Below are 57,671 nucleotides of genomic sequence, written 5' to 3' on the forward strand. Positions count from 1 at the left end.
GCGGGCACCAGAGCGAGCAAATTGGCATGAAAAGAGGACGGCATAGACCTTCTGGTCATGCCGTCCTCTTTGAATGACAAGTTGTCGCTCTGGTGTCCGCGCAGCGTCGGCCAGTTACGGCGTTTGGTAAAACGCCGTAACTACTAAGACTCGATATAGTCCTTCAGCTTGCTGCTGCGGCTCGGGTGGCGGAGTTTGGCCAAGGTCTTGGACTCGATCTGGCGGATACGCTCGCGCGTGACGCCAAACTCGCGGCCGACTTCCTCGAGCGTGCGGGGATGCCCGTCGACAAGGCCAAAGCGCAGCTCGATAACCTTGCGCTCACGATCGGCAAGCGAGTCGAGCACCTGAGTGAGTTGCTCCTGCAGCATGGAGAAGCTGGCGGCATCGGGCGGAACGATAGCCTGGGAGTCCTCGATAAAGTCGCCCAGCTGGGAATCCTCTTCCTCGCCGATGGGGGTCTCAAGCGACACGGGCTCCTGCGAGATCTTCTGGATCTCGCGGACGCGGTCGGCGCTCATGTCCATCTCGGCACCGATCTCCTCGGGGGTCGGGTCGCGGCCCAGGTCCTGAAGGAGCTGACGCTGCACGCGGACGAGTTTGTTGATGGTCTCGACCATGTGCACGGGAATACGGATGGTACGGGCCTGGTCGGCGATAGCGCGCGTGATGGCCTGACGGATCCACCACGTGGCGTACGTGGAGAACTTAAAGCCCTTCTGGTAGTCGAACTTCTCGACGGCGCGGATCAGACCGAGGTTGCCCTCCTGGATCAGGTCCAGGAACAGCATGCCGCGGCCAACATAGCGCTTGGCGATGGAGACGACCAGACGCAGGTTTGCGCTGATGAGAGCCTGCTTGGCCTCGAGGCCGACATTCTCGATACGGGTCAGACGGCGCATCTCGGCACGCGTGAGCTCGAGCTCGCCTGCTTCGGCAGCCTCGAGCTTCTCGGTGGCCTCGAGACCGGCCTCGATCTTCATAGCCAGATCGACCTCTTCGGAAGCGGTCAACAGGTCGACCTTGCCGATCTCCTTGAGGTACATACGAACCGGATCGCCGGTCAGCATCACCGTGGAGGCATCGATGCCACGCACGCGGGAGCGTGAACGGGACGTGCGCACGGTGCGCTTCTTCTTGCTCTTGGAAGAACCCATCTCGGCGTCGGCCTGACGGGCCATCTTGAGCTCGTGATCGTCGAGCGAGCCGGAATCGTGCTCGTCATCGTCATCGAAATCGTCGGTATCGGTATCGTTATCGTCATCGTCGACGTCCATGGGGGCGTCGTCGTTACCGCTCGCGGAGATAATCTGGATGCCGCTGTTGCGCAGCGCGGAATACACCGCGGTGAGCTGCTCGTCAGAAACATCGATATCCTTCAGGGCGACCTGAATCTCGTCCTCGGTTACCGAAGTCCTGTTTGAGCCGTTGCCCATGAGCTTTGCAACGTAGGATTCCAGCCCAGTACCCGTGCTCTCAGTCTTTTTTGGCACAGATTCTCCCTTCATAGTCCACAGGACTCAATACTTTAGCACACACATTGACGTCTATACCCAAAAAGAGGACTGGATATAGGCGAGAATACGCTGGTTGACCACAACATCTAGGCCTGTTCGGTGCCTGCGGCCTCCAGGCCGATCAAACGGAACGGGTCCGCCACGCCGCCGATCGACTTTTGCAGTTCGCGCTGACGCTGCGAGTCCTGCGCGGCCTGCACGGTCAGCGCACGACGGGCCTCATCATCGAGCGAACGGTCCTGGCGCAGCTTGGCCTGTGCGGCACGCATGCGGCGCTTGATTGTGTAGAGCTCGAGCGTATCGAGCATAAACACGATGTTCGTCTCGGTGGGGTGCTTGCTCGTCGCCGAGATGCGCCCGGCACTCACAAGCGTTGCCGCCTCGGGACACACCGAGCGTGCCGCATCCATGCAGGCTGCAGGATCGGTTCCCGGCGGCGTTGCCAGCACGGCCCATGCGATGGACTCGTGACGTGGGTCAACCCACTCGATGGAGCAGATGCGGTCGGCATACGTGCGGAACAGGTCGGGGTAGCTCGTGAGCATGGTTAGCAGCTCACGCTCCCCCGCCAAGGACTTGCGCTCTAGATCTGTCAAAACCATAGGGGCCGAGGCGTCTGTCGGGGCACCGGCGGGCGTAGAGCCCATACCGTCAGGCACATCGATCGGCGGCAGGTCGTCGACGACCTCGACCGGCGCGGCACCGTAGGCATCGAGTGGGACGTAGTCGTACGGCTCTTCTTCGACCGGTGCGGACACCGGCGGCGTCGCGCCCGACGCCCAAGCACCACGAGATGTTCCCTGCGAACCAGACGACCGACCGCCCGCGCTACCAGATCGCTCAGCCTGCGCCCGCTGGCGTTCATAGTTCTGTTCGCGTCGGCGTTCCGCATCCTCGCGTTTAGCGACATCGCGAAACACGCGACCCGAACTCGCGCGCACCGTCTCCAAATCCAAACCCAGCAGATCGGCAATCTGGATAAAGTACGTATCGATCATATAGCTGTCACGAAGCGGATAGATGAGCGTGAGCGCATCCTCCAGCGCCTTGGCGCGACCGCCCGGCGTGGTGATGTCGCTCGACTCCTGCAGCGAACGGTACACGAAGTCCATGAGCGGCTCGGCGGCGTCAATGCGTTTCTGCAGCTCCTCTCCGCCGTGGGCCGTGATGAACTCCATGGGATCGTTGCCGTCAGGCAGCACCACGCAGCGCAGGTCCATCGAATCCTGCTCGATAAACTGAATCGCGCGACGGGCGGCCTTCTGGCCCGCGGCATCGCCGTCAAACATATACACGATGCGCTTGGCAAAGCGGGTGAGCGTCTTGACGTGATGCTCCGTGAGCGCGGTGCCCAGCGTAGCGACAACGTTTTTAATCCCCGCCTCCCAACAGGCGATGCAGTCGGTATAGCCCTCTACCACGATGGCGGTATCCTGCGCGACGATAAACTCCTTGGCCCAATTAAAGCCGTAGAGGTTTCGCTTTTTATGAAACACGCTCGTCTCGGCGGTGTTGAGGTACTTGGGTTGGCCGTCACCCATGATGCGACCGCCAAAGGCGATGTTGTGACCCTGCTCGTCAAAGATGGGGAACATCACGCGGTCGTAGAAGCGGTCGGCAAGCTGCCCGCGCCCTCGACTCACGGCAACGTTGGCGTCGATCATCTCCTGCGGAGTAAAGCCCGCCTGCGACAGATGAGCCACCAGCATATTACGACCCGGCGCAAAGCCCAGGCAGTAGCGGCGGCAGACGTCGCCACCCATGCCGCGGCTGGCAAAGTACTCACGTGGACGGCCATCCTTACCGCGCATAAGCATGGTGTGGTAGAACTGGGCGGTCTCGGCACACAGATCGTAGATGCGGGCACGCTTGGTACCGCGCTCGCGGCGATCTCCGGTGTCGTGCAGCTCAATACCTGCACGATCGGCCAAATAACGGATTGACTCGGGAAAGCTCAGGTTCTCGCGCTTCATGATATAGGTGAAGACGTCGCCACCCTCGCCGCAGCCAAAGCAATGCCACACCTGCGTGGCGGGAATAATGTGGAAGGACGGAGTCTTTTCGCCATGAAAGGGGCAGCAGCCCCAAAACTCATGGCCGCGGGGCTTGAGCTCAACCGTTTCCTGCACGATGGCGACTAAGTCGGACGCAGCGCGTACCTGGTCTTTTTCCTCATCGCTAATCACGGACGCTCACCCCCTGCTCGCCCAAGTTGTGACGAATATCTTCGATATTACCCTCGACGGTCGCGATCAACTCATCCAGCGAATCGAACACGCGCGACGGACGCAGCCAGCGCGTAAACGCCAGCGAAACGGAAGCACCGTACAGGTCGCCCGTATAACCAATTAAATTAGCCTCAAGATGCGCAGATGCCGCATCGTCGGCATACGTCGGCGGCAGTCCGACGTTAACGGCAGCAGGCCACACGATGTCGTTTACCAGCACCAGGCCCTCATACACGCCATCGGCAGGCACCTGAATGCCGTCGGGAACCTGTAGGTTTGCCGTGGGAAAGCCCATGCCAGAGCCCTCGTGGCGGCCGCGAATAACACCGCCACGCACCATATACGGGCGGCCGAGTAACCCAGCAGCAAGCCCCACATGGCCCTGTCCCAGCTCGTGACGAATGCGGGTGGCGCAAATGGCCTCGCCGCCCTCGCAAAGCAGGTCGTGACCATACACGTCAACTCCGCGCTCGGAACCCCAGGCGCGCATCTCGGCAACACCAGAAGCACCGCCGCGACCCAGCCTAAAATCGCTGCCAACGCGAATCGAACGAATGTCGACAACGCGTGACAACAGTGCGAGAAAACCGACATGGTCGAGCGCCGCAACCTCAGGCGTAAAGGGAACGGCCACCACTGCATCGACCCGGGTTTGAGCCAGGGCATGCAGACGGTCGGCCGTCGTCATCAATTTTTGAGCGGGCGAAGGGCTCACCACGACGTCCGGGTCGGGATCGAAGGTAACCACGACCGCCTTACAGCCATGGGCACGGGCATCACAGACAAGCGCTTCGATGAGTTCCTGGTGTCCACGGTGCACACCATCGAAAACGCCGATGGCGATGGAGGCAGCACCCAAGTGCTCGCACTCATCAAATGCATCGGCAGCAACGATGCGAGCCTCGTCCGACTCGCCCGCGAAAAAGATACGCGCGAGCTCGCGAGCGGACAACATCATCGAACACCGCCGATTGCCTGCGGAAACACGTGCTCCATGACAAAGCGGCCACTCTCAATGCGGGCGAGCGCCTTGAGTCCCCCATCGAGCACCAACGCAAACGGCGCCTTCGAGGCATCGAAATCCGCAAGCGCACGCTCAACGGGAATGCGTCGGCCGCAGAGCAGGTCATCGGCAAGATTGCCAGGCAAGTCAACACGCGTGGCGCCCAGGGCAGCAATGGGATCCAGGGCAAAGCCAGGCGCGGACTCGGGGGAAAGTTCCTCGACCGCATGACAAGCGCCAATGGAAACAACACCGGAGGCCGTGCGGCGCAACGCGGAAATGTGCGCGGCGCTCTCACAGGCGCGGCCCAAGTCTCGAGCGAGCGCACGGATATAGGTGCCCTTGCTCACCGAGAACGCCACGGTCCACACACACGTATCACCTTCGCCGCCCACGGCGATCAGGTCGGCGGCATAGACCTCGACGGGGCGCGGAGGCAGGTCCACCGCATTGCCCTCGCGAGCAGACTTGTAGGCGCGAACGCCATTGACCGAGATAGCCGAAAACGCCGGCGGCACCTGCATCTGCGGACCCAGCATGGCCGCCAAGCGCTCACGGGCATAGGCAGGATCGCGCAGCTCGTTGGCAATAGCCACCGTGCGGACCGCCTCGCCCTCCGCATCATCGGTATTGGTCTCGGCGCCAAACGAGATGTCGGCGACATAGCTTTTGGTATCGAGGGTTAGCATGCCCAGCAAACGAGTAGCCTGGCCAACACCCACCACCATGACACCCGATGCCATGGGGTCGAGCGTGCCGGCATGGCCGACGCGACGCTCATGGAGGGCGCGCCGACATTGCGAGACCACATCGTGGGACGTGCAGCTCACCGGCTTATCGACGGCGAGCAGCATATTCAGTTGAGAAGGCGTACGACGAGCCATGTACCATCCAAAAAGTTAAAGCTCGACGGTCACCGAAGCGGGATCCTCCCCTACCAGTTCGGCCAGCATGGGAAGTGCCACGGTGAGCGTCTCGAGAATCGTTCCGTTGTTGGAGAAACCGGCGGCAGCGGGATGTCCGCCTCCGCCAAAGGCAGCAGCGATCTCGGACACGTTGAGGTCGCCCTTGGAGCGCAGGTTGCCGCGCACCTTGGTATCGCCCTCAATGCCCTTCAGGAACAGGCAGACTTCGACGCCCATCACCGAGCGAACCACATCGACCAGGCCGTCGCACTCATCCGAGGTGACACCGCAGGCCTCAAGGTCACTCTGGTACGCGTAGCTATACGCGACGCGCCCGTGGGCCACCGTCTTAATGCGGCCCATAACGATGGACTTGAGGTGCAAAAATTCAACGCGCATGCTCTGGTAGACCTCGAGTGCCACACGCGCCGGATCGGCACCGTGGGCAACCAGACGCGAGGCTGCATGGAACGCGGCGGCATCGGCGTTTTGGTACTGAAAACGGCCGGTATCGGTAACCAAGCCACACAGCAGGCAGGTCGCAACGCCATCACGTGCGACAATGCCGCAATTGTCCAAGAAGCGGTCGATGATCATGGCGCAGGCTGCAGCTTCGACGCGCCTCAGGCTGAGCTCGGCAAACTCCTCACGCGCCGGATGGTGATCGAAGCACACCACATGCTTGGAGCGACGAAGCACCTCGGCGGAATTATTGAGACGCTCGACGACCGGCACGTCCACCGAGATGAACAGGTCCGGATTGCCGGTGTACGCAGATGCCGGCACCAGGCGATCGGAGCCTTCCATAAAGCGGTAGATACGCGGAACCGGATCATCGTCTGCCAGCAGCAGGGCAATGTCCTTGTTGGGGAAAAACTTCATGAGCGAAAGGCCCAGACCCAAAACGGAGCCCAAGGCATCGCCATCGGGAGAAGTATGTCCCGAAATCGCAATGGAGGACGCACCCTCGATGAGCTCGAGGATGCGTCGCTGAATATCTGCAGACTCGCACGAGGCGAGGTCGGCGGAATTAGTCATCTAAAGCTGCCTCCTGGGCGGCATCCGCTATCGGATAGCCGTCCTCGTCCTTTTCGATCGCAAGCGTGGCGGGAACGTTTTCCAGCGCACGCGTGATACGCTCGGCCTCATCGGTCGAGCGATCGATGCGAAAATCGAGCTCGGGCGTAACACGCCAATCGAGCGAGCGAGCCAACAGGCTGCGAATACGGCCCTTAGCGCTTGCGAGCGCCTCCAAGACCTCGTCGTAGCGGCTCGCATCGCACGACACGTACACGCGCGCGAACGAACGGTCCACCGCGACCTCGACCGCGGTCAAAGTAACCAGGTCGAGACGCGGATCGGAAACCTCAAAGAGCAGGATATAACCGAGCTTCTCGCGAAGCTGCTCGCCCAGACGGCGGGTTGCCTGCGTTTGCTTCATAGCGCTACCCCCTACTCGGTACGGGCAACCTGGTCGATACGGTAACCCTCGATCTGGTCGCCGGGCTTGATGTCCTGGAAGTTCTCCAGGCCAATGCCGCCCTCGGAACCGCTCTTGAGGCTCTTGGCCTCGTCCTTGTAGTGACGCATCGAGGCGATCTTGCCGTTGAAGACCACGATGCCGTCGCGCACCAGACGCACGGAATCGGTCGCGGCGATCTCGCCCTCTTCGACGCGGACACCGGCGGCGATACCGACTTTAGGCACCTTGAAGGTGTCCAGGACGGTCGCGGTACCCGTGGAGACCTCGACCTCGGTGGGCTTGAGCATGCCGATACGGGCAGCGTCGAGCTCCTCGAGGCACTTGTAGATGACGTCGTAGCAACGGATCTCGACGCCCTCGCGCTCGGCGGCGGAACGCGCCTTACCGTCGGGGCGGACACCAAAGCCGATGATGATGGCGTTGGAGGCGTCGGCCAGGACGACGTCGGTCTCGTTGATGGCACCAACGGCGGAGTGGATCGTGTTGATGCGAACCTCGGACTGATCCATCTTGTCGAGCGAGTCCTGAAGGGCCTCGATGGAACCCTGGACGTCGGCCTTGATGATCAGGTTGAGCTCCTTGACCTCGGCGTCGGCAATGGTCTCGAAGAGGTTCTCGAGCGTGACGTGCTTGACGCGGCTCTGCTCCTCGATACGGGCCTTGAGTGAACGCTCATCGGCCAGGGCGCGAGCCTCGCGCTCGTCCTCGAAAACGCGGAACTCGTCGCCGGCGTTGGGCACGGACTGCAGGCCCAGGATCTCGACGGCGTCGGAAGGACCGGCCTCGGTGACGGCGTTGCCCTTGGGATCGAGCATGGCGCGGACGCGACCGTAGGTAAGGCCGGCGACCAGCGTATCGCCCACGTGCAGGGTACCGCGGGTCACGAGCACCGTGGCAACCGAACCGCGGCCCTTGTCGAGCTTAGCCTCGAGGACGTTACCGGAGGCAAAAGTGTCGGGGTTGGCCTTGAGCTCGAGCACGTCGGCCTGGAGCAGCACGGTCTCGAGCAGGTCGTCGATACCGATCTTCTGCTTGGCCGAGATGTTGACGAACATGTTCTGTCCGCCCCACTCCTCGGGGATGATGCCGTACTCGGTGAGCTCCTGGCGCACGCGGTCGGGGTTGGCACCCGGCTTATCGATCTTGTTGACGGCGACGACGATGGGTACGCCGGCGGCCTTGGCGTGATTGATCGACTCGATGGTCTGGGGCATGACGCCGTCGTCGGCGGCCACGATCAGAATGACGATGTCGGTCACCTTGGCACCACGGGCACGCATGGCCGTAAAGGTGGCATGACCCGGGGTATCGATGAAGGTGATCTTGCGGTCGTTGATCATGACCTGCGAAGCGCCGATGGCCTGCGTAATGCCGCCCGCCTCGCCGGCAGCAACGCCGGTGTGACGGATGGCGTCGAGCAGCGACGTCTTGCCGTGGTCGACGTGGCCCATGACGGTGACGACCGGTGCGCGCGGCTTAAGGTCGGCGGGATCGTCGTAGAACGAGAAGGTATTCTCCTCCTCGGGGGTAATGATCTTGATCTGACGACCCAGGTCGTCGGCAACGAGCTCGACAAGGTCATCGGACATGGACTGCGTCATGGTGAGCGGCGTGCCCAGCAGGAACAGGCGCTTGATGATGTCGTTGGCCGGAACGTCGAGTGCCTCGGCGAGTTCCTGGACGGTAACGCCCTGGGAGACCTTGATGGCGTCGAGCTCCTCGGGGTTCACGCCCTGGGCCAGCGCCTCCTCTATCTTGCGCTCCTCCTGAGCCTTGGCAGCCTCGCGCTCGCGCTTCTCCTTGCGCTTCTTGCGGCGACCGGTGGACTCACGAGAGGCCTCCTCGACGGCAGCACGAGCCTCCTCGAGCACCTTCTCGCGGCTGTACTCCTCGGCCTCACGAGCCATGCGGCTGTAGTGGTCCTCTTCGTTGTTGTGACCGCCCTTGCGCTTCTTGCCCTTGCCCTGCTTATCGGGGTTGGGGAAGTCCATGCCGGCAGCGACGTTGTTGCTGGCGTTGGTGCGATGGCTGTGCGGACGGCTCTCGGAGGCGTTGCGCTCGGAGTTGTTGTCGGAAGCGTTGCGATCGTTACGACGGCCACCGCGGCGGTCGTTGTTGCCGCCACGACGGTTACCGCGCTCGGCGGCGCGCTCGGCCTTGGCCTTGTCCTCGGCGTCCTTCTTCTCCTTGAGCACGGTCTCCTGTGCAGCGATCTGGTCGAGCAGCGAACGGAAGCGCGAACCGGAGTCGGAAGCGGGAACGGCGCGGCGCTGGGCCTCGCGGGCAGCCTCCTCCTTCTCGCGAGCAAGGCGCTCCTGCTCGGCCTTCTTCTTGGCCTCGGCCTCGGCGCGGGCAGCCTCCTCGGCAGCCTGGGCTGCGGCAAACTGGCGGCGCTCCTCCTCGCGTGCCTTCTCGGCGGCGATGCGCTCGCGCTCGGCCTCGGCGGCGCGAGCGGCTTCCTCGGCGGCAGCTGCCTGCTCCTCGGCCTGCTTGGCGGCCTCGACTTCCTGAGCGCGGGCCTCGATCACCGAGGCGAGCTGCTTGCGGACCATGGCGACATAGGCGTCCTCCAAGGTGGAGGAAGCGGACTTAGCGGGAATCTTCATATCGGCGAGATGACCCATCAGTTCCTTGGAGGTCATGCCGAACTCTTTGGCCAGGGTGGACACACGGACTTTTGCCATATGACTTCACCTACCCTTTCTGGCACCTTGGGTGCCTAGAGACTGAACGAGCGTGGGAGACGCGCCGGGACCCGCCCGGCGCGACCGCGCTAGATCAGGTCCTCCGCATCATCGAAGGCGTCGGTGTCGTGGACACCGCAGAAACGGGAGCCGGGACGGGCCTGGTTGCGGCACTGGATGCCGTCCTCGGACACGTACTCGCAGCGGCGGACGTCCTCGTCCTCCTCATCACCGATCAGGTCGGCGGCGGGTTCCTCGTGAACGGGAACGTTCTTGAGGATGTCGGCGGCAAGCGTCTCGGACTTGATGTCGATGTGCCAGCCGGTCAGGCGCGCGGCAAGGCGGGCGTTCTGGCCCTCCTTGCCGATGGCGAGGGACAGCTGGTCGTCGGGCACAATGACGCCGGCGTAGGCCTTCTCCTCGTCGATGAGGACGCGGGTGACCTTAGCGGGCGACAGGGCGTTGGCGACGTAGACGGCAGGATCGGCATCCCACAGGATGACGTCGACGCGCTCGCCGCGGAGCTCGCCCACGACAGCGCGAACACGGCTGCCCTTGGGGCCGACGCAGGCGCCCACGGGATCCAGACGGTCGTCGAGCGAGTGGACGGCGACCTTGGAGCGCTGGCCGGGCTCGCGGGCGATCGACTTAATCTGGACGGTGCCCTCATAGATCTCGGGCACCTCCTGCTCAAACAGACGACGCATGAGCTCGGGGTGGGTACGGGAGATGACAATCGGCGGACGGCTGTGCTCGCCACGAACCGGCTGCAGGTTGGAGTTGGGGTCGCGAACGTCGATGATCACGGCCTTGATGTGCTGGTTGTGCAGGTAGCGCTCGCCCATCGGACGCTCGTTGCGCTCGTTCTCGTAACGACGCTGATCGAAGTGCGGCAGCTCGGCCTCGACGCCCTCGCGAATCTTGACGATCGTGAAGTCGGGCGTGGACTGCAGCACGGTACCGCTGATGAGGTCACCGATGCGGCCGGAGAACTCCTCGTAGATCTGCTCGCGGGCGGAGTTACGCACGATGGCGTTGATCTCGGCCTTGGCGTGCTGGGCAGCGATGCGGCTCGTATTCTTGGGGGTGACGTCGATCTCCTCGAACTCGGTGAAGTTGCCCTCCTCGTCCATGGAATCGTCGATCGGCTCCAGGCGGTAGACGTAGATCTTGCCGGTGGTGCGGTCGATGGTCACCTTAGCGCCCCACTCAAGATGCAGGATCTCGGCATAGCTCTTGGCGAGCGACTGCTCCAGGCGGTCGATCAGGTAGAGCTGGTCGATGTGCTTCTCCTGGCAAAGCTCCATCAGGGCGGACATCATGTCGGATGCTGCCATCTTACTTTCCTTCCTTCGCGGGCTTGAAGTCGTAGGTGGGCTTCAACTTGCACTTTTTAACATCAGAGAAATCGAGGGTAACGGACTCGCCGTCCTCGAGCTCGAGGGTCACGTCGGTCTCGGTCGCAGCGGCAATCTTGCCGGCGTACTTGCGACGGCCCTCGGTGGCGGTGGAGGTGAGCTCACAGTTCTCGCCCACAAAGCGGGCAAAGTCGCACGGGCGGCGCAGTGGGCGCGCCATGCCCGGGCTCGACACCTCAAGCGTATAGCTCGAAGAGATGGGGTCGAGCTCCTCAATCACGTCGCCGACCCACTTGGTATTGGCCGTGACGTCGTTGAGCGACAGGCTCTGACCCTCGGCACCCTCGATACGCACGCGCACGCAGGGGGCCTTGGTGGCACCCACGAGCTCGACGTCGACGATGTCGACATCGTGCTGGGGAGCGACGGCCTCGAGCGCATCGATGATCGCCTGCTCGGTCTTAGTCTTGACCATTGCGGCACCTCCATCCATACAAAAAAGAAGCGGGGCCGAAACCCCACTTCTTTCAATTACAACTTCATTTGCAAGCAAACTATAGCAATAGCTGCGAAAACGTGCAAGCACAGTACGAATCTGCAGGTCAGCGTGCGCACAGCTTCTCCACAAGAATAGGACAATTGACCGCGGCCAGGCTAAACAAAACGAGGGACGGCCCAACCGGACCGTCCCTCGTTTATTGCATGTCAGCTTTACGCGCAGAGCTTATTTGACCACCAGGTTGACCAGCTTGCCGGGCACGCAGATGGCCTTGACGACCGTCTTGCCCTCGAGCCACTTGGCGACGGCTTCCTCAGCGGCAGCCTGCATCTCCTCGTTGGAGGCGTCGCGGGCGACGTCGATGCGGCCGCGGACCTTGCCGAGCACCTGTACGACGATCTGCACCGTGTCCTCTATGGACTCGGCCAAGTCGAACTCGGGCCAGGCGGCGGTGTAGGCATTGCCCTCGCAGCCGAGCGCCTCATGCCACAGCTCGTCGGCCCAGAACGGGCAGATGGGGGCAAGGACGCTCACGATATCCTTAGCCACGCCGTAGCACAGCGCCTTGTCACGGGAAGCGACCTCAGTGGCGTTGAGGTAGGCGCTCGCCGCGTTGACGAGCTCCATGACGGCCGAGATGGCGGTGTTGAACTGGCCGCGATCGAAGTCCTCGGTGCACTTGGCGATGGTGCGGTGACGCTCGCGATAGAGCTTCATCGCAACCTCGTCGAGCGCTGACTTGTCGAAGGCCACGCTGGCGTCGCCAGACTGGACAAGCTGCCAAACGATACGCCAGGCGCGCTTGATGAAGCGGTTGGCGCCATCAACGGCCTTGGGGTCCCAGTCGAAATCCTTCTCGGGCGGGGCGATAAACAGGATCGCCAGACGCATGGTGTCGGCGCCGTAGGGCTCGATGACCGAGCTCGGGGGCACGACGTTGCCCTTGGACTTGGACATGGTTTCGCCGTTCTCGTCCTTGACCATGCCCTGGCACAGCAGGTTAGTGAAGGGCTCGTCCACGCTCAGCAGACCCAGGTCGCGCAGGGCCTTGGTAAAGAAGCGGCTATAGAGCAGGTGCAGAATGGCGTGCTCGATGCCGCCGATGTAGTTATCGACGGGCATCCAACGGTCGGCGGCCTCACGGGAGAAGGGCAGCTCGGTGTTGTGCGGATCGGTATAGCGCAGGTAATACCAGCTGGAGCAGGTGAAAGTGTCCATGGTATCGGTCTCGCGCTTGGCCGGGCGACCGCAGACCGGGCAGGTGGTCTCGTAGAAGTCCTTGCACTCGGCAAGCGTCTCGCCGGCGCCCAGGTCCAAGTTCTCGGGCAGCGTCACCGGCAGCTGGTCCTCGGGCACGGGTACGATGCCGCAGTGCTCGCAGTGGATGGCCGGGATGGGGTTGCCCCAATAGCGCTGACGGGAAATGAGCCAGTCGCGCAGACGGAACTCGACCTTGCGACGACCGCAGCCCATGGCCTCGAGGTCGGCCACGATGGCAGCCTCGCCCTCGGAGTGCTTGCCACCGCGCATTCCGGTGTACTTGCCGGACTGGACGAGCGTGCCCTCGGCAGCATGGGCGCAATCCCAGTCGACGGTCTCGGCATGGAAGGTATCGATGGTCTCGCCGCTGGCCTCGACGGCTGCGCGGTCGTCATCGTCCAGGATGATCGGCACGATCGGCAGATCATACTTGCGTGCGAACTCAAAGTCGCGCTGGTCGCCGCAGGGAACGGCCATGACGGCGCCGGTGCCGTAGTCGGCCACAACGTAGTCGGCAACCCACACGGGGACCTTTTCGCCGTTAACGGGGTTCACCACGTAGCGGCCGGTAAAGGCACCGTGCTTCTCGAGAGTACCCTGGGCACGCTCGACGGCAGAAATGTGCTTGGAGTCCTCAACGATCTTGGTGACGGCCGCCTCGTACTCCGTGCCCTCGACGAGCTCGTGCAGACGGGCGTACTCGGGAGCCAGGACAAAGAAGGAGACGCCAAAGAGCGTGTCGGCGCGCGTGGTGAAGACGGTGATCTTGCCCTCGTCGCCCTCGATGGGCTCGCCATCGGCGTCGCACAGGGTAAAGTCGACCTCGGCACCCTCGGAGCGGCCGATCCAGTTGGCCTGCATCTGCTTGACGCGCTCGGGCCAGCCAGGGAGCTTCTCCAGGTCATCGAGCAGCTCCTGGGAGTACTCGGTAATCTTGTAGTACCACTGCTCAAGATCGCGCTTCTCGGGCTCGGTGCCGCAACGCCAGCACTTGCCCTCGGTCACCTGCTCGTTAGCCAAAACGGTCTTGCAGGTGGGGCACCAGTTAACCGGATTCTTCTTACGATAGACCAGGCCCTTTTCCCACATCTTCTCAAAGATCCACTGACCCCAGCGATAGTAGTCGGGGCTGCAGGTCTTAACGGTGCGATCCAGGTCGTAGGAGAAGCCCATGCGCCTCATCGTGGCGAGCGCCTGGTCCATGTTCTTATACGTCCAGGCGGCAGCCTGCGTGTTGTGCTTAATGGCAGCGTTCTCAGCGGGCAGGCCAAAGGCGTCAAAGCCGATGGGGTGCAGCACATCGTAGCCGCGCATGCGGGCCTGACGGGCCATGGCATCGCCGATGGTATAGTTGCGCGCGTGGCCCATGTGCAGGTCGCCCGACGGATACGGGAACATCTCGAGCACGTACTTCTTGGGCTTGCTGGCGTCGGTGTCGACGGCAAAGAGGTTGGAGTCCTCCCAGGCCTTCATCCACTTGGACTCAATGGCCTGCGCGTCGTAGGCAGGGATCTCATCCTTATGATCTGTGCAATCGCACATATCAGCTCCTTTAATCTTTAATGGGGTCGGTCGGCTTAGCTTTATTCGCTACTGCGGACAGTCCTGCGCAAGACGAAGAGCACATTAAGTGCTCTTCTTTGCGTGCGGAACTTGTAGCGAACAAAGCTAAGCCGCCCGACCCTAAGGTTAACTTGACTGATGATAGCAAATACAACAAGCGAGATGCCTGCGACTTGCAGGCATCTCGCTTTATCTAAATAACGTGGTTGAAACTCAACCTTTATGTGCAGCTCTTATCCTATCGATAAGACACAGACTGCTGGGAGTCTTTCACGACTACGTCGTGGGCTCCGCCTTCGACGATCGAGGTCGAGGAGACCAGGGTCAGGCGTGCCTTTTCCTGGAGCTCGGGGATCGAGAGGGCGCCGCAGTTGCACATCGTGGACTTGACCTTGTAAAGCGTGCCGCCCACGCCGTCCTTGAGGGAGCCGGCGTACGGGACGTAGGAGTCGACGCCCTCGACGAAGCTGAGCTTCGCGGCGCCGCCCAGGTCGTAGCGCTGCCAGTTGCGGGCACGCGCAGAACCCTCGCCCCAGTACTCCTTCATGTACTGGCCGTTGACGTTGACGCGCTCGGTCGGGCTCTCGTCAAAGCGGGCGAAGTAGCGGCCCAGCATCATAAAGTCGGCGCCCATGGCAAGGGCGAGCGTCATGTGGTAGTCGTAGACGATGCCGCCGTCGGAGCACACGGGCACGTAAACACCGGTCTCCTCGTAGTACTCGTCACGGGCGCGGCAGACGTCGATCAGCGCGGTGGCCTGGCCACGACCGATACCCTTGGTCTCGCGAGTGATGCAGATGGAACCGCCGCCGATACCGACCTTGATGAAGTCGGCACCGCAGTCGGCCAAGAAGCGGAAGCCCTCGGCGTCGACGACGTTACCGGCACCGACCTTGACGTCCTCGCCGTAGTTGGCGCGAATCCACTCGATGGTGCGCTTCTGCCACTCACTGAAGCCCTCGGAGGAGTCGATGCACAGGACATCGGCGCCAGCCTCGATGAGCAGCGGCACGCGCTCGGCATAGTCGCGGGTGTTGATACCGGCGCCGACCATATAGCGCTTGTCGTTATCGAGCAGCTCGTTGGGGTTGGTCTTGTGGCTGTCGTAGTCCTTGCGGAAAACGATGCCCATAAGGTGATCGTTGTCGTCGACGATCGGCAGGGCGTTGAGCTTGTTGTCCCAAATGACGTCGTTGGCAACCTTGAGGCTGATGTTCTTGTCGCCCACGATGAGCTGCTCGCGCGGGGTCATGAACTCGGAGACCTTCTTCTGGTGGTCATCGCGGCTGGGACGATAGTCACGGCTGGTGACAATGCCCAGGAGCTTGCCCTTGGGAGTGCCGTCGTCGGTGACCGGCATGGTGGAGTGGCCGGTCTTCTCCTTGAGCTCGATGACCTGCTCCATGGTCATGTCGGGTGTCAGCGTGGAATCGGACTGAACGAAGCCGGCCTTGTGATCCTTGACGGCCTTGACCATAGCGGCCTCGGACTCGGCGCTCTGGGAACCGTAAATGAAGGACAGGCCACCCTCGGTAGCGAGCGCGACACCCATGTCGACGCCCGAGACGGATTGCATGATGGCGGAAACCATGGGGATGTTCAGGGTGATTGCCGGCTTCTCACCGCGCTTAAAGCGGGTTAGCGGCGTCTTGAGAGAGACGTTGTTGGGGATGCACTGCGAGGACGAGTAGCCAGGGACCAGCAGATACTCCGAAAACGTGTGGGACTCACCGGGAAAGAACGTAGCCATGTTTCTCCTTTTTCCATGCGACCGGTCGGCTGCAGGCCTCGTAGGACCCAGCCCAACCTTGGGCGCCCAATACTGGGGAAGTATCTTAACGCACTTTGACTGCTACAATGCATGATTTAAGAAGAGCACACGAGGGTTTGACGCACGCTTTGCGTTTGCCCAGCAAACGCTTTAGCGGGGAGACGTAAGGCACATGGAGTACAAGACGACGGCAAAGTTGGTCATTCAAGCGTGCGACAAAGATCTGCCGGGCGTGTTTGGTCACGGCTGCGTCTTGTTGCTGCAGGGTATTGCCCGCGAGCACTCGCTCAACCGCGCCGCCAAAAGCATGGGCATGGCCTATTCCAAGGCTTGGCGCATTGTGAACGAAGCCGAAGGGCAGCTGGGATGCAAACTCATCGAGCGCGACGGCGCCCGCGGATCCACGCTCACGCCTGCCGGCGAGCGCGCCATAGCGGTCTACGAGGAGCTGCAGGCCGACATAAACCAAGTCATTGCCACCAAAGCCGACGCCCTCATCGCCAGCATCAAAGAGTAGCCAATTTGGGACGGGGCCTTTTTTAGCTACCATCCAGAGCATTCTTGACTCATAGCAAAAAATGACATTGGGTAGCTAAAAAAGCCCCGTCCCAAATTAGCTACTTGCGGAGGGCGTTGTCTAGGGCGGCTGCCGCGACCAGGGGGTTGTCGGTGCCGGCGAAGAGGCGGATGGTGCTCCCCTGCTTACCTCGCGGAGCAGAGAGGCGCGTCGTTGCGCCGCCGGCGGGCGATGTGCGAAACTCCCCCGGCAAAGCATCGAACAGCTCTCCCGCGCTACGCTCAATAAGGTCAAATTCAACTGCTGGCCCAAATCCGTGCTCCAGGATTCCCGTTGCAACAGCATGGTCAGGATGCGAGCTCAGCCCGGGATAGCGCACGTTGCGCACCATTTCGTTGGCGGCCAGATACTCGGCCAGCGCACGGGCGCGGTCGAAATGCTCCTGCATGCGGGCATCGAGCGTGTCCAGCCCCCGCTCCAGCACACCCGCCTCCTCGGTAGAAAGGTCGAGTGACAAAGCACGGCAACCCGCAAACAACGCATTCGCGCACTCGGCAGCAGCATCCACATGATGGCGCTTGAGCTGCGAACGCGCCACCGAAGCGGCAACGAGCTTGCGCGGAGCCTTGCCGGCGCACACGCGATCGAGCGCCTCGAGCGACAGCGCAGCACCCAGCCGCAGCGAATCGCAGCCAAAAGCCGACGCCACGGTGTTGTCTACAACCAGCAGCGCATGGGCCTCACGCGCCGCCCGACCCAGAGCGCGCAGATCGGGCACACGCAGACCAAACCCGCCGATGGAGTTCACAAACCACCACAGGTGCGGACCCTCGGCATCAAACGAAGCATCAAAGCCCTCGGACGCAGCGGCAAACGCCTCGGCGGACGGCGAGCCCACCAGCGCGACATCGCAGCCATCAAAGCCGCACGCAAACGCATCGGCAAAGTCGTCCGCAAAGGCCACCAAGCGGTCACCGGGACGCACAATCCCCAGCTGCGACAGCGCTGCTGGCACATGCGAGGCCGCGAGCAACCGCGCTTCACGCGCGCCGGTCCTCAAAGCCCAGGCCTCTTCTAGCTGCTGTACGCCCATGCGGTACCGTCCCTTCAAAACAAAAACCCACGATGCGGGTGTTCCCCGCATCGTGGGCAACGGCTGCAGTATAGCGCCGATAGGCGACTGAACGCCTAAATGTTGAGCGCGCGGTAGATCACGTAAGCCTAGACATTCATCAGCTGATGGCCGAGCTTGAGCGTCTTTAAACCGCTCTCCCCCTCCACGCCATCGAGCGTATTGAGCAACATATTAGTCGCCTCGACGCCACTGGTCAGGTAGCCGTAATGCACGGTGGGAATGCCGCCCGTCAGCGCGCGCAAAAATGCGTTGTCGCCAAAACCGCTCACGCGACGCACACCCTCGCCCATGCCGCGAACCTCGTCAAGAGCGCGCAGGGCGCCGGCCGCCATAGTATCGGTCGCGCACGCGATAAGCGAAACATCGGGATCGACGGAGAGCAGTTCGCGTGCAGCGCGATAGCCCGAGTCGAGCGTAAAGGACCCCTGGCAAATCAGGCTCGAATCAAGTGCCACGCCCGCGGCGCGCAAGCCGGCCTCAAAACCACGACGACGGTCATAACCGGCGGCACGGTCTTCCTCGGCAACTCCGATGTAGGCGATCTTGCCCTCAGCACGCTTCGCGAGTGCCTGACCCAGCTCGAAAGCGGCCTCGTAATCGTCGTGATAGACGCACGCCGCGCCCTCGACATGTTGGCCGATCAACACAATGGGCACACGGCACGACTCAATCGCCCGGCGATGCTCGCCGGTAATCATAGTTGCCACCAGCACAATGCCATCGACCGGATGGTTTTGGAATAAATCGAGGTATTCGAGCTCGCGATCGGGGACGTTATCGGTATTGGCAAGAAGCATCTGGTAGCCGCGGCGGCCAAGCACCTGCCCGATGCCCGCCGTAATGCGGCTCACCGACTCGGAATTAATCTTAGGCACGATGACGCCGATGAGCTTGGTGGAACCGGTTCGCAGCGCGCGAGCCTGGCTGGATCGCACGTATCCGGTCAGCTCAATCGCCTGCTTAATGCGCTCGGCCTTGTCCGCCGAGATATACCCACCATTGAGGTAGCGCGAGACGGCGGCGCTCGAAACGCCCGCCAGCTCGGCCACATCTTTCATCTTTACCACGAGCACCCCTGTCGTTGAAATCGCTTTCACCATGATACCCGTGCGGAGCTACATGCGTGTCGCAAGACGGGACGTCACGGTCAATTTAGCTGTCGCAGCACGGGCATCGCAGGGCTTCAACTAGAAACTTCGAAATATAAATGCCGAATCAGTCAGACTACCGATTCGGCACCCCGTTACATTTGCACACAGCGGCAGGCAAAATCCAACTCGAGAACAACTTACTCACTTTGGAAAGATGCATCGCTGTCCGCTGCCAATTCCGAAGGAAGAATTGCCGGCAGCGTCAAAGCCCCCATGGGCGAAAGTCCAGTAACGACCATCAGATAGCTCTTAGCGTGACCATACGCCATGGAAATCGCATTAGAGAGAAGATAACGGCGCGCTTCATCGTCTGAAATGTCGAACGGCATTTTTGTTGACACCGAAATAGCAACCGTCACATCAGCGCGCATTTTTTCTTTTGCATCGTCCCTATCAATCAGACTGCCACACACATACAGCTTTAAGTCTGCACGCTCGCCCGCCTTGTTCCTCAATAGATGGACGTCCTGATAGCTAACGTCAACTTTTAAATCCATATTCTGGGAGGGCTCATTCTCGATATGAAAAGTTGAGTCGACAACAAACAAATGAACAACCTGAATAGGCGCAATGAAATCCTTGCTCATGCAGCCAAACCTCCCGGAATCATCTCAAAGTTCAATCGTTTCGCCGAGCAGTCGCTGTTAAATGAAGACCATTGTTCTCGGACAGAGTTATTAGACGAAGAAAACGGCGCCTCATTCGAATAACTGGAAATGACCTGAGGAATGATTTTGATACCCAACGCAAGCTCAAACTTTGCGATTGTTTTCAGCGTCATGTTGGGCTGAGAATTCAACAATTTCGAAAGCGACTGAAGACTCACGCCCATACGCTTTGCCAGCTCACTTTTACTCAAGCCCGAGCGCTGCATCTCGCGATGAACAATAAACTCAATATCTAGTGCGTGCTCATAGGCACGGGTTTCGCTCGTTTCCGTTTCCGCGTAAAAGTCTGATAAATCGACCTTAACCATTACAAGTCTCCGTTTCGTAAGCGGGCAAAAAAGCCGACGCTATGACTCCAAAAGCTGCTTTGCTATCGGGGCCAACTGTTTTGCGCGTTTAATTTCTTTGGAAATATTTCCCGAGCCTTGATGGCCCTTAAACCAAAAAAGCAAAACAATCTTGTCCACGCCTTGGCAAATCGCGTAGACCATTTCTCGATTAACCCCATCAAAACCCTTGAGTTCGTATAGTCCAATCTTAGGCTCGATACATCGAAGCTTTGACGTTCCACTGACATCCTTTAGCCCGTAGTCATAGACTTTTGAAATCTGATTGATCATTTTACGGGCGGTAAACTTCGTTTTAGGATCAGACATCATCTTCTGAAATTGAGAGTTCTCAGGGGAGGTGGTTAGTTCCCAAAAAGGTCGTCCCTCGGGATCAGCATATTCGACAAGTTCATAGTCACTAACCAAAGGCCACCCCCTCCGCCTCAGATAAAACCAAATGTGGTTAACTTATAGGTTAAGTTTAGCCAAATTCAAATACATGGCAAGCCCCAAGCCGAGTTCAAGCAATCTGCATTATTGACTCAGAGAAATGCGGGAAAGAGGCAGTAGAAACTACATTGGCACATAAGGCCCCCAGCGAAGAGCCCGAACTTTTATGGTGAGCAATAACATACCTAGGAAGACGAAGGCAAGGCACGCAACCGCCCAGTCGCCGTGGCCGGTCTTAGGGAGCGCGGCGGCTTGCGTTGTTGTGGGCTTGGTCTTTTTGGTGGTCTTGGTCGCAGGCGTCTTGATGGACGCGGACGCGGGCCTGGCGTCCGACTTGGGCGACGAATCAGGCGTGGGGGCGGAATCTTCGCTGGGCTTGTTCTCGTCGCTATGCTTTCCTTCGCTTCGCTTCCGGGCTTTGTATCCCCCGCGGGATTGCCACCGGCAGGTTCATCGGTACCGGGCTGGGTCTTCCCCGCCGGCGGCAGGGCGCCCGCGGGTTCAATTACCACACGCAGCGCTACGGCCCCGCTGGCGTCCATCACGCAGGCGGTACCAAAGGCCCCGCCCGCCGGCGTCACAAACTGCGCGGACGTAAGTGAGTCACTCTCGCAGACAACATCGGCTATGGCGCCGGTCGCGTACACCCAGGAGGCGTCCATGGCAAACTGGCCATCGGAGGCGTACACACCAAAGAAGCGACAATCATCGACCGATCCGTCGCCAGCAGCAATAACGTGCGCGCCACCCAGCCGGGGCCCGAGACACCCGGCTCGTCGAAGGTCTGCCCCACAATGGTAAGGCTATCCACACCCGCGGCATAAGAAGGCCCGCCTAGCAAAACGCATAGGCAGGCCAGGCGAGTCTCGAAGAAGCGCGAGACGGCCTCATGCTGGAGCTGCCGCATCACGTATAGCCAACGAAGCGCGGGCGGGACGCCACCAATGGGCAACGTCCCGCCCGCTCTGCGCAATCTCATGCGCATCCAACTTGTAGAGTAAATTCATCGCTCGCGTCGATTACGACCCCAATATTTCCCTAGGAAACACACTCGATAAATCGTTAACACCCATAGCGAAAAGCACCTTTGCGCTGGCATCGTTGCTGAGCTCGTCGCTCAACTTAAGTGCATCAAGCAGTATATTTCATCGTAACATCTTATAGTCATCCTCAGTCAGCACTAGCTCAAGATCGCTTAAAACCCCTACTAGATTGACATCGTGAGACGGAGACACCCTGGCGCAGAATAGACGTTCGTCATGCGCACAGATATTTCGAAAATCTTTAATGTGATCGTATGCAAGTCTTAGCCTACGCGGGCTGATGCGCTTATCGACTTCATGCGTCTCGGAATAAAGATCAGAAAACGACTTGGCAATGGAATTTCTCATGCTTTCTGGCTGAAACTCATAGAACTTGAATGCCTGACCAAGCATCAAATAATTCATAAGAATCCATACCGGCGTATTGTCGTGATTATTCTCATAATGCCGAATGTAGTCCCTTTTATAATCGCTTTTCCATTTTTGAGACCTACACAGCACCTTCTCGAAATCACCAATAAGCATGTCGATCTTTTTTCGATAACCAGCATCGGCACGGTAGGATCTTCTATCCAGGTATGCCTCCGGGCTATCTTTATGGGCCATTGCGAAACGATAAGAACAGACGGTTTTAAGCACTGCTTCCGCCTTGTTAAAGTATTCAAACATGAGCAGACGCAATGAACGGTCAAATTCGAATAAACGATATATATCAGAAAACTTCGTACCTTTTACGAATAGCTCGTGGCAAGAATCTCCACGCTGGTCGAGAAACAAATCCTTGTAGCCGTTAATAACCGGATAGTATCCCTCGCGTTCCAAAACTAAACGAGTATTGTTATCGCATTCGAGTCCACGGCTTTCAAGAATAGCAATCTGCTCATCAATAGATTTAAATGGTTTATCCATTTGGGCCCCTTAAACGCGAAAACCGCCTTTCGGCGGTTCCCACGGACCAAGCCGGACGTACCGTCGCAAGGCCTCATCACAAGACTTACTTTAAGGGAGAACTCCGGGTCCGTCAATCCTATGCCGCCAATCCTCCAAATCAACCTTTGGACTCATTCTTTGGATAGCTGGCAGATTATAGCCATTAAATGGCACCATGTTGACATCAAGACAACAAAAGAAGCGCTGCAACAAATCGAATAGACAGGAGTGACATGCAAGCGATCGAAAAACTAAAGACCACCGATGATTTAGTTGAACACGGAGGCGGCATATGGAAGAAATGGCCCTGGAAGGACTCCGATCATTATGAATTAATGTCCGATCTCATCCTTAAGGCTAAATACAGCATTCAAGATTTCAATTCCACTATCGGCGGGGGCTTCTTGCCCAACCCAAAGGACACCGTTTATCTTGTGGCACTTGCTACTTGGATAAAAGATGCTTCTGGCAAATTAAAGGGAACTGTCTTCGAAAAGAGATCGAAAACGATTTTGAGTTCTCTAAACAAAGTGAACTCGACGACGCGAGCAAATATCTCCAAGTTGTTCGCTCGGCAGTTATTGCCCACCCCCTCAATTCAACTAGACATCAAGATTATGGTTTTGGATCAGAAGGAAGAATCTGCATTGACATAAGAGGGAAAAGCCTACTTGATTCCTTTCCTAAGGCAGTTATTTATCGCATCACACCAAAAGGATTTTCAAGAATCAACTGCGTGGGCGATAATGACATCGCATTGATGACATGTCGCAATATCCGCAGCGCCAAAGAACAAAAAGGCAAGCTGCACTTTGAAAGATGCTGCCTCGACATGCGAGACATACGCGATTCTGCCGAGCTTTACATTGACGCTATATACGAACTGGACCGCCACCTTGGTCGGATCAGGAGGAAGGATTTTATTAAATAGCCTCAGCTCATTAGCATAAGAGCCGATCGTTCGACCACTTCATCCTAGAAGAAACAGCCGTCACGGACAAAGACGTGCATAATACGACCCGTACCAACAATGAGCGAAGTCAACATGCGGCAGCGGGGCGAAACCGGACGTTAGCAAGAAGAAGGCGCGGGACTCATGTCGGCCCCGGTGCCTAGGCGCAATGCCACGGTGCTGCTTCGCAATATTCAACAGTGGCTAATTAAACAAACACCGCATCCTACCAAGACGCCAGTGCCCAAGCCGTTCTAGTCAAAGAGCAGCTTGGGCACACTCCATGAGACCATAGTAAGGGCCGCAACCGGACCTCGCGTCAGAAGCAGACACGCTCCATCCCACCGGCAATCACCCCTCCCCGTCCATGACCGTCCAGCTCACAGGCTCAATGCCCGGAAGAGACGTTAGGCAAGAGGGGCAGGCAACCTGATAGTTCCCGTAATTTGTTCTGCGCTGCATCGAAGCGGAGACGTATACCGCTTTGCGGGCGCGAGTGACGCCGACGTACAGCAGGCCTATTTCCTCAATAAGCCCATCTGGCATTTTCTTCGCATCAGCAATCTGGCAACCTCGCGCAGAACGTAAGCATATACCAGCATTTTCGCAACGAGAGCAAATCCCTCCAGGCCAATCGAAACGCGTAACGCCCGGAATGAAAACGGTGTCCCACTCGAGCCCCTTAGCGGAGTGAACGGTCATCATGGAGATGCCCACATCAAGGTAATCGGAGAAACGTCGCAGGGAGCCCTCGGAAAAGATACTAACGATATAGTCGAAGCGCTCCGAAGGTCCCATCGCGACGCAGTCATTTTTAAGGTGTTTCCGCAGCGCTCCTAGAAGCATGGCATAGGACCGCCCATACTCGAACCTCTTGGAGCCAGTCAGCAGTTCATCAGAGATGGAGTCGATTATTTTGTCCGCAGCAGACCGGCTGACGCCCTTTTCTCCAGACACTGCATCGGTAATCCTGGATAAAGCAAACGCATTGAATTCGATGAACCCCCGACTTGTATCCGAGAAGAGTCCGTTGAAGTAAGAGATACCTTCTTTAGCAAGCTCTTCCATAATGAGATCGGCAAGGGCACCACGCTTACGAACAAGAATCGCAATCCTCCCGCCACTGCTTTGAGCGAGCGCCGTAACCTTGGAAACGATGGCAGTCGCTTCGTCTTGCTGAGTAGAGCCAACAAATATGGGAAGTCGGGGCGTACCGCCGGCAATGGTGCCCTTCATGTTGGAGCGAATCGCAGCACCGAGCTCTCCGACGATAGATCTCCCAGAAAACCTATGGTTATACTCGAGTTCCAACGGCGTTAGACGCAGGTCGGTAGTGGCCTTTGCCTTTAAGCCTTCCATTGCACCAATAAAACCATAAACACGCTGAATGGGGTCGCCGAACATGCAGATCCCCGACTCATCAGAAATCAGACCCCTTAGGAAGACATAGCACAACGCGTTCGTGTCCTGCGCCTCGTCGACAAGCACGACAGGATATGCTGCCGACAGATAGGACCTTAACTTGGGAAAATGAGCGAGCAATTCAATTGCAAGGGAAATCATTGCGGAGTATGGCAAGAGACCGTTCGATGCAAACCTTTCCTTGATGATCCTATTAAAGGAAAACATCACACGCCTCAAGTCCATTTCCTGACCGTTTCTCATGAAGCGGAGGAAGTCGTCAACGGCATTCTTTCCATCCCAGGTCAGCCTGCCACCTCGCGAAACCAGCTCGCTAACGGCGCTGTTGTCATCAACCATAGAGAGCTCGCCAACGTTCACTGGGAGCGAGAGCGATTTCCAGTATCTGCGTAGCAGAGCCCAAGCAAAGCCGCGGAAGTTGGTCGCCATGACGCTGTCCTCAAAACGCTTGGCCACGGGACCAGGAAGTGCCGACATAGTGATGCCCAAATCCATACGCATCCTCCGCGCGGCGGCAACGCTAAAGGTCAGGGCCAAAATCCTTTTTGGCGGATGGACTTCGCCAGATGCCAGCAGCCAGCAAGCCCGCCCAGTCATCACCGTGGTCTTCCCGTAGCCTGCCGGCGCCTCCACGAACACCCTCTTTGATGGCGAGAAAATCGCGGAGCACTGCGATGCATCCCCACCACAGCGCGCCTCAATCTCGGCTCTAACACTATCCCGCAGGTCAGTCTGACTCATCAGCATTCGAGCCCCACGGCCTTGCGAATAATACTTTTGTAACATGTGGGAACGCCATTAGCACCAAGAGCCTCCGCGAGGGCGACGCCAGACACGACGCCCTTGTTCGATGAAAGCCATGCATACATAAGCGCACGTGATTTGGGCGTGTCTGCGAATAACCCGTCAAACTCCGATCCCCGGAAATCGTATTCAGGGTCCCGCAAGTTAACGCCGTAGACAGCACAGGCGCTTTTCAAAGCTTTACTATTCCCCTTGATGCAAGTTGCCCTCTGAAAAGGATCAATCGACTCAAGAAGCGCAATAAACGCACCCTGGTTATCGCTAGCGAAGAACGAGTCAACGACCTCACCTTCGAAATCCCGTTCGGTTGTCGTTATATGGTCTTCAGAAGTTTCTTGCAGCTCATCCTCATCTCTGTCGACAATTGAATAATTTGGAATCTCGAACTTGCCCAGAAGTTCACAGAGTGGTTTAACGTTCTTTTTCCCGCCGGCCCTGATAGGCACAACTCCATAATCATCCAGATCCATCCCAAGGTTGCGAGCGAACACCGGAATGGCTCCAGACTCTGTCTGCCCCTCAAAAGCCAAAACCGACCGCGCGAAAAAGGCCTCTCGTATCGACTCAAAGTTCAGCATAAGATGCTTTTCAACCTTGTCGGACAGGTCAATATCCCTACCGCATATGACCTTCGGCGAATTTTCGCCCTGCCCGAATCGCACAATGTTCTTATAGCCGCGAGCCAGAATGTTAGGCGAATGCGTCACCATGATCAGCTGAGCTTTGATTGAATCAATTCCGAAATAGTCCTTTAGAAGAGCATTGAATCTATCATCCTTCCCTTCGCAAATCCTATGCAAGCTCTTCGAGAGACGCCTCTGCATATACGGGTGAAGGTGGGCTTCGGGTTCGTCATAAGCCAGAACGGCATGCAGCACGCGTCTGTCATCATCATCTGAGCAAAGGCTCTCTTGAAGGCGTTTAGGCGAAAGACGCATAATGCTCTCGATTATCGAGAGCGAGGCAATAGCGAGGTACTGCAAGCCTACCCCTGCCTTTTTAAAATGAACGCCCCTCTTGTCAAGCAAGGTAACCAAACTTCCAAGCGTTCCGCCATCCGATGAATCGACGCCAGGCCTCACACCATATGATGACAGGATCGGGACGTCGCCGACGATTTCGCCGAGATCTGCAACCAGACCTTCGAGCTCGCTCCCATCCAGAAAATCGGAGACCTCTTTACCCTCCTTATCTAGATAAAGAGCGATACCTTTGGAGAGAACTTTACCGACACCTCGGGTACCATCAAACGCCAGGTCTCCCCTATTAAAGGATGCAGTCGAGTACCTGAACATGTGAACGGATCGCATCAGAGAGGGTGGAATACTTTCTCCGCTCCCTTCGGCCTTAAATTCAATTCGAGAATCCGGGTCGTCAGCAAAAGCGCAGATGGTAATAGTGTTTCCGGTCGTAGGATCGATGTCGAGCCCCGTTATTCCGATCTCGTCCTCGTCCAACTTTAAAGTTACTAGAGCCCCTGCGCGCTTTTCAATGTCAGCGAAATCCTCTTCGCTAATCGTCGCTTGATTGAAAATTGTATTGAGCAAGTCAAGCACATTCGTTTTGCCGAGGTTGTTCTCGCCGACAATATAGCTCACGTCCTCGTCAAAACTAATCGACACTCCATCGAGATTCCGATAGTTCTCAATCCTCAGTTTAGAGATCCTCATGCGTCCTCCCGACCTTTATGGTTTTATGGCTTCCAACAATCTAGCACGCCTCGTGTTGTACTGAACTTGAGGCACAGCCACTTCGAGAGGCTTGTAAATCAAAAGCGTAGTCCTAAGAAGGTTGTTTGCATGCACCAAGCCGTCTCCTAAGGCTCCCCCTCCCCCAACATTCCCCAGAAAGTTCGCTGATGTTGACTGGGGTTCCCGTAAAATAAACCCAACAAAATATGTGCGGAGTGCTGGCCTGGAGCTGCCTTCGGACCCTATTGGCTGCTCACCGAGAGGCTCCGCTATGAAACGACCTATTTACTACCTGCTCTGCGCGATCGCGTGCACGTCCATGGTCAGCTCGACGATGCCCATGGCAGCCGTCGCGGAAGCCATCCAGCCTCAGGCAGCCGCCGAGCAGCAAGCGCAAGCCGACGCCACGAGCAGCGACACAGGCAAGGCCGAAGACGGCACCAACACAAATACGACAGCAGATACCGCAGAGGACAGCACCGCAACATCCACCGGCACCAGCGCCGTCAACACGGAAAGCGCCGACGGCACCGCCGCCGCAACCGGCACCGCCGCCGCAACCGGCACCCCCGCCCCATCCCTTCGTGCCCAAACCAACGGCACGCCCGAGGCAATCTCCACCACGTCACAAGCCGGCTACGCCCACTCCGCCACCGCAACCCAAAACGGCGTCACCTTCACCGTCTCCTGGAACGACGCCCCCGCGGGCACCGCGACGACCTTCCACGTAACCCAGGCCAACGGCTCGTCCCAGGCCAAGGCGCGCATGGACGTGCCCACCTATTGGGACGGCGGCAGCCAGGAAAGCGTCTGCGACCCGTCGCGCCCGGCATGGGCCAGCTACTACAGCCTGGGCACCGCGGGCCACGACTTTACCTTTGACTTCACGGCGTCGGGCACGTACCGCATCTACTTCTACTTTATGGACAACGACAGAAACGACCCCCAAAACGACAAGGGGATCTACTACCTGCGCACCACGGCGGAGGTGACCGTAAACGACGCCGCCCGCCCGAGCGTCACGCAGATCGTCAACGACGCCGTGGACCTGTGCAGGCAACAAACAAACGGCTCGGAATACAACATGGCGCTGTGGTTCCACGACTGGACGCTCGACCAGCTGGAGTACGACCACAGCCTCAACTGGTGCTCGGCCGAAAGCGGCCTCACGCGCCACCAGGGCACCTGCGAGAGCTACCAGCGCATCTACTCCAAGCTCCTTGACGCCGCGGGCATCGCCAACGGCCGCATCACCGGCAACGGCCACACCTGGAACGCCGTAAAGATCGACGGCAAATGGTGCCAGATGGACCTAACCTGGGACGACACCAGCGACAACTGGTACGGAGACCTGGAGCAACGCCTTACCGTTGCGCGTGCGGTCTACTCCGGCTCCCCCGTGCTTCTGCTCGATAAATGTACAGCGGCCCTCGACCCCAAGACCGAGCGAGAAATGCTGGATCGCATGCGAAATCTCGGCCGTACCGTCATCATCGTCACGCATCGTACTGCTGCGATTTCACGGAGGTGAAGGACAGCCTTGTGCTGAAGTCACTAACAACCGCATAGGAGGCCACAGAGACAGATAGTTAGTTGATAGGAAGGCCAGACACAATGTTCAGGCCGAAGCCAGCTGAGACAATGGGCGCAGACACGACACAGCCTAGACCGTCTTCAACGCGCACACCATAAAGGACTAGTACCCGAGGCTTGGTGGCGAAGATTAAACGGATTCGGCCATAGACGGGATTGCAGGCAAGGTCGATACGGACGAGGCAATCATACGGCAACACCACAATCCTGCCATCAGCAAAAGGCACCGAGTCCATGGCGGTCTCAGTGCCTAAGCGTCAAATTAACGGTATCGTTTCGTGCTATTCAGCAGCGCGCAAACGAAGAAATACTCACAGGATATCCAGCCATCCCAAAGTGACCGTATACATATTATCGCCTTAGCGTGTATAGAAAGCGTACAGCCTTCCACGGAAGAAGACGACGAATCCTCGCCGTAACACTCAACCGCGGCTTAAGAAGCACCCCAAATGCCTTATCGTAATCTCCTTCGGCAACTGCTTTCTCTACTTCTTTGGCAAGTTGTTCTTGCTCTTCAGATCGCTTGGTCGGTCCAGCCAGATTGCCATTCCGCGCAATCACATTCTCAACAGTTGAATCAATCCATTCACATTTATCAATGCAATAATCATTGAAAAACTCATTCGCCTCTATCGAATTAATAAGCACTGCTGAGACTCCGCGCTCATCGTAGAAATCCGGATGGCAATCCTCAATTCCCCAAAAGTCACCGACTGTAAAGTCTCCGGCACGCTCTATTCGAGCAAAGGGGCAACTATAGCAACATTTACGATATATAATGCCCTTTGCAAACGCAGAGTAGTAGGGGTCATCGCTTGCCTGCCCAAGCTTCTCATACCGTTTACCAGATCGGTAGTAGTAGTAGTAGTAGTAGTAGAGCCCCCATCCCATTAGCTTATTTCTAAACTCATAGCCGTGGATGCCGTCATCCGTCCGCTCAATTGCTGAAAGCCAGCTGATGTACGCTTTGAAAATCTCTTGTCCAGGGGTGCCGTGACAAATCAAGTCGACACAGACAAGGGAGCCCGGCAGATTGGTTACATTTCTTTTTTTCAAATAGGACCTCAGCGCCGCAATCTGACAGGGCGTGCCGGAATACAGGACATCCACGCCTCTGCTCAGGTAGTCATAGCATTCTCCATAGGTATCCGCTACATCGCTGCGAACGTATTTCGAACCTTGCAAAGCGCGCAATTCTGAAACGTTCTTTGCACAGACGTGCTCAACCCTACCAGATTTAAGAAGAGCCGCACCAAACACAACTCCCCCCCTGTTGAGCATTGCATGCGCAAGAACGACAAAAGCGCCGCCAGAGGCGGAAGAGGCAATACTCGCGTCATCAGTATTACGAAGCGCGATAACTCGTAATGGCGCATTAAGCAATGAAGCGAACGAGGAGGATTCGGAACGGGTATTCATCGGCCACCAACCCCCGTCAATGAAACGGCCTTCTTAAGAAACTTGTCAGTATCACATCTCGCGGCAGCCAGCTTTTCCGCTACGCCATCATAAACAACGTCTTCTAAAAGCAGACGGTCTCTCGATTCCACAGAAAGCCACCTATCTCGAAGGCCGCATATACCCAAAAGATTGTCAATTCGAGTATTAAAATTGCCTCTGCAATAAACCGCAAAGTTACGTTCCAACATCGTAGAGAATGCAGTCACATGAAAAGAGTCAGTAATGACCATGCTGGCACCCTTAATAAGACCGACAAGCTCCTCGACTTCTGGAATAAAAACAGGGGAACCGCCCTCGCGTACCTGATCATAGCGAAGGCAAACGCGCCTCAACTTAAGTCCACGGCTCCTCGCAAATTCAGAAGCAAAGCCGTCGATCACACGGTCAGGATGCAAGCGATAAAGAAGTACGTAGCCTTCTTCACCGACAAGTTTTTCATCGGCGAAATCGGACCAGAATTCTTTCCCCATTGCAAGTGTTGGATCGAGAACGCGCTGCGCTTTAATCCCAAGGCTCGCGAGCAAGTCAACGGCGCTCTGCTCGCGAACAGAAATCATGTCATAGCGACTGAGCTTGTCAGCTAAATAACTCGCTTCACTATCATCAACGCTCGTATTCCCGATGCTTGCCGCATAAGAAAACTTAGGCTTATCGTTCGGAACGAAGTCGAGATAGTAGGCTGGCAGAATACCCCCATTGAGCGTAGAATTCCAAGTTTGATCGCTACCGGTGCAATAAGCATCCGCAACAGGAAGATCCTCAAGCAGCTCATCATTAGAAAGATATCTCTTGTGTGTCAGACTGATACGACGGTCAAGAAAGCCGTTGAACACTGTTTCCCATCTTTTGACCGTCGGATACAGTATGGGTCGCGCAATAATATTTAGTGGGAAAGAATGATTGTTAGCATGTAGCGACAATAGATTCTCATCAAGATTGTCGGCTCGCCAATAATCGATGACTTCGACCTCACACCCAAGCTGCCTCAGCTTTTCCTGAGTAGCAAATGTCTGAAGTACTGAACCGTAGTTTTTTACAGCATGTAATGTAATAACATCAATTTTAGGCACAATACGCGTCCCTTCAATTTGTACGGATTATCGGAGCGATGTTCAGGTCACGACTCTGCGTCACGATACTGTCAGGGGGAATATCTCTTGCAACGACAACATTTGCCCCCACAACGCAGCCATCTCCAATCGTCACTCCCTTGAGCACAACAACGTTGGTGCCCAGCCAGCAGTTATCCCCAATTTTGATAGAAGCACTTTTGTATCCCTGTTCTGCCAGCCGAGAAAAACCAGAAAAACGGTGATTATGATCGTAGACAGTCACGTTTTCGCCAAATAAACAGTTTCTGCCAATCTCTATCCTTTTCATACAGTTGAGAGAACAACCGTTATTAAAAAAGGTGCCGTCACCAACAACCAACGAACCTTCGGGGCCCAGCCTCAGCCTCATAACGTCACGTGAGGAAACACAGTCCCCGAACTCAACTCGCCCAGGATACTCAAGACTCCAAATAGCAATTCGAATCTTTGTCTGGAGTGAATTCTTTAGATTTCTAAGTCTAATTAATATATTCATTTAGACCCCCTTTTAATGGGATCGCTTCCAAGCAGATTGTATTTACAGACATAAATGGCCCTAAATGCAAGTAAAACAAACTCACAGAAACAACGAAGCGTTGCAACCGCGACAATGCCGAAGGCTCCAATTATATAAAGAGCCCCGAGGCCAAGAAGAAGCAATACGGTTGCAGTCAATGAAGTTCGAGTCATCTCTTCAACATAGCCTGCTGCACCAAGCAGAGGCCAACCAAGAAGAATGACAGGAAAACCAAAGAAGAATAGAGGGGCAAGACAAGCAATAACGTATGAACCCGCCACATAATCAATGCCTCCCAGAAGAAGCATGATCTGGTCAGAAAGGAAGAAGACCACTGCAGCGATAAGCAGTGCGACTGGGGTCGCCAGCATCAACATCCTTCTCGCGAGCTTTTGGTCATATTCATTAATCATATGTGGGTAAAGAGCGTTGGTCAGAGGCGTATAGAGCGCGTTTACGGCATTTGCAACAGTCATACCAAGGCTCCAATAAGAAACTACCGCAGAATCGGAAATCCAAAGCCCCACAGCGATTGTCGTCGCAGAAGACATAATGGTCCCTGAAACATTTGACAAGAAATAAAGAGCAGATCCTTTAATGGAAGCCCAAATAGACTGCAGGCTTGGCATTCCGATGACCAGTCCGAAATCTCGTGAAAGTGAGGCAAAAGATAGGACAAGCGCAACAAATGCGGAAATGACATCAAGCAAACCGACAAGCCAAAGGTCATTTGGGCCCTTAACGAGAGCAAACGTGAGTACAGTCGCAAGAAGCTTTGAAATGACATAGCGTGAAGTCAAAATACCAAGTTTTTCATATGCCATAAAAATAAAATCCGGCATGAGAACAGAAAAACAGATGCTCAGATAGCACAGAAAAGTAAACGGAATGTTTTCGCCCATAAGTGGAATTGCGACACACATACCGAAGATGATTGGGAAACCGATGATCTGAAGCACTAGCTTTGAAGCCAGAATGCTACCAATTGTCTTTTCAACGCGTTCCACATCATCTTTAAATCCGGCAACAAGTTTAGCGCCATGAAGGTTAAAGCCAAACTCAAGAAGCAACTGGGCAAAAGACATCACAGCCAAAACATAGGCACGTACAGCATATCCCTCAACACCGAGAACTCTGGTCAAATAGGGCAAAGTTACAAAAGGAAGGATGTACTTTGCAAGTTGCAAGGCATATTGCGCTGCGGAATTTTTCAAGAAGGTTTTTCGATGCTCGTTAACCATTATTCTCCATCTTTGAATTCAGTCCCAAATAAAGAGCCCAGGTAAACCTGAGGATCGTTTTCTCGTCTGACGCGCTTAACTCCGCTCTTGGACCAGGATTCCCATATCACCCGATTAATAATGAGACACTCGTTTAGCACTTTCGTGATGGCTGGCACGGACAAGGGGTTGAATAAGATCCCGTCCTTTCCAATCAGCTCTGGTATGCCTCCTCGATTAGAACCCAAGCAAACAGTACCGCAGGCAAGAGCCTCAAGAACAGTGGTCGGATAGTTCTCGATCCAGAGGGAAGGAGCAATAAGATACTTTGCCTTGACAATTTCCTCCAAAGTTTCCTCGCGAGATAGTTTGCCAAGAACGTTGATTCCGTTCGCATCCTCCAGTAGAGAGGTAAATGTCTCCTCGTAATCCCTCTCAACAGATCCAATAATCCGAAGGCGCCATCCTGCCCGAGCTAAGTCAGAGGATTTCCATGCTTTGATAAGATTCGTACAGCCTTTTCGTTCTGCAACGGCGCCAACATAAACAATGACATCATCGCGTTCACTAAACGACAGACACGACACCTGTGGCGCTTTAAAGGGATTGCGAACGCAGTCCGCAGCGATGTTGTTCGCAGCACAGGTCTTAACCAAGAACTCACTGGGCGACACCAGCCTATCGAATGCATGGCGTCGAGCAGAGTTTATCCTATTCATTAACAATCGCTTTAGCTTATCTTGAAAGTTAAGACAGCATTTATCGCCGAAACAATTCTCAGCGCAATAACCCGAGCATACTGATCCATCATCGTGAATGCACCACGACCTTGGACAGACCACACCATAGTCATGCAAAGTCTGCAGGCTAGTAACTGATGGATGCCTAGCACGATATGCACTAATAGCACTGCAAATAGAAAGCATACTGTTAACCGCGTTATGCACATGGATAACCTCAGGCTGAAAATCCTCAATGAGTTGTAGAAGATCACTCCTAAGCGCGCTGTCGCCAAACAGGCGAATACGCAGTTTCCAAGCGCTCCCCCCGTCAATGGGATAGTTATGATGATCTGGGAATTCAGACTTAATGAAATTAGGGTCAAATGTAATTGTTCTTACATCAAAACCAGCATTCAAACAAAGCTGGACTTCATCCCTAAAGACATTTTCGGCACCACCGCATTCATATAGCTCATTAGCGATAAGAAGCCTCATAAGTGACGACCACCATCTTCAATCAAAATACACCTATACTCAGCGACTCCATTACTATCACCGCTAAAATAAGTGTCATAAACCAGGCGCGATCCAAGAATAAGTGACAAAAAGACTGCAAGACCCAGCGATAGCAACTGTGTTTTGCAATACATACACAGGATTGGAATTAAAACGATATAAGCAACGGTGAAATACAAATCAAAACGCTCTGCATTGGGAATTGCAGCTGAACAAGATGCTGAAAAAAGAGCAAAAATTGCGGCGTTTATCAAAACACGATATCTTGAATCAAAATCAGGACTCTTACACTGAAGAAAGAGAGTTATCGATGCAACGAGAAGCGTAACAAAAAATTCAACGTAATAAATACGATTCTTAAAGTAACTGCTAGCGAAATAATCACCGCGACCGAATACGTTCGCAACAGTCTTAAGAAAAGAGGGCGCCACAAACCCAAGCGCAAATAAAATTACGGAAAGAAAGAGAACGGTTACTTGCGAATACTTTCTTCTAAATAAGAAATATAGTGGAAAATAAACAAGCGCAGTGAAGTGCAAGCTGGCCGCAAGTGAAATTAATACAAAGTAACGTGCTGGTTCTCTACTTGCAGCAAAACGAATCGCAAAAGCAACAATCGCAAGAGCAGCTGCTTGTCGAATGCCACTCAACGAAAAGAGCCATACCTGACTTAAAAAAAGCAATAAAAACGAAAATGCAACGTTATTAGTCCATTCAAGTATAAACTTATACATAAAATAATGAAAAATCAAAGCCATGATTGCAAAAACCCAGAAAGAGCTTCCGTGAAAGAAGCCCACGAGAAAATTGATTGCAAGATAGCCAGGTTCGAATCTAGAATAATTCCATGAGCGTCCATGAAGCACTGACTGATAACCATAGTCATAGACCCAGAGGTAGTCCGTACCAATGCCATAGCGAAACACAGATACAAGTAATATAGGGAGTACGGGTAGCCATAAAAGAAGATTGTTGCTGCTAGATCTTCTATTACGACAAAAAAGCATAGACAAAAAAATAGATAGAGCAAATGCCCCGCAGTAAACAGGCATAAAGTACCTACCTAACTGAATCAATGTTAATAAGATTCATATACTGTTCGGCAATCGCATCCCAGTTAAAGTCAGGCAAATATCTTTCTGCAATCTCAGAGAGCTTATTTCGATCAACGTCGCCATTGACGACATCGATCATGCGCCCGATTAACGAATCCTCATCTTTTAAATCAAAGAACAGCCCATAATCTCTGGAGATCTCGCGATTGATCGGGATATCACTCAAGATAATAGGAAGCCCAACACTCATGCACTCAATCTGGGCAAATCCAAATCCCTCATAGACAGTCGGGAAAACAAAAGCCGCAGCTTCGTTATAAAGCCTATTCAAATCTGAATCACTTACGTATCCGGTGAAGAGGATATCGTTGCCATATTTTGACTCACGCGCTTTGGCGATGAATTCTTCACCGCCGTAACCGAGACGTCCAGCAAAAACCATTTTGTAGTCTTTCGCAAGCTCATGTTCTTTGAGCTTAAGGAACGCATCGAGAACAAGCCCGACGTTCTTCCGCTTTTCAATCGTACTTACGAACAGAAAGAACTTCTGAGGTGTAAGCAAAGATAGAGTTGCATTTTCATAGGGGTCAGGACAAAAATCTTTATGGATGCCTTCATAGAGACCAAGCCAAGTGTAGGCAATCTTTGATGAGTAGCCCGGAAAGAAATCAGCTATCTCCTTCTTTACCGATTCGGAAATCGTAAGAACAAGATCGGATTTCTTCACGCTATTGCGTATCATCGCTCGATTGTAATAACGATACGCCGTGGGAAGAGTATCGGGATGAAGGAACGAGACCATATCTGGAATGCAGCAAACGACCTTGCAGGGAAGCCTTCTATACGGTATGGCATAATTTGTAAATAAGACAGCATCATACTTTCCGGCAAGCTGATAAAACTCGCCGGAATTAACGTATTTAAGGTAGTCAAATCTATTTGACTTACGACTGGAACTCGCCGGCTTCCACGAAATTAGATCGACGTCGATATCATCACGCCTCGAAAGCGCCTCATAGAGATACTGGCTGTATTTCCCGATTCCAGTCCCAAGGGAAATCTGCATTCCATCATCAATCAATAGCTTAAGCGACATTTGCATCCCCCTTCGCATCTTCAGAACTCTCAAACCCCAAGTAGCTGAAGTTTTCAAGAGACTTTTGCCAGTCGAATATTTCAATCGCCTTCCGACGAGCAGATGAGGCCAAACGTATAGCAAGGTCCTTATCATCAAGAAGCCTTCGTACCGCAGAGGCTTGTCCCGTAGCGCCATCGACAACAAAAGCATCAACGCAATCAATAAGGCCAATACCTTCATTACCGATAGCGTTCGTTACTATGGGCACGCCAATTGCCATTGCTTCAAGAATCTTTGTCTTGATTCCGGTTCCGTATGCAATGGGTGCCAAGAAGACACTTGTAGATCGAAGGGCAGCACGAGTATCTTCAACCCTACCTAAAAACCTGATCTGATTGTTACTCTTAAACTCGTCAATAAGGTCTTCGCTGGCAGTTCCGACAACCTCAAGCATCACATCAGGCCCTATAAGCGGAAGCACCTCATCTGCGATATAACGAAGGGAATCCGCATTCGCAGCCGCGCGCATATCACCAAGGAACGAAACAACACCAGGTCGGGGAGAAGGCTCTGGGCCGGACGTGTAGAACGGGCAATCTACGCCCAAAGGAACTGCAATGATATTGCTATTACCTGTTTCAGCAGTCAGTCGCTCCGCCTCAACTGGAGAGACGAGAACAACGTAATCAAATTGTTTGGGAGCATCATGTTCCAGCCTGCGCATGCGAGCAGATTCAGTTCCAAGAACAAACTTCTGAAGCGTGGAATTAGACGCAAGTTTCGCCACCCCGCCCTTAAAGTTGGCAGTGTACTTGCCAGCAACACCGCCAGTTTTATTAAGTGTGTTCAGACTATTAAGTTGCCGTTGGTAACGTACGGAAAACGAATCCTCCATGTACAGCACTTTTTTACAAGGTAGGTCCGAAATGGCATCAATATATGGAGAAAGTCGAGGTAAATCAATGAAAACGTGAGAGGGCTTCAGCTTAACCGTAAGGTCCCTAAGTTGTTTAGCTACTGCTTTGGACTTGAATAGGGCACACTGAATAGGCCCCCCGCAAACACCCTTTGCAAGAGCCGTTGTAAGATTTTTCACAATCGTTTTCTTGTCAGGTTTATTGGCAAGCGCAACACTTGAAATAAAATCGGGGCGCGACAAAACCGACTGCTCGTCTTGGCCTGCTTCCAAGAATGAGAGGACATGGACATCGCAATCATACTCTGAAACGAGCCCCTTACAATAATTTGTCAAAACAACCTTATGCCCATCGTTGGCAGGCCAAAAAAATCGATCCGTAAAGAAAAGGACTTTTTTCCTTTTTGTCATCTTCCTATTTCCAATCTCATTAGGCAACAACGAAACCGTCGTACATTTCTCGCAGCGTATCCTCGATCTTCCTTTTTGGTTTCCAGCCCAACTCCTCATTGATTTTTGAATAATCACAGCAAATGCTCGCTGTGTCATTCGGTCGAATAAGAGCGGTATCGATTTCAACCTCAATAGGTTGACGACAAAAGCTTTTGATGGTTTCCAACAAGTCGCACAGAGGTAGCGCACGCCCACTTCCGACGTTATATACCTCACCAGCACGTCCGCTTTCCATAATCAGACGATATGCGCGCACAACATCACGGACATCACTAAAATCTCGCGCCACGCTAATATTTCCCACAGTCACCCTGCCGGGTTTAGCTGATTTCTCGATTTCGGCAGCCTGTCTACACCAGCTTGGGAGAACAAACGCCGGGTTTTGCCCAGGGCCAGTATGGTTAAATGAACGCGTGAGACAAACCCCGAGACCAAATTCTTTTGCATAGAGTGCAGCAAAACATTCCTGGGTAGCTTTGGATATTCCGTAAGGATTATTGGCAATCGTAGAATCGCTCTCACAAAGTGGTCCGTCTTTGGGCGCGTACTCCTCCGATGATCCGACAAGCAGCACACGCACACTAGTTTCCTGAGCGCGCGCCGCCTCCATGATATTCAGAGCACCTTCAACGTTTATACGCATTGTAAGCGCAGGGGCTCTCCAGCTCTGCCCCACAGAACTTATAGCAGCGAGGTTTACGATGTAGTCGGCGTTAGACTCGGATACGAGGGACAAAACGCCTCTCGCATCCGAAAGGTCACAGGGATAATATGCAGAAACTTCCGAAATTATACATTTTTCATGCAAATCAGAGCCTATGACCTTATAGCCCGCAGAAACAAGTTCGTGAACAAGAAAAGTGCCCACAAACCCGTTAACGCCGAAGATGAGAACGCGCCTCCCCATTAGGCCAGCTTCGCTTCTCGCTCGGCGATCTCAAGATCGTGCTCTACCATGATGCGACAAAGCTCCTCGCAGCTGGTCTTTTGGGGGTCCCAACCCAGGACCGTCTTTGCCTTAATAGGATCGCCCCACAGGTTGACGACATCGGTCGGGCGATAGAAGTCGGGATTGACACAGACGAGCATCTTGCCGCTCGCCTTGTCATAGCCCTTCTCCTCCAAGCCCTCGCCCTCCCAGCGGAGGTCGATGCCGGCGTGCTTAAAGGACCACTCCGTGAACTCGCGCACGGAGTGCTGCACACCCGTGGCAATAACGTAGTCATCGGGCTCATCCTGCTGCATGATGAGCCACATGCACTCCACGTAGTCCTTCGCATATCCCCAATCGCGGAGGGAGTCTAGGTTGCCGAGCTCAAGATGGTCCTGGAGTCCCTTGGCGATACGGGCGGCCGCTAGAGTAATTTTGCGTGTTACGAAGTTCTCGCCACGGCGCTCGGACTCGTGATTGAAGAGGATTCCGTTGACCGCAAACATGCCGTAGGCCTCGCGGTACTCCTTCATCATCCAAAAGCCGTACTGCTTGGCGACCGCATACGGGCTGTACGGATGGAAAGGGGTGTTCTCGTTCTGGGGAACCTCTTCGACCTTACCATACAGCTCGCTCGTCGAAGCTTGGTAAATCCTGCAGGACTGATCCATGCCCAGCATATGGACAGCTTCAAGGATGCGCAGCACGCCCAATGCGTCGCAGTCACCGGTGTACTCGGCCGCGTCAAATGAAACACCAACATGGGACTGGGCGGCGAGGTTATAAATCTCGTCAGGACGAACTTCGCCCACAATTCGAATAATGGAGCTAGAGTCCGTTAAGTCACCATCATGAAGGATGATGGAGCCTTCTGATAGCAGATGATCAATCCTGTTCGTGGTGTGAACCGAGGAGCGACGGACAATTCCGTGCACCTCATAGCCCTTGTCCAAAAGCAACTCGGCAAGATAGCTGCCATCTTGACCAGTAATGCCAGTGATAAGTGCCTTCTTCATCTCAAAATCCCTTTCAACTGTGAACTAATTCCAAAAAGCGCCTAAACGCTCAATGTCCTCTTTAACAAGCGTCTCGCCGTGCTGGACCTCGATTACATGCAGGTCCCCACAAAGTGCCCGCGCAGAATGCGGCGTGGTCGCGGGAATCTGAACGACGGAGCCCGCGCGCACCTGCTGCACCAGACCGTCCAACACAACCTCGCCAGTGCCGGAGATGACTGTCCAGACCTCTCCGCGGTTCATATGGCGCTGGTAGTCGAGCTGGCCACCCTCACGGATGATCAGCTCCTTGGTCAGTGCCTTGGCCCCGTCGGGGAAGACACTGCTGTCAATGACGCGGTACTCGCCCCAGGAGCGCTGCTCGTACATGGGGCGGCTCTCCGCGACGGCGTTGACCTCAGACTTGATGTTGGCCGACGCCTCCTTGCCGGAGACGAGAATGCCGTCGGGCGTCGCTACGACAACCGAATCGGAGATGCCTGCGACGACCATCGGAAAACCGGTCTCATTGATAACGTGAACGTTCTTGCACGTCTTAGAATCGACCACGACGCGGCCGGAGGTGTACTCCGCCATCTCGTCGGTTAGCGTGTTCCAGGTGCCCAGGTCCTTCCACTCGCCCGCGTAGGAGACCGCGCCGATGGACGACGCCCTCTCCACGACCTCGTAGTCGAAGGAGTTCTTGGGCAGCTCCGCATAGCGGGAGCGGAACTCATCGAAGATGCCGCAGGACAGGTACCTGGCGGTGAGGCCGGTGAGCCAGCCGAGCCTGAACGCGAACACGCCGCAGTTCCAGAGGGCCCCTTGGGAGATGAGTTCCCGTGCGGTCCCCTCGTCGGGCTTCTCGGTGAAGCGCTCGACTCGGCGGGGCCAGCCCTCACCCGTCGCAGGCACGATGTAGCCGTACTTGCCGCTGGGGTAGGTGGGCTCCACGCCCATGAGGACGAGCTCGGCGAAATCCGACTGGACGGCCTCGTCGAGCTTGACGACGCTGTCGTAGTACGCCTGGTCCGCGTAGCTGTCGATGGGCATGACGATGACGGTGTCGCCCTCGCCGGCACCCTGCTCGAGCGCGAGATGCGCACACGCGAGCATGATGGCCGGGGCGGTGTCGCGGCGCTCAGGCTCGAGCACCAGCGCGTAGCCGCCCTCCACCTGGCGGCGGATGGACTCCTCCTGGCTCGCGCAGGTGGCGATGGTTATATCGATGTCGGCGTCGACGGCGCCGATCTGTCCGAAGACGCGCTGGACCATGGAGACGTGGTTGCCGTCCGCATCGCGCAGAACCTTGAGGAACTGCTTGGAGCGGGTGCTGTTGGAGAGCGGCCACAGGCGCGTGCCCGAGCCGCCGGAGAGCAGGACGAGGTGGATCATTATCGGGTTCCTCCCAAGATTGACTTGGCGTCCGCGACCAGCGCGGCGAGCTTGGCCTCGGACTCGGAGCGGTCGGCGCCCTTCGCGAACACGTAGGCCTTGGCCTTGGGCTCGGTGCCGCTGGGACGGAACAGGACGCGCGAGCCGTCGGCGAGCCTGAACTCGAGGACGTCCGCCTCGGGAAGGCGCTGGGGCTCGTCGGACGGGTTGACGACGGGCATCGGCGCGCCCTGGGCGTAGTCGATGCGCTCCGCGACGGCGGTGGCGCCGATCTGCGCCGGAGCGTGATCTCGAAGACCGGACATCATCGCGGACATGTCGGACGCGCCCTCGGGTCCCTCGTATGCCTGACCGAGCAGAGCGCTCGACCAGTAGCCGTATTCCTCATAGAGGCGCTCCATGGCCTCGTAGAGGTCCATCCCCCTCTTCTTCCAGTGGGCAGCGAGCTCGCAGATGAGCATGGAGGCGACCACGGCGTCCTTATCGCGCACGGAGGTGCCCGCGAGATAACCGTAGGACTCCTCGAAGCCCATGAGGAAGTCGTCCTCGCGCCCCTCGGACTCCAGCACGCCGACCTGCTCGCCGATGAACTTGAAGCCGGTGAGCGTGCGGCGCAGCTCGAGGCCGCGGGCACGCGCGACGTCGTCTGCCATGGGCGCGGAGACGATGGTGGTGCAGGCGACCTCGCGACCCATGTCCGCATCGGACCCGTCCGCCTTGGAGGCGAGGAAGTCGAGCAGGAGCAAGCCCACCTCGTTGCCGGTGAGCAGCCTGTATTCCCCGGCATGCGGAACGGCGATGCCGACGCGGTCGGTATCCGGGTCGGTCGCCAGGAGCAGGTCGGGCTTCACCCTGTCGCAGTACTCAAGCCCGAGTTTCAGCGCCTCGCGCACCTCGGGGTTGGGATACGAGCAGGTCGTGAAGTCGCCGTCGTGCACGCACTGCTCGTCGACGGTCACAACATCGGCCACGCCGATTCCCTCGAGCACTCGGGACACGCACTCCAGGCCGACGCCGTGGAGCGGGGTGTAGACGATGCGGAGCGCCGAGCAGTCCTCGCCCGTGGAGACCTCGAGCGTCTCCTCTATGTAACGGTCAAGAACTCTCTCGGGAACCCACTGCACCAGCCCCTCATCCAGAGCTCTATCGAACGCCATCGCTTTTACGCCATCGAAGCAGTCGACGGGGTCGATGGCCGCCTGGATGGCCTCCGCCGCCTCGACGGTAATCTGGCAGCCGTCGGCGCCGTAGACCTTATAGCCGTTGTATGCCGCGGGGTTGTGCGAAGCGGTGATGTTGACGCCGGCCGAGCAATTCAACTCGCGGACGGCGAAACTCAATGCGGGCGTGGGCTCGACGCGCTCAAACAGATAGGATTTAATGCCGTTGCCTGCGAGCACCTCAGCCACCCGACGCACAAACTCCTCGGAACCGTGACGCGTATCCCGGCAAAGCGCAACAGACGGCCTATCAAAAGAGTTATTCAAGTAATCGGCAAGACCTTGCGTGGCCTTACCGACGGTATAGACATTAAGCCGGTTGGGACCGAGTCCGAGCTTGCCGCGTAGGCCGCCGGTGCCGAAAGACAACTCGCGAAAGAAAGAGTCCTTAATGTCGTTTTCGGATAGACCCTGCAAGTCTTCACAATGATTGCAGCATTCCATCCATCGCTGATACTTTTCGAAGATTTCCGTATTCAACAAAACAATCTACTTTCAAAATAGCCGAACATTCAATTGGCAGCAGAATGACTAGCTCGCTCCGCCACCGGTAAACACCTCAACAACAGTGAGAAGAACGATCTTGAGATCGGTAATGACGCCGCGCTTGGCGATGTACTCAAGGTCGCGGCGAACCATCCCGTCAAAATCAGTGTCATTGCGATCGGTCACCTGCCACCAGCCGGTGATGCCTGGCTTCACGGCCAGGCGCTGCAGGTCGTACTCGGTGTACTGCTCAACCTCGCGCGGCAGCGGCGGGCGCGGGCCCACCACGCTCATCTGGCCCAGGAACACGTTGAGGAACTGCGAGAACTCGTCGATGGAGTGCTTACGTATGAACTTGCCGATCTTCGTGACGCGGGGATCCTCCCTCATCTTGAACATGGCGCCGGCGATCTCGTTTTGTTCCTTGAGCTCGGCGAGGCGCTCGTCGGCGTCCTTGTACATGCTTCGGAACTTCCACATGCGGAAGGTGGACAGGCTGCCGTCGGGGCGGGTCTGCCCCACTCGGATCTGGCTGTAGAAGGGGTTGCCCTCGCTCTCCAGGCGGATGGCCGCGGCGAGCACAAGGCTGGGTACGGCTATGACGGCCAGCACGCAGCCGCTGAACACGATGTCAAAGGCGCGCTTAACGGCGCGGTAGGCCAGGCGCGAACGATCCCAGTCCATGATGGACTGCATGGCCTTGTAGCGACCAGCGCCCTCGCGCCGGTCCATGGCCTGCGCAATCAGCGCGGCCCCCGCAGGCGCATTATTCTCTGTTACTTCTTTAGCAGCCACAATAAAACTCACGTTCCTGTCCCCAGGAACCCCCCCCCATCTATGAATCCAAAAACCAAGTAATTTGCCGGTGCAACGTCTCCCTTACGTTTTGATGGGAACGTCGAGCGGAAGCACTTCCCTAAAGCTGGAATCGCCTTCGCCTACGTCCACCAAGCACCAGCGTTTACGACGGTCGATCTTGTGCACACGGGCCTCTTGCCCCACCAAGGGCCCCTGTTCTATGTGCAGCACACCGTCTTCTATGCGCGCCACGCTGTTGCGCACCACGTCGTCGTCGTCGAGCACGCTGCGGTACCAGTCCTGTGCATCGTCCGGCATGGGCGCATAGGCCCGCTCCCTGCTGCCAGCAATGCGGCAGCCAAAACTCAACTGGGCCAAAGCCCTATCGAGCGCAGCGGCATCGTGCGTGGCGACGAAGAAGTATTCCTTGTACATGGGTTTGGTTTGGAGCGACCATGCGCCGTCCCGCTTAAACCAGAACTCCTTTTGCATCACAAAAGCGTTCTGCATCAGCTCGTGTGGGATAATACGGCGCACCTTTTCGCAGGTCTCGCGCTCTTTGCCGTTGGGGGTGTGGACCAGATACCAGCGGACGCGGCCGTGCTGGCTGTTGGTGGTGGCGCCGTTAAATGCGCCCGGCAGCCTCTCTTGGCGCCGTGCCGTCTGTTCCATGTTCTCGCCCCCTCTTTTGGATTTGCGATGCACGCAAATGCAAGGGCGTTTAGAACAGGCTTCTCGCTCGCAGCTAGGCGCAGTCGCAAAAGTACAGGTTTTTGTAGAGGCGTATGGAGATGTGTCCGTTCGCGCTGCAATTTGTGTAATCTGGGAAAACGTGAGCAGTTTGCTCGTATAATGAGCAACGTCGAAAGATACAAAAACCTGTACCTTTTTGCACAACAAAAAAAGCCGCCCTAACCAGCGGCTTTTCTTCTATAGATAACAAAAAAGGCGACCGCCCGCGAGGACGATCGCCTTTGTTAATTCTTGTATGGTTTGTGCTAGGCGCGAGTCTTGATCTCCTCGGTCACCTTGGCAACAAACTCGTCAACGCTCATCTGAACGGTCTCGTTGGAGCGATCGCGGACGGAAATGTTGCCGGCCTCGACCTCCTTCTCGCCCAGGATGAGCATGTAGGGCACGCGGTCGATGCTGCGGGCCTCGCGGATCTTGTAGCCGATCTTCTCGTCGCGGTCGTCGCAGACCACGCGAATGCCGGCCTCCTCCAGCTTGGCGCACACCTCGTGGGCGTAGTCGCGGCTCTTCTCGGAAACCGGAAGTGCCTTGACCTGCACGGGAGCCAGCCAGGTGGGGAACTTGCCCGCAAAGTGCTCGATCAGAATACCGATGAAGCGCTCGATGGAGCCAAAGCAAACGCGATGCAGCATGATGGGGCGCTTCTTGGTGCCGTCGGCGTCCACGTACTCCAGATCAAAGTTGAGCGGCATCTGGAAGTCGAGCTGGACGGTACCGCACTGCCAGGTACGGCCGAGCGAATCCTCCAGGTGGAAGTCGATCTTGGGGCCGTAGAAGGCGCCGTCGCCCTCGTTGACCTCGTAGTCCATGCCCAGCTTCTCCAGAGCGGTGCGCAGGCCCTCCTCGGCGCGTGCCCAGTCCTCGTCCGAGCCCATGGAGTCCTCGGGGCGGGTGGAAAGCTCAACGTGGTACTTAAAGCCAAACTTCTGGTACACGGAGTCGATGAGGTTGACCACGCCCACGATCTCATCGGTCAGCTGGTCGGGGCGCACAAACAGGTGGGCATCGTCCTGGTTAAAGCAGCGCACGCGGAACAGGCCGTGCAGGGCGCCGCGCAGCTCGTGGCGGTGCACCAGGCCAATCTCGCCGGCGCGGATGGGCAGCTCACGGTAGGAGTGAGGCTTGGAGGCGTACACCAGCACGCCGCCCGGGCAGTTCATGGGCTTAATGCAGTACTCTTCGTCGTCGATGACGGTGGAGTACATATTGTCCTTGTAGTGGTCCCAGTGGCCCGAGGTCTTCCACAGCTGCTTGTTCATGATGAGCGGCGTGGAGATCTCCACGTAGCCGGCCTTGTGGTGAATCTCACGCCAGTAGTCCAGCAGCGTATTCTTAAGGATCATGCCGTTGGGCAGGAAGAACGGGAAGCCGGGAGCCTCATCGCGCATCATAAAGAGGTCCATCTCGCGGCCGATCTTGCGGTGGTCGCGCTTCTTGGCCTCCTCCAGCATGTGCATGTGCTCGTCGAGCTCTTCCTTGGTGGCAAAGGCGACGCCGTTGATGCGGGTGAGCATCTTGTTGTCCTTGTCGCCCTTCCAGTAGGCGCCCGAGACGCCGGTGAGCTTAAAGGCCTTTAGGGCCTTGGTGTAGCAGATGTGGGGGCCGACGCACATGTCGATGTAGTCGCCCTGCTGGTAGAAGGTGATGCGGGCGTCGTCGTCCAGGTCGCCGATGTGCTCGACCTTGTACTTCTCGCCGCGCTCCTCCATAAGGGCGATGGCCTCGGCGCGGGGCTTCTCGTACACGGAGAACTTGAGGTTCTCCTTGACGATTTTCTTCATCTCGGCCTCGATCGCGGGGAAGTCGTCCTCGCTGATCTTGACGCCCTCGGGCAGGTCGACGTCGTAGTAGAAGCCGTTGTCGGTCGCGGGGCCGTAGGCAAAGTCGGCCTCGGGGTACAGGCGCTTGATGGCCTGCGCCATGATGTGCGCGGCGGAGTGGCGGATGACGTGCGTGACCTCGTCCTGCGGGAGCTCGGCCACCGAACCGTCATTGTAGAGTGCCTTCATGGGTATGTTTTCTCCTCTCGGATGCCTGATGCAAGTGCGTGCGATGCGCTCGGCGTTTTAACTTGCATCATTATAGGCAGGTTGCCTTGGTATACAACCGCCCGCCGCACCTTAATGGCACGGCGGGCGATTTTCTACGCATGCTTCATCGTGTGGGGGCGGGTTGCGCGTGTGGCTTGCGCGGGACGCGCGGTGCCCGTGGCTTGCGGCCGGCCCGGCGATGGATGCGTTACTGAATGCGAGTTCGGCAGTAGGGGCAGACCTTCCAGTGCGCATCGAGCGGGCGATGGCAGCTGGGGCATACGTTGCGAACCTGGGTATCGCACACCGGGCAGACGACAAAGTCCTTCTCGATGGGCGCGCCGCACTGCGGGCAGGTGCCGTACTGGGCAAGCTGGCGCTCGCGCAGCGCCATGTCCAGCTCCTGCTCCTCGCGGTCGGACGCGTAGGAGTGCGGGCGCAGGACCAGGTAGGCAATGAGGCCCACAAACGGGATGAGGGCGATGATGCCCCATGCCACGTAGGCGCTGGCGCCGCGGCGGCGAGCGTCGATGAACACATAGACGACCGACAGCACATACAGGGCGACGATAAAGCCAACGAAGGCATAGACGACGCCCATAAGCTGCGGCGACATGAGCTCGGAGATGTACTTGGACATTACGGGTACCTTTCGGAATATTAACAGTCCGGTCAAGTTTACCACGGGGTTTGTTTATATGGGACCACGGCTAGGGGCGGGGCTGGTGCGGACACAAACATCTCAATCTGTAACAGGCAGGAGTGGAATCCGGGTCTAGATGTTACAGAACGAGACACAGGGGTCCCTCCCCGACTTCAATCTCGACCTGTAACAGTTACTCGGCAAAATCGGGTCCAAATGTTACAGATCGAGACAAAACATCCCCTCGCTGGCTTCAATCTCGATCTGTAACAACTGAGGCCGAATTTCCTCTCTTACTGTTACAGATCGAGACCTTCAAAATCCGTCGGAAGGTTTGTCTCAATCTGTAACATCTAGAACCCAAATCCTCAGCTAACTGTTACAGATCGAGACAAAGAAAACCGTCCGCACCGAATGTCTCAATCTGTAACAGTTACTCGGCAAATACAGTCCCAGATGTTACAGATTGAGACAAACCATTCTCTCCCCAACTTAAATCTCGAACTGTAACATCTGGAACCCAAAAACAGTTCTTACTGTTACAGATCGAGAAGAACGTGCGCCTGTGGACTCAACATCTCAATCTGTAACAGGTAACGGCGCAGACCGCGAGGTTGGGCGGGAAGATCTCGCGTTCTAACGTGGCCGGCATCCGTGCTGAGCCGGCCCACGCCTGCCGTTGGCGGATGCAGTGGGGCTGTTCGCCGCATTGCCGCTGCACTGGGGGTCTGCAGACCGTAGCATAGTCCTATTGACAGCCTGTCAACTTGTCTGGGAGGCACTGTGACGGAAACGTTTGATATCGCGGTTGTGGGCGCGGGCATCACCGGGTGTGCCATTGCGCGGCAACTCGCGCGCTATGACCTGACCATTTGCGTGGTCGAGGCGGCCAACGATGTCGCCCTGGGCGCATCGAAGGCCAACGGCGGCCTGGTACACGCCGGCTACGATCCGGCGCCGGGCACCGTAAAGGCGCAGGTCAACGCCCGCGGCTGCGAGCTATATGGCACGTGGGCCCAGGAGCTTGGATTTTTGTTCCGCCGCACCGGGTCGATGGTGCTGGGGTTTAACGACGAAGACCGCGCACACCTGGAGAAGCTGCGCCAGAATGGCGTGGCCAACGGCGTGCCCGAACTGTCGATTATCGGCCCCGAGCGCATCCGCGAGCTGGAACCACGCGCGAGTGCCGAGGCGACGTGCGCGCTGTGGTGTCCCTCCACTGGCTTTGTGGATCCGTTTGAGGTCGCCATCGCTGCGCTGGAGAACGCCGTGGCCAACGGCGTGACGTTTATTCGGTCGGCTCCGGTGGAAGCAATTGAGGTTGCCGGCGGCGAGGCTACCGACGGGGCTGCGCACTTTACGCTGGTGACGCCTGTCGGCGATGTGCGCTGCCGCTATCTGATCAACGCCGCGGGCAACGGTGCAGCGGACATCTCGCATATGGCGGGCGCCGAGGAGTTCCAGATGGTCTGGCGCCAGGGCAACATCGTGGTGCTGGACAAGGAGCCGCGCGCGCTCATGCCGCTCTACCCCGTGCCCACGCCAGTGTCCAAGGGCGTAATCGTCACGGGCACGGTCCACGGCAACACCGTGATCACCGCGACGGCTGCCGTGCGCGAGCCGGGCGACACGCAGACCTACGCAAGCGATGTGAACGCGCTGCTGACGGGAGCACGCAAGCTGGTGCCCGATCTGGACACGCGTCGCGTGGTACGCGCATTTGCCGGCGGGCGTCCGGTCATCAAGGGAACAAACGACTTCTTTATTGGGCAGTCCGCCGTGGTGCCAGGCCTGTTCCAGGCGGCGGGCATTCAGTCGCCAGGCGTGGCGAGCGCGCCGGCCATTGCCGAGCGCATGGAGCACGTGATGCGCGAGGCGGGCGTTGCTTTGCGCGAACGGGCCGATTGGGATCCGATTCGACACGCGCCGGACGACTTCGACCGTGCGCCGCTTGCACGCAAGGAGGAGCTCATTGAGTCCGACCCCGCATGGGGGCAGATCGTCTGCCGCTGCGAGACGGTGCCCGAGGCCGAGATCGTGGCCGCGATTCGACGCCGCCCGGGTGCGGTTTCGGTCGAGGGCGTCAAGCGGCGCTGCCGTGCGGGCATGGGTCGGTGCCAGAGCGGCTTTTGCCAGAGCCGCGTGGTTGCGATCCTTGCCCGCGAGCTGGGCTGCGACCCCAGCGAAGTGCTGTTGGAGGATGCCGGATCTTGGCTGGTCGAGGGACCGCTAAAGGGGGTGCGCTAGGATGGCGACGTTTGATATGCGCGACGAACGCGCGGAGACCGGAACCGCAGCGCCAGTGTCGACGCAGACCTTCGACGTGGTCGTCATCGGAGGCGGCCCCGCCGGTATGGCAGCCGCGCTTGCCGCGCACAAGGCCGGCGCGCACGTGGCCATCGTGGAGCGCGAGCAGCATCTGGGCGGCATCCTGCGACAGTGCATTCACCCGGGCTTTGGACTGTCGCACTTTAAGCAGGAACTCACCGGTCCCGAGTACGCGCATCGCTTTATCGACCAGGTGCGCGCGACCAACATTGCGCTGTTCTTGGACAGCATGGTGATAGGGGTTGATTCGGGCGAGTCCGCGGAAGACGCCGCGGTCCACACCGTCACGCTCATGAGCCCCACCGGTATGCTGCAGCTCATCGGGCGCGCGGTCGTCCTTGCCATGGGTTGCCGCGAGCGCACGCGCAGCGAGATCAAGATCCCCGGCAGCCGACCCGCCGGCGTGTTTACGGCCGGCCTAGCGCAGCGATACATCAATATCGAGAACCTCAAACCCGGCTCGCGCGCCGTCATTTTGGGCTCGGGCGACATCGGGCTGATCATGGCGCGCCGCTGCACGCTCGAGGGGATTTCCGTCGAGGGTGTGTACGAGCTCATGCCGTACGCCAACGGCCTGCGTCGCAATGTTAAGAACTGCCTGGAAGACTTTGGCATTCCACTGCATCTGTCTACCACGGTCACGCGTGTGATCGGGCACGATCGTGTGGAGGCCGTCGAGGTGAGTCAGGTCGACGAGCACCTAGCACCCATTCCGGGGACCGAGCGTGTTGTTCCGTGCGACACGCTACTGCTTTCGGTGGGCCTGATTCCCGAAAACGAGCTTTCGGTTGCCGCGGGTGTGGAGCTGGACCCACGTACGCGCGGTGCCGTGGTGGACCAGAGCCTGCAGACGGGCGTGCCGGGCATATTTGCCTGCGGCAACGTGCTGCACGTGCACGACCTGGCCGACAACGTGACGACCGAGTCCGAACGTGCCGGTGCGGCTGCGGCGGCGTGGGCGTTGGGGGCTGTCGGCACCGCGGCGGGAGTGGCGGGCGCGGGCTGCCAGCTCACGGTCTCCCCCGCTGGCATCGCAGGCTACGCACTGCCGGGACGCATCACGGCCGTGTCACTCACTAAGCTCAACTTCCGCGTACGTCGGCCGGTCGATGCTGCCCGCGTGCGCATTCTGGCAGGCGACGAGGAGCTGTTTGCAGGCAAGGTCCGCCCGTTTAAACCGAGCGTAATGGAGAGCTTCCCACTACCGGCAAAGGTAATTCAGCGCGCACTCGACCTGGGCGTTAGCGAGATAGTCCTGTCCGTCGACCCCGTTGAGGAGGCGTAGAGTCATGAGCACAAACGCGATTGAAACGCTGCAGTTCAACTGCACCACCTGCCCCTCCGAGTGCCTCCTGACCGTGGAGGTCGAGCGCAGCGCAGACGGCGCCGTGGTAGAGGTACGCTCCGTAACCGGCAACAGCTGCCCGCGCGGTGATAAGTTTGCACATCAGGAGCTCACCTGTCCCATGCGCGTGCTCACCACCACCGTTGCCGTATCCGGCGGCGACGAGGCGCTGCTGCCCGTGCGCACGGCCGAAGCCATCCCGCTGGCACTCCATGCCCAGGCGATGGACCTCATCCGCGGCGTGGTCGTCGAGGCCCCCATCCGCATGGGCGACGTCGTTCTGGAAGACCCCCTCAACACGGGCATCGACCTCATCGCCAGCATGGACATCGACCCAGCCTAAGCAGCTAATTTGGGACGGGGCTCTTTTAGCTACCCCGCCATCCACCCCGCCCCTCCTCAATTGCGGTGAAATAGTTCCTGATTTCCGCCAAAACCCCGGCATCCAGGAACTATTCCACCGCAACTTGCCTTGGGATCGATATTTAGATTGTGCCTACTTTAGTGCCATTTCAAAACTATGCCGGATTACGGGGCTGATTCGGAGACCCCCATCCATACCGGCATTTTTCGATTTTTGATAAGCCGTCTACCTGCGGTTTTAATTTCGCGATTTTTCCCATGGTCAAGTAATACAGGTCCAGCCCCGTAATCCGCCATAGTTTTGAAAGCAGCTAATTTGGGACGACCCTCTTATGACTACTTTTACCTATCATTCCGCATGTTTGATGCAGCTAAAATAGCCCCGTCCCAAATTGACTACGCCGGCATTGGGGATACCATGGTGGCAACCTAGCGAAAGGACGATGTATGGCACATGTCGATGACCAGCGTGCGGCGCGCGTGCTCGATGCGCTCGAGGCTCAGCACCCCGGCGCGCAGCTGCTCGTAAACGACCCGTGGTCGATCTATTACCTGACCGGCTTTTATGCCGATATGTTCGAGCGTTTTTGCGGCGTGCTGCTCGCACGCGATGCCGAGCCGGTAATCTTGATTAACGCCCTGCATCAGCTGCCCGAGTACGACAATGCCCGCGTGGCCTACCACAACGACACCGACGTCGTGACCGACGCCATCGCGAGTGAGATCGACCCAGCCAAGCCGCTTGGCGTCGACACTGTCATGCGTTCCGGCTTTTTGATGCCGCTCATAGAGCACCACGCCGCAAGCGAGTTTTTCCTGGGTGACTTTGCCGTCACCGCCGCGCGCACCTACAAGGATGCCGCCGAGCAGGAGCTTATGCGCGTGTCCTCGGCCGCCAACGACGCCGTGATGGCCGATGCCATCAAACTCGTCCACGAGGGCGTGACGGAGCGCGAAATCGCCGACCAGATGCTCGGCCTGTACCGCAAGCACGGCTGCGAGGGCTTTAGCTTTCCGCCCATCGTGAGCTTTGGCGCCAACGCCGGCGACCCGCATCACGAACCCGACGATACCGTGCTCAAGCATGGCGACGTGGTGCTGTTCGACATTGGCGGACGCCGTCACAACTACTGCTCGGACATGACACGCACGTTCTTTTGGGGCCAGCCGGACGAGGAGACCGCGCACGTCTACGACATCGTGCGCCGCGCCAACGAGGCCGCCGAGGCGCTCATCACGCCGGGCGTTCGTATGTGCGACTTGGACCGCGCCGCACGCGACGTGATTGAGGATGCGGGCTATGGGCAGTACTTTACGCACCGTCTGGGTCACTCAATCGGTCTGCAAGACCACGAGCCGGGCGATGTCTCGCTCGCCAACGAGCAGGTCGTAGAGCCGGGCATGACGTTCTCTATCGAACCGGGTATATACCTCCCCGGTCACACCGGCGTCCGCATCGAGGACCTAGCCCTGGTGACCGAGAACGGCGTCGAGATTCTCAACGCCTACCCCCACGATCCGGTCCGCTTAGACTAGGCAATGCGGCAAAGGGGCTGTCCCTTTGCCGCATCACATGAATGCCGCCACAAAAACGGCCTATCTACTACGTTTAGCCCGCGTGGGTCGACCATACCCGTGTTTTCGCAAAACTGGCAAGCCCTTTACCTGCGGTTTTGATTTCGCAATTCTCGGTATGGTCGAGGGTTACCGGTCAAACGTAGTAAATAGGCCCATTTCGTGGCGAGCAAGTCAACTCGAGGCGCAGGGCAGCCAAAAAAGCCCCGTCCCAAATTGACTGCTTTTGAGTTGCGGTGATATACGGACCGTTTGAGGCTTCTGGCTTGTAAAACAGTCCGTATTTCACCGCAACTGATGAGGGGATGGGTTAACGGAGCAGCCCCGCTACTTCGCCGGCTAGGGTGATGGTACCGGCTGCTACGAAAGGCTCGCCCGCGGCATCGAAAGCCGCGAGGGCCTCGGATACACTGGGGTACACGCCCGCGAGCTTGTCGGCGTCCACCAGGGAGGCGAGCTCCTCTGCCGGCAGGGCGCGATCGGAATCGGTCTGGGTCACGACCACGCGGGGGAATGCCGGAACCAGAACGTCAACGATACCCGCCACGTCCTTATCGGCCAGCGCGGCACACAGCAGCGTGGGGCGGTTCTCCACGCACGGATCGATCTCGTCCAGCGCGCTCACAAAGTTCTCGCAGCTCTGGGGATTATGACAGGCGTCAATCAACTTAAGCGGATCGGTTCCCAGCACATCAAAGCGACCCGGTGTGGGGCAACCCATAAGCGACTCATCCAGCGCATCGTGGTCGAGCTCACGACCCAGATACCCCTCGCAAAGCATAATCGCGCACGCGGCATTCTGCGGCTGATAGGCCGGCTTGACCATGCTCGACGTATAAATCGCACGCGGCGTGGTGCAGCTAAACTCAACCGTGTCGCCCACATGCGCCGGCACTTTAGTCGTGGCGTGACTCACCACGAGCGGCACCACACCGCATTCACGGCAACGGGCATCCATCACGCGCTGAACGCTCGCCTCATGCGTACCCTCGCCCAAAACAACCAGGCGCCCAGGCTTAATAACCGCAGCCTTCTCCCCCGCGATGGCCTCGAGCGTATCGCCCAGGACCTTCGTATGGTCGAGTCCAATGCCCGTAATGGCGACGGCCACGGGATCGGTCGCACTCGTAGCATCCCAGCGTCCGCCCATGCCAACCTCAAGCACGGCAACATCCACCGCAGCCTCGGCAAACACTACAAGCGCGGCGGCCGTCAACAGATCAAACGGCGTGATGGTATAGGCGCGCTCCCCCGCCGCCACACGACGGGCATTCACGCGATGCCCCGCCTCGACGGCGGCAGAAACGCCACGAGCAAAGGCCTCATCGCTCACGACGCGCCCATCGACCTCCATGCGCTCGGGATAGCGCACCAGCTGCGGCGACGTATACAGCGCGGTCTTGAGCCCCTCGCCGCGAAGAATAGCAGCCGAAAAACGCGTAGTCGAAGTCTTGCCATTAGTACCGGCAACCTGAATGCAATCAAAGTACTCGTCCGGACGCCCCAGCTCATCGAGCATATCGACAACCGTCTCGAGCAGAGGACCAGCATCCCCAGAAATCCGCCCCGTATCAGCAGCCAGCCCAACAGCCTCATCAAACGAAAGCAACTCAAACGAGAAAGGAACGACATACGACCCAGAACGCTTAGCCATAACCCAAAGTCCCCCATAACAGAAAAAGAGGCCCACCAAAAAGAATGAGCCCCTCGCGTTGACAATATCAGCCTCTATCCGCTTGCAGCGAGATCAAGGCCACAACCAAGTGGCCCTAACACGCCAGATGCAAACAACCACGTAACCGCACTAGGAGCGGCCCGACGCTTTGCTCGCCGCAAGTTCCGCACGCAAAGGACAGCACTTAATGTGCTGTCCGTCTTGCGCAGGACTGTCCGCAGCGGAGAGCAAAGCGTCGGGACGCGCCCCCAGTACCGCTTACGAGAAGTCAGCAACCTGCGAGGTCAGCGCCGCCAGGATCTCCTTGAGCTCAGCTGCACGGTCCCTCTTCTTTTGGACCACCGCGGGCGCGGCCTTGGCCACGAAGCCCTCGTTGGCGAGCGTCTTCTCGCAGCCGGCAAGCTCCTTCTGGGCCGCGGCGATCTCCTTCTCCAGGCGCGCCTTCTCGGCCGAAAGGTCGACCTTGCCCTCGAGCACCACAAAGACCTCGACGCCGCTATCGACCACGGCAATGCTCGCGGCCGGTTTCTCAACGTCGGTACCCATGACCAGCGAAGCCGTGTTTGCCAGCGGCTCAATCGTGGAGCGCAAGCTCTCGAGCTTCTCGATGTCCTCGGCACCGGCGCGCACGACCACGTCGAGCTCGGCCTTGGGGCTCAAGCGATAACGCGAACGCGTGGCGCGGGCGGCAGACACGACGGTACGGCACAGCTCAAACGCGCGCTCGGCGGGCTCGTCAACGTACTTGACGTAGTCGGCGGGCTCGGGCCACTTGGCGATCATGAGCGCCTCGGCGCGGTCCACGTTGCCCTCGGCGTCCAGATCGAGCACGCTCGCCGGCATGTTGTCCCAGATCTCCTCGGTCACGAACGGCATGAGCGGGTGCATCAGGCGAATGGAGGTGTCGAGCACAAAGATCAGGTTGCGCTGCGCCTGCAGACGACCCTCGCCCTTCAGGCGGGCCTTGGTGACCTCGACGTACCAGTCGCAGACCTCGTTCCAGAAGAACTGCTGCACGCCGCGGGCCATGTCGCCAAAGGTGTAGTTCTCGATGCCCTCGGTGACCATCTTCACGGCCTTGGCAAGGCGGCTGAACATCCAGGCGTCGGCCGGCGTCTCCACGACGGGTTCGCCGGGCGTGTAGCCTTCCATGTTCATAAGCAGGAAGCGGCTGGCGTTCCAGATCTTGGTCACAAACGACTTGGCCTGCTCGGTGCGCGGGCTGTCGATGAGCTTCTTGGTCTTCTTGTCGATGTTCGCGTCGAACTTGACATCCTGGTTGTTGGTGCACAGCGTGAGCAAGTTGAAGCGCATGGCGTCGGCGCCGTACATGCCAATGAGGTCCATGGGGTCAACGCCGTTGCCCTTAGACTTGGACATGCGGCTGCCGTCCTTGGCAAGGATCGTCGGGTAGATGACGACGTCCTTAAACGGAACCTCGTCCAGGAAGTACAGCGAGCTCATGACCATGCGGGCGACCCACAGCGCGATGATGTCGCGCGCGGTGACGAGCGCCGTCGTGGGGTGATGGCCCTCGAGCAGCTCCGGCTTTTGCGGCCAGCCCTGCGTGGCAAAGGTCCACAGCTGCGAGCTGAACCAAGTGTCCAGCACGTTCTCGTCCTGATGCACGTGATGGCCGCCACACTTGGGGCACACGTCGGTGTCCTCGGTGAGGGCGTCCTCCCAGCCGCAGTCCTCGCAGTAGAACACGGGGATGCGGTGGCCCCACCACAGCTGACGGCTGATGCACCAGTCCTTAAGGTTCTCCATCCAAGTGGTGTAGGTCTGCGTCCAGCGCGCGGGGTGGAAGGTGACCTTGCCGGAATTGACGGCGTCGAGCGCCGGCCCCTTGAGCTTATCGACGGCCACAAACCACTGCTCGGACAGCCACGGCTCCAGCGCGGCGTCGCAACGGTAGCAGTGCATGACGGAGTGGTCGTGCTCCTCGACGTGGTCGAGCAGGCCGTGCTCCTCAAACCACTTGATGACGGCCTCGCGGCACTCGTCGCGGTTCATGCCGGTAAACTCGCCGTAGCCCTCGACGACCACCGCGTGCTCATCAAAGATATTGATCTGCGGCAGGTCGTGAGCCTGACCCATGGCGTAATCGTTGGGGTCGTGGGCCGGGGTGACCTTGACAAAACCGGAACCAAAGTTGGCGTCGACATGCCAATCCTCAAAGATGGGAATCTCGCGGTCGACGATGGGGAGCTTGACGGTCTTACCCACGAAGGCGGCCTTCTCGGGATCCTTCGGGGAGACGGCGACGCCCGTATCGCCGAGCATGGTCTCGGGGCGCGTGGTGGCGACGACGATGTAGTCCTGGCCGTTGACCGGCTCGGTCAGCGGGTAGCGCAGGTGCCACAGGTGGCCCTTCTCGTCCTTGTACTCGGCCTCGTCGTCCGAGATAGCGGTGGTGCAGTTGGGACACCAGTTGACGATGCGCTTGCCGCGATAGATCAGGCCGTCGTGGTACCAGTCGCAGAAGACCTTACGCACGGCCTGGGCGTAATCCTCGTCCATGGTGAAGCGCTCGTTATCGAAGTCGACGGAGCAGCCCATGCGCTTGATCTGCTCGACGATGATGCCGCCGTACTCGTGGGTCCAATCCCAGCAGGCGTCGACAAACTTGTCGCGACCGATCTCCAGGCGGCTGATGCCCTCGCTCTTGAGCTTCTTGTCGACCTTGGTCTGCGTGGCGATACCGGCGTGGTCGGTGCCCAGCACCCAGCGCGTAGACTTGCCGCGCATGCGAGCCATACGGATGATGGCGTCCTGGATGGAGTCGTCGGTGGCGTGACCCATGTGGAGCTTGCCGGTCACGTTGGGAGGCGGAATGGTGACGGTGCAGTCGCCCACGCCCTCACGGCGCTTGTAGTAGCCGCCGTCGAGCCACTTCTGCAGAATCGCCGGCTCGTTGGTCGACGGATCGTAGTTCTTGGGCATTTCTTCCATATATCTCTCCCTGTCCCACCGGGGAGGAATGTAGGCCCGATTTTTGCTCGGTCAGGTCCTGGGCTCGCTCGAAGACCACATTACGTGGTCTTCGGCTCGTGCGGAATCTACGAAAATCGGGCCTACATTCCTCCCCTTAGGTATCGATTACTTCAGTCTGAATGACTTCGCTGAGGCTTAAACAAACACACAGA

At 57.4% G+C, this 57,671-nt stretch carries 44 protein-coding genes; 7 read left to right on the forward strand and 37 right to left on the reverse strand.

Features of this window, described 5'->3' with window-relative positions:
• Positions 1-143: 143 nt before the first annotated feature.
• From rpoD to DW136_RS01765, 11 genes are all read right to left on the reverse strand, one after another.
• Positions 144-1,493 (reverse strand): RNA polymerase sigma factor RpoD, encoded by a 1,350-nt coding sequence (rpoD, locus tag DW136_RS01715; protein WP_117798136.1) that lies wholly within the window; start codon positions 1,491-1,493, stop codon positions 144-146.
• Positions 1,494-1,603: 110 nt separating this feature from the next.
• A complete protein-coding gene (gene dnaG, locus DW136_RS01720) occupies positions 1,604-3,703 on the reverse strand; it encodes a DNA primase (RefSeq protein WP_117716038.1) in 2,100 nt (699 codons plus the stop codon).
• Positions 3,696-4,703 carry a riboflavin biosynthesis protein RibF gene (ribF, locus tag DW136_RS01725; RefSeq protein ID WP_233508960.1) on the reverse strand — a complete coding sequence of 336 codons (1,008 nt, stop codon included), beginning with the start codon at positions 4,701-4,703 and terminating at the stop codon, positions 3,696-3,698. Before ribF ends, dnaG begins: the two co-directional genes overlap by 8 nt.
• A complete protein-coding gene (truB, locus tag DW136_RS01730) occupies positions 4,700-5,632 on the reverse strand; it encodes a tRNA pseudouridine(55) synthase TruB (protein ID WP_117716037.1) in 933 nt (310 codons plus the stop codon). Before truB ends, ribF begins: the two co-directional genes overlap by 4 nt.
• Before the next feature lie 15 nt (positions 5,633-5,647).
• A complete protein-coding gene (locus DW136_RS01735; protein ID WP_099431635.1) occupies positions 5,648-6,691 on the reverse strand; it encodes a bifunctional oligoribonuclease/PAP phosphatase NrnA in 1,044 nt (347 codons plus the stop codon).
• Positions 6,684-7,094, reverse strand: coding sequence for a 30S ribosome-binding factor RbfA (rbfA, locus tag DW136_RS01740; protein ID WP_117637767.1), 411 nt, complete (start codon positions 7,092-7,094; stop codon positions 6,684-6,686). The genes DW136_RS01735 and rbfA overlap by 8 nt, the downstream gene beginning before the upstream one ends.
• Positions 7,095-7,105: 11 nt before the next feature.
• Positions 7,106-9,820: a translation initiation factor IF-2 gene (infB, locus tag DW136_RS01745; protein ID WP_117716036.1), complete on the reverse strand. Its 2,715-nt coding sequence runs from the start codon at positions 9,818-9,820 to the stop codon at positions 7,106-7,108.
• 89 nt (positions 9,821-9,909) lie between these two features.
• The gene (gene nusA, locus DW136_RS01750; RefSeq protein ID WP_006234042.1) at positions 9,910-11,157 is read right to left on the reverse strand and encodes a transcription termination factor NusA; all 1,248 of its coding nucleotides are present in this window, start codon (positions 11,155-11,157) and stop codon (positions 9,910-9,912) included.
• A gap of 1 nt (position 11,158) precedes the next feature.
• Positions 11,159-11,653: a ribosome maturation factor RimP gene (rimP, locus tag DW136_RS01755; protein WP_117629483.1), complete on the reverse strand. Its 495-nt coding sequence runs from the start codon at positions 11,651-11,653 to the stop codon at positions 11,159-11,161.
• 249 nt (positions 11,654-11,902) lie between these two features.
• Positions 11,903-14,479: a leucine--tRNA ligase gene (gene leuS, locus DW136_RS01760; RefSeq protein ID WP_118288954.1), complete on the reverse strand. Its 2,577-nt coding sequence runs from the start codon at positions 14,477-14,479 to the stop codon at positions 11,903-11,905.
• A 259-nt stretch (positions 14,480-14,738) separates the two neighbouring features.
• Positions 14,739-16,250, reverse strand: coding sequence for an IMP dehydrogenase (locus tag DW136_RS01765; RefSeq protein WP_099431630.1), 1,512 nt, complete (start codon positions 16,248-16,250; stop codon positions 14,739-14,741).
• Between the two features lie 193 nt (positions 16,251-16,443).
• Between DW136_RS01765 and DW136_RS01770 the strand changes: the two genes are divergently transcribed.
• Positions 16,444-16,788, forward strand: a complete 345-nt coding sequence (locus tag DW136_RS01770) for a winged helix-turn-helix domain-containing protein (RefSeq protein WP_117854558.1) — start codon at positions 16,444-16,446, stop codon at positions 16,786-16,788.
• A gap of 100 nt (positions 16,789-16,888) precedes the next feature.
• Here the strand turns inward: DW136_RS01770 and DW136_RS01775 are convergent, their stop codons facing one another.
• From DW136_RS01775 to DW136_RS01800, 6 genes are all read right to left on the reverse strand, one after another.
• The gene (locus DW136_RS01775) at positions 16,889-17,881 is read right to left on the reverse strand and encodes a PLP-dependent transferase (RefSeq protein ID WP_158567526.1); all 993 of its coding nucleotides are present in this window, start codon (positions 17,879-17,881) and stop codon (positions 16,889-16,891) included.
• Positions 17,882-18,009: 128 nt separating this feature from the next.
• The gene (locus DW136_RS01780) at positions 18,010-18,981 is read right to left on the reverse strand and encodes a LacI family DNA-binding transcriptional regulator (protein WP_233540507.1); all 972 of its coding nucleotides are present in this window, start codon (positions 18,979-18,981) and stop codon (positions 18,010-18,012) included.
• 230 nt (positions 18,982-19,211) lie between these two features.
• Positions 19,212-19,661, reverse strand: a complete 450-nt coding sequence (locus DW136_RS01785; RefSeq protein ID WP_055251170.1) for a hypothetical protein — start codon at positions 19,659-19,661, stop codon at positions 19,212-19,214.
• The gene (locus tag DW136_RS01790; RefSeq protein ID WP_055251172.1) at positions 19,658-20,050 is read right to left on the reverse strand and encodes a helix-turn-helix transcriptional regulator; all 393 of its coding nucleotides are present in this window, start codon (positions 20,048-20,050) and stop codon (positions 19,658-19,660) included. Before DW136_RS01790 ends, DW136_RS01785 begins: the two co-directional genes overlap by 4 nt.
• Before the next feature lie 39 nt (positions 20,051-20,089).
• Entirely contained in the window at positions 20,090-20,497 is a 408-nt protein-coding gene (locus DW136_RS01795) for a hypothetical protein (RefSeq protein WP_118065308.1), read from the reverse strand.
• Positions 20,498-21,666: 1,169 nt separating this feature from the next.
• Complete coding sequence (locus DW136_RS01800; protein ID WP_118065304.1) at positions 21,667-22,473, reverse strand: Abi family protein; 807 nt, start codon at positions 22,471-22,473, stop codon at positions 21,667-21,669.
• A 254-nt stretch (positions 22,474-22,727) separates the two neighbouring features.
• Between DW136_RS01800 and DW136_RS01805 the strand changes: the two genes are divergently transcribed.
• Complete coding sequence (locus DW136_RS01805; RefSeq protein WP_118288955.1) at positions 22,728-23,150, forward strand: hypothetical protein; 423 nt, start codon at positions 22,728-22,730, stop codon at positions 23,148-23,150.
• Between the two features lie 647 nt (positions 23,151-23,797).
• On the opposite strand, the gene DW136_RS01815 is transcribed toward DW136_RS01805, so the two are convergent.
• Together DW136_RS01815 and DW136_RS01820 are read right to left on the reverse strand one after the other, a co-directional pair.
• Complete coding sequence (locus tag DW136_RS01815) at positions 23,798-25,615, reverse strand: UvrD-helicase domain-containing protein (protein ID WP_233546512.1); 1,818 nt, start codon at positions 25,613-25,615, stop codon at positions 23,798-23,800.
• Positions 25,609-27,342, reverse strand: coding sequence for an ATP-dependent endonuclease (locus tag DW136_RS01820; RefSeq protein WP_118065298.1), 1,734 nt, complete (start codon positions 27,340-27,342; stop codon positions 25,609-25,611). The genes DW136_RS01815 and DW136_RS01820 overlap by 7 nt, the downstream gene beginning before the upstream one ends.
• A 292-nt stretch (positions 27,343-27,634) precedes the next feature.
• On the opposite strand from DW136_RS01820, the gene DW136_RS01825 reads away from it, so the two are divergent.
• Positions 27,635-28,894 carry a hypothetical protein gene (locus DW136_RS01825; RefSeq protein ID WP_118288957.1) on the forward strand — a complete coding sequence of 420 codons (1,260 nt, stop codon included), beginning with the start codon at positions 27,635-27,637 and terminating at the stop codon, positions 28,892-28,894.
• A gap of 413 nt (positions 28,895-29,307) precedes the next feature.
• Here DW136_RS01825 and DW136_RS01830 read toward each other — a convergent pair whose 3' ends face one another.
• The 16 genes from DW136_RS01830 to DW136_RS01905 all read right to left on the reverse strand — a co-directional run bounded on the left by DW136_RS01830 (position 29,308) and on the right by DW136_RS01905 (position 47,233).
• Positions 29,308-30,375: a Coenzyme F420 hydrogenase/dehydrogenase, beta subunit C-terminal domain gene (locus tag DW136_RS01830; protein ID WP_118288958.1), complete on the reverse strand. Its 1,068-nt coding sequence runs from the start codon at positions 30,373-30,375 to the stop codon at positions 29,308-29,310.
• Positions 30,372-31,487 (reverse strand): polysaccharide pyruvyl transferase family protein, encoded by a 1,116-nt coding sequence (locus DW136_RS01835; RefSeq protein ID WP_158551520.1) that lies wholly within the window; start codon positions 31,485-31,487, stop codon positions 30,372-30,374. Before DW136_RS01835 ends, DW136_RS01830 begins: the two co-directional genes overlap by 4 nt.
• 13 nt (positions 31,488-31,500) lie before the next feature.
• Positions 31,501-32,004 carry an acyltransferase gene (locus DW136_RS01840; RefSeq protein WP_117655074.1) on the reverse strand — a complete coding sequence of 168 codons (504 nt, stop codon included), beginning with the start codon at positions 32,002-32,004 and terminating at the stop codon, positions 31,501-31,503.
• Positions 32,001-33,266, reverse strand: coding sequence for an oligosaccharide flippase family protein (locus DW136_RS01845; protein WP_118288959.1), 1,266 nt, complete (start codon positions 33,264-33,266; stop codon positions 32,001-32,003). The genes DW136_RS01840 and DW136_RS01845 overlap by 4 nt, the downstream gene beginning before the upstream one ends.
• Positions 33,266-34,462: a glycosyltransferase gene (locus DW136_RS01850; RefSeq protein WP_118288960.1), complete on the reverse strand. Its 1,197-nt coding sequence runs from the start codon at positions 34,460-34,462 to the stop codon at positions 33,266-33,268. The genes DW136_RS01845 and DW136_RS01850 overlap by 1 nt, the downstream gene beginning before the upstream one ends.
• Positions 34,459-35,535, reverse strand: coding sequence for an EpsG family protein (locus DW136_RS01855; RefSeq protein ID WP_118288961.1), 1,077 nt, complete (start codon positions 35,533-35,535; stop codon positions 34,459-34,461). Before DW136_RS01855 ends, DW136_RS01850 begins: the two co-directional genes overlap by 4 nt.
• A gap of 7 nt (positions 35,536-35,542) precedes the next feature.
• Positions 35,543-36,634 carry a glycosyltransferase family 1 protein gene (locus tag DW136_RS01860; RefSeq protein WP_158551524.1) on the reverse strand — a complete coding sequence of 364 codons (1,092 nt, stop codon included), beginning with the start codon at positions 36,632-36,634 and terminating at the stop codon, positions 35,543-35,545.
• Complete coding sequence (locus DW136_RS01865) at positions 36,624-37,943, reverse strand: glycosyltransferase family 4 protein (protein WP_158571418.1); 1,320 nt, start codon at positions 37,941-37,943, stop codon at positions 36,624-36,626. The genes DW136_RS01860 and DW136_RS01865 overlap by 11 nt, the downstream gene beginning before the upstream one ends.
• A 19-nt stretch (positions 37,944-37,962) precedes the next feature.
• Positions 37,963-38,892, reverse strand: coding sequence for a GDP-mannose 4,6-dehydratase (locus DW136_RS01870; protein WP_117655080.1), 930 nt, complete (start codon positions 38,890-38,892; stop codon positions 37,963-37,965).
• The gene (gene gmd / locus DW136_RS01875; RefSeq protein WP_117655081.1) at positions 38,892-39,932 is read right to left on the reverse strand and encodes a GDP-mannose 4,6-dehydratase; all 1,041 of its coding nucleotides are present in this window, start codon (positions 39,930-39,932) and stop codon (positions 38,892-38,894) included. Before gmd ends, DW136_RS01870 begins: the two co-directional genes overlap by 1 nt.
• A 24-nt stretch (positions 39,933-39,956) precedes the next feature.
• The gene (locus DW136_RS01880) at positions 39,957-41,306 is read right to left on the reverse strand and encodes a sugar phosphate nucleotidyltransferase (RefSeq protein WP_117655082.1); all 1,350 of its coding nucleotides are present in this window, start codon (positions 41,304-41,306) and stop codon (positions 39,957-39,959) included.
• The gene (locus DW136_RS01885; protein WP_117655083.1) at positions 41,306-42,970 is read right to left on the reverse strand and encodes a phospho-sugar mutase; all 1,665 of its coding nucleotides are present in this window, start codon (positions 42,968-42,970) and stop codon (positions 41,306-41,308) included. The genes DW136_RS01880 and DW136_RS01885 overlap by 1 nt, the downstream gene beginning before the upstream one ends.
• Positions 42,971-43,057: 87 nt before the next feature.
• Complete coding sequence (locus DW136_RS01890) at positions 43,058-43,819, reverse strand: sugar transferase (RefSeq protein WP_233546513.1); 762 nt, start codon at positions 43,817-43,819, stop codon at positions 43,058-43,060.
• Between the two features lie 72 nt (positions 43,820-43,891).
• On the reverse strand, positions 43,892-44,482 hold the full coding sequence (locus tag DW136_RS01895) for a hypothetical protein (protein ID WP_118288964.1): 591 nt from the start codon (positions 44,480-44,482) through the stop codon (positions 43,892-43,894).
• A 326-nt stretch (positions 44,483-44,808) separates the two neighbouring features.
• The gene (thrS, locus tag DW136_RS01900; RefSeq protein WP_055251577.1) at positions 44,809-46,572 is read right to left on the reverse strand and encodes a threonine--tRNA ligase; all 1,764 of its coding nucleotides are present in this window, start codon (positions 46,570-46,572) and stop codon (positions 44,809-44,811) included.
• A gap of 229 nt (positions 46,573-46,801) precedes the next feature.
• Positions 46,802-47,233, reverse strand: coding sequence for a zinc ribbon domain-containing protein (locus tag DW136_RS01905; protein ID WP_118288965.1), 432 nt, complete (start codon positions 47,231-47,233; stop codon positions 46,802-46,804).
• A gap of 786 nt (positions 47,234-48,019) precedes the next feature.
• Between DW136_RS01905 and DW136_RS01910 the strand changes: the two genes are divergently transcribed.
• The 4 genes from DW136_RS01910 to DW136_RS01925 all read left to right on the forward strand — a co-directional run bounded on the left by DW136_RS01910 (position 48,020) and on the right by DW136_RS01925 (position 52,808).
• Positions 48,020-49,483, forward strand: coding sequence for an NAD(P)/FAD-dependent oxidoreductase (locus DW136_RS01910; RefSeq protein WP_117716001.1), 1,464 nt, complete (start codon positions 48,020-48,022; stop codon positions 49,481-49,483).
• Between the two features lie 16 nt (positions 49,484-49,499).
• Positions 49,500-50,849 (forward strand): FAD-dependent oxidoreductase, encoded by a 1,350-nt coding sequence (locus DW136_RS01915; RefSeq protein ID WP_349125462.1) that lies wholly within the window; start codon positions 49,500-49,502, stop codon positions 50,847-50,849.
• Positions 50,850-50,853: 4 nt separating this feature from the next.
• Positions 50,854-51,252, forward strand: coding sequence for a DUF1667 domain-containing protein (locus DW136_RS01920; RefSeq protein WP_117629442.1), 399 nt, complete (start codon positions 50,854-50,856; stop codon positions 51,250-51,252).
• A gap of 467 nt (positions 51,253-51,719) precedes the next feature.
• On the forward strand, positions 51,720-52,808 hold the full coding sequence (locus DW136_RS01925) for a Xaa-Pro peptidase family protein (RefSeq protein ID WP_199580133.1): 1,089 nt from the start codon (positions 51,720-51,722) through the stop codon (positions 52,806-52,808).
• Between the two features lie 349 nt (positions 52,809-53,157).
• On the opposite strand, the gene DW136_RS01930 is transcribed toward DW136_RS01925, so the two are convergent.
• Complete coding sequence (locus DW136_RS01930; protein WP_117629440.1) at positions 53,158-54,501, reverse strand: folylpolyglutamate synthase/dihydrofolate synthase family protein; 1,344 nt, start codon at positions 54,499-54,501, stop codon at positions 53,158-53,160.
• Positions 54,502-54,780: 279 nt separating this feature from the next.
• On the reverse strand, positions 54,781-57,477 hold the full coding sequence (locus tag DW136_RS01935; protein ID WP_118288967.1) for a valine--tRNA ligase: 2,697 nt from the start codon (positions 57,475-57,477) through the stop codon (positions 54,781-54,783).
• Positions 57,478-57,671 lie beyond the last annotated feature (194 nt).

Source organism: Collinsella sp. AM12-1 (genome assembly GCF_003472325.1).
In the GTDB taxonomy this organism is placed as follows: Bacteria; Actinomycetota; Coriobacteriia; order Coriobacteriales; family Coriobacteriaceae; genus Collinsella.

Excerpts from the sequence above, each read along its gene's own strand:
- ribF (WP_233508960.1), bottom strand. The coding sequence starts at position 4,703 with ATGATGTTGTCCGCTCGCGAGCTCGCGCGTATCTTTTTCGCGGGCGAG.
- truB (WP_117716037.1), bottom strand. The coding sequence starts at position 5,632 with ATGGCTCGTCGTACGCCTTCTCAACTGAATATGCTGCTCGCCGTCGAT.
- DW136_RS01735 (WP_099431635.1), bottom strand. The coding sequence starts at position 6,691 with ATGACTAATTCCGCCGACCTCGCCTCGTGCGAGTCTGCAGATATTCAG.
- rbfA (WP_117637767.1), bottom strand. The coding sequence starts at position 7,094 with ATGAAGCAAACGCAGGCAACCCGCCGTCTGGGCGAGCAGCTTCGCGAG.
- infB (WP_117716036.1), bottom strand. The coding sequence starts at position 9,820 with ATGGCAAAAGTCCGTGTGTCCACCCTGGCCAAAGAGTTCGGCATGACC.
- nusA (WP_006234042.1), bottom strand. The coding sequence starts at position 11,157 with ATGGCAGCATCCGACATGATGTCCGCCCTGATGGAGCTTTGCCAGGAG.
- rimP (WP_117629483.1), bottom strand. The coding sequence starts at position 11,653 with ATGGTCAAGACTAAGACCGAGCAGGCGATCATCGATGCGCTCGAGGCC.
- leuS (WP_118288954.1), bottom strand. The coding sequence starts at position 14,479 with ATGTGCGATTGCACAGATCATAAGGATGAGATCCCTGCCTACGACGCG.
- DW136_RS01765 (WP_099431630.1), bottom strand. The coding sequence starts at position 16,250 with ATGGCTACGTTCTTTCCCGGTGAGTCCCACACGTTTTCGGAGTATCTG.
- DW136_RS01770 (WP_117854558.1), top strand. The coding sequence starts at position 16,444 with ATGGAGTACAAGACGACGGCAAAGTTGGTCATTCAAGCGTGCGACAAA.
- DW136_RS01775 (WP_158567526.1), bottom strand. The coding sequence starts at position 17,881 with ATGGGCGTACAGCAGCTAGAAGAGGCCTGGGCTTTGAGGACCGGCGCG.
- DW136_RS01780 (WP_233540507.1), bottom strand. The coding sequence starts at position 18,981 with ATGAAAGATGTGGCCGAGCTGGCGGGCGTTTCGAGCGCCGCCGTCTCG.
- DW136_RS01785 (WP_055251170.1), bottom strand. The coding sequence starts at position 19,661 with ATGAGCAAGGATTTCATTGCGCCTATTCAGGTTGTTCATTTGTTTGTT.
- DW136_RS01790 (WP_055251172.1), bottom strand. The coding sequence starts at position 20,050 with ATGGTTAAGGTCGATTTATCAGACTTTTACGCGGAAACGGAAACGAGC.
- DW136_RS01800 (WP_118065304.1), bottom strand. The coding sequence starts at position 22,473 with ATGGATAAACCATTTAAATCTATTGATGAGCAGATTGCTATTCTTGAA.
- DW136_RS01805 (WP_118288955.1), top strand. The coding sequence starts at position 22,728 with ATGCAAGCGATCGAAAAACTAAAGACCACCGATGATTTAGTTGAACAC.
- DW136_RS01815 (WP_233546512.1), bottom strand. The coding sequence starts at position 25,615 with ATGCTGATGAGTCAGACTGACCTGCGGGATAGTGTTAGAGCCGAGATT.
- DW136_RS01820 (WP_118065298.1), bottom strand. The coding sequence starts at position 27,342 with ATGAGGATCTCTAAACTGAGGATTGAGAACTATCGGAATCTCGATGGA.
- DW136_RS01825 (WP_118288957.1), top strand. The coding sequence starts at position 27,635 with ATGAAACGACCTATTTACTACCTGCTCTGCGCGATCGCGTGCACGTCC.
- DW136_RS01830 (WP_118288958.1), bottom strand. The coding sequence starts at position 30,375 with ATGAATACCCGTTCCGAATCCTCCTCGTTCGCTTCATTGCTTAATGCG.
- DW136_RS01840 (WP_117655074.1), bottom strand. The coding sequence starts at position 32,004 with ATGAATATATTAATTAGACTTAGAAATCTAAAGAATTCACTCCAGACA.
- DW136_RS01845 (WP_118288959.1), bottom strand. The coding sequence starts at position 33,266 with ATGGTTAACGAGCATCGAAAAACCTTCTTGAAAAATTCCGCAGCGCAA.
- DW136_RS01850 (WP_118288960.1), bottom strand. The coding sequence starts at position 34,462 with ATGAGGCTTCTTATCGCTAATGAGCTATATGAATGCGGTGGTGCCGAA.
- DW136_RS01855 (WP_118288961.1), bottom strand. The coding sequence starts at position 35,535 with ATGCCTGTTTACTGCGGGGCATTTGCTCTATCTATTTTTTTGTCTATG.
- DW136_RS01860 (WP_158551524.1), bottom strand. The coding sequence starts at position 36,634 with ATGTCGCTTAAGCTATTGATTGATGATGGAATGCAGATTTCCCTTGGG.
- DW136_RS01865 (WP_158571418.1), bottom strand. The coding sequence starts at position 37,943 with ATGACAAAAAGGAAAAAAGTCCTTTTCTTTACGGATCGATTTTTTTGG.
- DW136_RS01870 (WP_117655080.1), bottom strand. The coding sequence starts at position 38,892 with ATGGGGAGGCGCGTTCTCATCTTCGGCGTTAACGGGTTTGTGGGCACT.
- gmd (WP_117655081.1), bottom strand. The coding sequence starts at position 39,932 with ATGAAGAAGGCACTTATCACTGGCATTACTGGTCAAGATGGCAGCTAT.
- DW136_RS01880 (WP_117655082.1), bottom strand. The coding sequence starts at position 41,306 with ATGATCCACCTCGTCCTGCTCTCCGGCGGCTCGGGCACGCGCCTGTGG.
- DW136_RS01885 (WP_117655083.1), bottom strand. The coding sequence starts at position 42,970 with ATGGAATGCTGCAATCATTGTGAAGACTTGCAGGGTCTATCCGAAAAC.
- DW136_RS01895 (WP_118288964.1), bottom strand. The coding sequence starts at position 44,482 with ATGGAACAGACGGCACGGCGCCAAGAGAGGCTGCCGGGCGCATTTAAC.
- thrS (WP_055251577.1), bottom strand. The coding sequence starts at position 46,572 with ATGAAGGCACTCTACAATGACGGTTCGGTGGCCGAGCTCCCGCAGGAC.
- DW136_RS01905 (WP_118288965.1), bottom strand. The coding sequence starts at position 47,233 with ATGTCCAAGTACATCTCCGAGCTCATGTCGCCGCAGCTTATGGGCGTC.
- DW136_RS01915 (WP_349125462.1), top strand. The coding sequence starts at position 49,500 with ATGCGCGACGAACGCGCGGAGACCGGAACCGCAGCGCCAGTGTCGACG.
- DW136_RS01920 (WP_117629442.1), top strand. The coding sequence starts at position 50,854 with ATGAGCACAAACGCGATTGAAACGCTGCAGTTCAACTGCACCACCTGC.
- DW136_RS01925 (WP_199580133.1), top strand. The coding sequence starts at position 51,720 with ATGGCACATGTCGATGACCAGCGTGCGGCGCGCGTGCTCGATGCGCTC.
- DW136_RS01930 (WP_117629440.1), bottom strand. The coding sequence starts at position 54,501 with ATGGCTAAGCGTTCTGGGTCGTATGTCGTTCCTTTCTCGTTTGAGTTG.
- DW136_RS01935 (WP_118288967.1), bottom strand. The coding sequence starts at position 57,477 with ATGGAAGAAATGCCCAAGAACTACGATCCGTCGACCAACGAGCCGGCG.